Source organism: Brachybacterium sp. UMB0905 (genome assembly GCF_002871795.1).
Lineage (GTDB): Bacteria > Actinomycetota > Actinomycetes > Actinomycetales > Dermabacteraceae > Brachybacterium.
Window position 1 is genome coordinate 1 of record NZ_PNHL01000017.1, and the last position, 41,468, is coordinate 41,468.

40 protein-coding genes and 2 pseudogenes are annotated in these 41,468 nt (G+C 70.0%); 26 read left to right on the forward strand and 16 right to left on the reverse strand.

From position 1 onward, the window contains the following. Nucleotides 1-166: 166 nt before the first annotated feature. The gene (locus CJ197_RS13190; RefSeq protein WP_102237209.1) at nucleotides 167-601 is read right to left on the reverse strand and encodes a hypothetical protein; all 435 of its coding nucleotides are present in this window, start codon (nucleotides 599-601) and stop codon (nucleotides 167-169) included. 157 nt (nucleotides 602-758) lie between these two features. Between CJ197_RS13190 and CJ197_RS13195 the strand changes: the two genes are divergently transcribed. After that, nucleotides 759-2,354: an HNH endonuclease gene (locus CJ197_RS13195; protein ID WP_158239507.1), complete on the forward strand. Its 1,596-nt coding sequence runs from the start codon at nucleotides 759-761 to the stop codon at nucleotides 2,352-2,354. Nucleotides 2,355-2,390: 36 nt separating this feature from the next. Here the strand turns inward: CJ197_RS13195 and CJ197_RS13200 are convergent, their stop codons facing one another. After that, the gene (locus CJ197_RS13200; RefSeq protein ID WP_233190961.1) at nucleotides 2,391-2,621 is read right to left on the reverse strand and encodes an aldo/keto reductase; all 231 of its coding nucleotides are present in this window, start codon (nucleotides 2,619-2,621) and stop codon (nucleotides 2,391-2,393) included. Between the two features lie 200 nt (nucleotides 2,622-2,821). Here CJ197_RS13200 and CJ197_RS13205 point away from each other — a divergent pair, with 200 nt between their 5' ends. From CJ197_RS13205 to CJ197_RS13235, 7 genes are all read left to right on the forward strand, one after another. After that, nucleotides 2,822-3,718 carry an ornithine cyclodeaminase gene (locus CJ197_RS13205; protein ID WP_102237212.1) on the forward strand — a complete coding sequence of 299 codons (897 nt, stop codon included), beginning with the start codon at nucleotides 2,822-2,824 and terminating at the stop codon, nucleotides 3,716-3,718. A 25-nt stretch (nucleotides 3,719-3,743) separates the two neighbouring features. Beyond that, nucleotides 3,744-4,658 (forward strand): LysR family transcriptional regulator, encoded by a 915-nt coding sequence (locus tag CJ197_RS13210; protein WP_102237213.1) that lies wholly within the window; start codon nucleotides 3,744-3,746, stop codon nucleotides 4,656-4,658. After that, nucleotides 4,655-5,110, forward strand: coding sequence for a hypothetical protein (locus CJ197_RS13215; protein ID WP_233190962.1), 456 nt, complete (start codon nucleotides 4,655-4,657; stop codon nucleotides 5,108-5,110). The genes CJ197_RS13210 and CJ197_RS13215 overlap by 4 nt, the downstream gene beginning before the upstream one ends. Nucleotides 5,111-5,158: 48 nt before the next feature. Next, on the forward strand, nucleotides 5,159-5,692 hold the full coding sequence (locus CJ197_RS13220; RefSeq protein ID WP_233190964.1) for a helix-turn-helix transcriptional regulator: 534 nt from the start codon (nucleotides 5,159-5,161) through the stop codon (nucleotides 5,690-5,692). Nucleotides 5,693-5,694: 2 nt separating this feature from the next. Then, nucleotides 5,695-6,813 (forward strand): serine hydrolase, encoded by a 1,119-nt coding sequence (locus tag CJ197_RS13225; protein ID WP_233190965.1) that lies wholly within the window; start codon nucleotides 5,695-5,697, stop codon nucleotides 6,811-6,813. Further along, nucleotides 6,810-7,190 (forward strand): hypothetical protein, encoded by a 381-nt coding sequence (locus CJ197_RS13230; protein ID WP_102237216.1) that lies wholly within the window; start codon nucleotides 6,810-6,812, stop codon nucleotides 7,188-7,190. Before CJ197_RS13225 ends, CJ197_RS13230 begins: the two co-directional genes overlap by 4 nt. A gap of 70 nt (nucleotides 7,191-7,260) precedes the next feature. Next, nucleotides 7,261-8,679, forward strand: coding sequence for an alpha-amylase family glycosyl hydrolase (locus CJ197_RS13235; protein WP_102237217.1), 1,419 nt, complete (start codon nucleotides 7,261-7,263; stop codon nucleotides 8,677-8,679). Nucleotides 8,680-8,690: 11 nt separating this feature from the next. Here CJ197_RS13235 and CJ197_RS13240 read toward each other — a convergent pair whose 3' ends face one another. Next, nucleotides 8,691-9,380: a carbohydrate ABC transporter permease gene (locus CJ197_RS13240; RefSeq protein ID WP_233190967.1), complete on the reverse strand. Its 690-nt coding sequence runs from the start codon at nucleotides 9,378-9,380 to the stop codon at nucleotides 8,691-8,693. On the opposite strand from CJ197_RS13240, the gene CJ197_RS13245 reads away from it, so the two are divergent. The 4 genes from CJ197_RS13245 (at nucleotide 9,379) to CJ197_RS13260 (ending at nucleotide 14,234) form a co-directional block, all read left to right on the forward strand. Continuing rightward, the gene (locus CJ197_RS13245) at nucleotides 9,379-9,732 is read left to right on the forward strand and encodes a hypothetical protein (RefSeq protein ID WP_102237218.1); all 354 of its coding nucleotides are present in this window, start codon (nucleotides 9,379-9,381) and stop codon (nucleotides 9,730-9,732) included. The two genes, CJ197_RS13240 and CJ197_RS13245, sit on opposite strands and share 2 nt — an antisense overlap. A gap of 138 nt (nucleotides 9,733-9,870) precedes the next feature. Beyond that, nucleotides 9,871-11,706, forward strand: coding sequence for an ABC transporter ATP-binding protein (locus CJ197_RS13250; RefSeq protein ID WP_102237219.1), 1,836 nt, complete (start codon nucleotides 9,871-9,873; stop codon nucleotides 11,704-11,706). Then, nucleotides 11,703-13,511, forward strand: coding sequence for an ABC transporter ATP-binding protein (locus tag CJ197_RS13255; RefSeq protein ID WP_102237220.1), 1,809 nt, complete (start codon nucleotides 11,703-11,705; stop codon nucleotides 13,509-13,511). The genes CJ197_RS13250 and CJ197_RS13255 overlap by 4 nt, the downstream gene beginning before the upstream one ends. A gap of 210 nt (nucleotides 13,512-13,721) precedes the next feature. Next, on the forward strand, nucleotides 13,722-14,234 hold the full coding sequence (locus tag CJ197_RS13260; protein ID WP_102237221.1) for a lamin tail domain-containing protein: 513 nt from the start codon (nucleotides 13,722-13,724) through the stop codon (nucleotides 14,232-14,234). A 91-nt stretch (nucleotides 14,235-14,325) separates the two neighbouring features. On the opposite strand, the gene CJ197_RS13265 is transcribed toward CJ197_RS13260, so the two are convergent. Then, nucleotides 14,326-15,021, reverse strand: a complete 696-nt coding sequence (locus CJ197_RS13265; protein WP_102237222.1) for a GNAT family N-acetyltransferase — start codon at nucleotides 15,019-15,021, stop codon at nucleotides 14,326-14,328. Between the two features lie 49 nt (nucleotides 15,022-15,070). On the opposite strand from CJ197_RS13265, the gene CJ197_RS13270 reads away from it, so the two are divergent. Then, complete coding sequence (locus CJ197_RS13270) at nucleotides 15,071-15,700, forward strand: pyroglutamyl-peptidase I (RefSeq protein ID WP_102237223.1); 630 nt, start codon at nucleotides 15,071-15,073, stop codon at nucleotides 15,698-15,700. A gap of 470 nt (nucleotides 15,701-16,170) precedes the next feature. On the opposite strand, the gene CJ197_RS13275 is transcribed toward CJ197_RS13270, so the two are convergent. Beyond that, nucleotides 16,171-17,088, reverse strand: coding sequence for a rhomboid family intramembrane serine protease (locus CJ197_RS13275; protein ID WP_102237224.1), 918 nt, complete (start codon nucleotides 17,086-17,088; stop codon nucleotides 16,171-16,173). Nucleotides 17,089-17,322: 234 nt separating this feature from the next. Continuing rightward, the gene (locus CJ197_RS13280; protein ID WP_158239508.1) at nucleotides 17,323-17,859 is read right to left on the reverse strand and encodes a peptidylprolyl isomerase; all 537 of its coding nucleotides are present in this window, start codon (nucleotides 17,857-17,859) and stop codon (nucleotides 17,323-17,325) included. 246 nt (nucleotides 17,860-18,105) lie between these two features. On the opposite strand from CJ197_RS13280, the gene CJ197_RS13285 reads away from it, so the two are divergent. From CJ197_RS13285 to CJ197_RS13300, 4 genes are all read left to right on the forward strand, one after another. Further along, nucleotides 18,106-18,852 (forward strand): hypothetical protein, encoded by a 747-nt coding sequence (locus CJ197_RS13285; protein ID WP_102237225.1) that lies wholly within the window; start codon nucleotides 18,106-18,108, stop codon nucleotides 18,850-18,852. 28 nt (nucleotides 18,853-18,880) lie between these two features. Continuing rightward, entirely contained in the window at nucleotides 18,881-19,492 is a 612-nt protein-coding gene (locus tag CJ197_RS13290; RefSeq protein ID WP_102237226.1) for a GNAT family N-acetyltransferase, read from the forward strand. A gap of 9 nt (nucleotides 19,493-19,501) precedes the next feature. Next, complete coding sequence (gene gluQRS / locus CJ197_RS13295; protein WP_102237227.1) at nucleotides 19,502-20,440, forward strand: tRNA glutamyl-Q(34) synthetase GluQRS; 939 nt, start codon at nucleotides 19,502-19,504, stop codon at nucleotides 20,438-20,440. A gap of 125 nt (nucleotides 20,441-20,565) precedes the next feature. Continuing rightward, nucleotides 20,566-23,754: a YhgE/Pip domain-containing protein gene (locus CJ197_RS13300; protein ID WP_102237228.1), complete on the forward strand. Its 3,189-nt coding sequence runs from the start codon at nucleotides 20,566-20,568 to the stop codon at nucleotides 23,752-23,754. 85 nt (nucleotides 23,755-23,839) lie between these two features. Here the strand turns inward: CJ197_RS13300 and CJ197_RS13305 are convergent, their stop codons facing one another. From CJ197_RS13305 to CJ197_RS13325, 5 genes and pseudogenes are all read right to left on the reverse strand, one after another. Then, nucleotides 23,840-24,211, reverse strand: a complete 372-nt coding sequence (locus CJ197_RS13305; protein WP_102237229.1) for a VOC family protein — start codon at nucleotides 24,209-24,211, stop codon at nucleotides 23,840-23,842. Nucleotides 24,212-24,522: 311 nt separating this feature from the next. After that, nucleotides 24,523-24,933, reverse strand: coding sequence for a hypothetical protein (locus CJ197_RS13310; protein ID WP_102237230.1), 411 nt, complete (start codon nucleotides 24,931-24,933; stop codon nucleotides 24,523-24,525). After that, the gene (locus CJ197_RS13315; RefSeq protein ID WP_102237231.1) at nucleotides 24,930-26,261 is read right to left on the reverse strand and encodes a M20 family metallopeptidase; all 1,332 of its coding nucleotides are present in this window, start codon (nucleotides 26,259-26,261) and stop codon (nucleotides 24,930-24,932) included. Before CJ197_RS13315 ends, CJ197_RS13310 begins: the two co-directional genes overlap by 4 nt. 78 nt (nucleotides 26,262-26,339) lie before the next feature. Further along, the gene (locus CJ197_RS13320; protein WP_102237232.1) at nucleotides 26,340-27,035 is read right to left on the reverse strand and encodes an NUDIX domain-containing protein; all 696 of its coding nucleotides are present in this window, start codon (nucleotides 27,033-27,035) and stop codon (nucleotides 26,340-26,342) included. 67 nt (nucleotides 27,036-27,102) lie between these two features. After that, nucleotides 27,103-27,891 (reverse strand): annotated as a pseudogene (locus CJ197_RS13325) (transposase). 175 nt (nucleotides 27,892-28,066) lie between these two features. Between CJ197_RS13325 and CJ197_RS14960 the strand changes: the two are divergent. The 3 genes from CJ197_RS14960 to CJ197_RS14970 are packed head-to-tail and all read left to right on the forward strand — an operon-like array spanning nucleotide 28,067 to nucleotide 29,757. Next, nucleotides 28,067-28,804 (forward strand): hypothetical protein, encoded by a 738-nt coding sequence (locus CJ197_RS14960; RefSeq protein ID WP_146007782.1) that lies wholly within the window; start codon nucleotides 28,067-28,069, stop codon nucleotides 28,802-28,804. After that, the gene (locus CJ197_RS14965) at nucleotides 28,804-29,454 is read left to right on the forward strand and encodes a hypothetical protein (RefSeq protein WP_146007783.1); all 651 of its coding nucleotides are present in this window, start codon (nucleotides 28,804-28,806) and stop codon (nucleotides 29,452-29,454) included. The genes CJ197_RS14960 and CJ197_RS14965 overlap by 1 nt, the downstream gene beginning before the upstream one ends. A 39-nt stretch (nucleotides 29,455-29,493) precedes the next feature. Then, entirely contained in the window at nucleotides 29,494-29,757 is a 264-nt protein-coding gene (locus CJ197_RS14970; protein WP_146007784.1) for a hypothetical protein, read from the forward strand. A gap of 270 nt (nucleotides 29,758-30,027) precedes the next feature. Here CJ197_RS14970 and glpX read toward each other — a convergent pair whose 3' ends face one another. Further along, on the reverse strand, nucleotides 30,028-31,014 hold the full coding sequence (glpX, locus tag CJ197_RS13335; protein WP_102237234.1) for a class II fructose-bisphosphatase: 987 nt from the start codon (nucleotides 31,012-31,014) through the stop codon (nucleotides 30,028-30,030). Nucleotides 31,015-31,028: 14 nt separating this feature from the next. On the opposite strand from glpX, the pseudogene CJ197_RS15940 reads away from it, so the two are divergent. Further along, nucleotides 31,029-31,106 (forward strand): annotated as a pseudogene (locus tag CJ197_RS15940) (hypothetical protein); the annotation flags it as partial. 204 nt (nucleotides 31,107-31,310) lie between these two features. Continuing rightward, on the forward strand, nucleotides 31,311-32,519 hold the full coding sequence (locus tag CJ197_RS13340) for an ROK family transcriptional regulator (RefSeq protein WP_158239509.1): 1,209 nt from the start codon (nucleotides 31,311-31,313) through the stop codon (nucleotides 32,517-32,519). A gap of 17 nt (nucleotides 32,520-32,536) precedes the next feature. On the opposite strand, the gene CJ197_RS13345 is transcribed toward CJ197_RS13340, so the two are convergent. Next, complete coding sequence (locus tag CJ197_RS13345) at nucleotides 32,537-32,998, reverse strand: DUF2871 domain-containing protein (protein ID WP_102237236.1); 462 nt, start codon at nucleotides 32,996-32,998, stop codon at nucleotides 32,537-32,539. Between the two features lie 292 nt (nucleotides 32,999-33,290). Between CJ197_RS13345 and CJ197_RS13350 the strand changes: the two genes are divergently transcribed. Together CJ197_RS13350 and CJ197_RS13355 are read left to right on the forward strand one after the other, a co-directional pair. Continuing rightward, a complete protein-coding gene (locus CJ197_RS13350) occupies nucleotides 33,291-34,226 on the forward strand; it encodes an aldo/keto reductase family oxidoreductase (protein WP_102237237.1) in 936 nt (311 codons plus the stop codon). Nucleotides 34,227-34,366: 140 nt separating this feature from the next. Beyond that, nucleotides 34,367-35,416, forward strand: a complete 1,050-nt coding sequence (locus CJ197_RS13355; protein WP_102237238.1) for a Gfo/Idh/MocA family protein — start codon at nucleotides 34,367-34,369, stop codon at nucleotides 35,414-35,416. A gap of 23 nt (nucleotides 35,417-35,439) precedes the next feature. Here CJ197_RS13355 and CJ197_RS15660 read toward each other — a convergent pair whose 3' ends face one another. From CJ197_RS15660 to xylB, 3 genes are all read right to left on the reverse strand, one after another. Further along, nucleotides 35,440-35,568 carry a putative transporter small subunit gene (locus tag CJ197_RS15660; protein ID WP_233190968.1) on the reverse strand — a complete coding sequence of 43 codons (129 nt, stop codon included), beginning with the start codon at nucleotides 35,566-35,568 and terminating at the stop codon, nucleotides 35,440-35,442. A gap of 76 nt (nucleotides 35,569-35,644) precedes the next feature. Next, nucleotides 35,645-37,345: a sodium:solute symporter family protein gene (locus CJ197_RS13360; protein WP_102237239.1), complete on the reverse strand. Its 1,701-nt coding sequence runs from the start codon at nucleotides 37,343-37,345 to the stop codon at nucleotides 35,645-35,647. A 405-nt stretch (nucleotides 37,346-37,750) separates the two neighbouring features. Next, nucleotides 37,751-39,157 carry a xylulokinase gene (xylB, locus tag CJ197_RS13365; RefSeq protein WP_102237240.1) on the reverse strand — a complete coding sequence of 469 codons (1,407 nt, stop codon included), beginning with the start codon at nucleotides 39,155-39,157 and terminating at the stop codon, nucleotides 37,751-37,753. A gap of 474 nt (nucleotides 39,158-39,631) precedes the next feature. Here xylB and CJ197_RS13370 point away from each other — a divergent pair, with 474 nt between their 5' ends. Next, nucleotides 39,632-40,273: a DUF6318 family protein gene (locus tag CJ197_RS13370; RefSeq protein WP_102237241.1), complete on the forward strand. Its 642-nt coding sequence runs from the start codon at nucleotides 39,632-39,634 to the stop codon at nucleotides 40,271-40,273. 502 nt (nucleotides 40,274-40,775) lie between these two features. Continuing rightward, nucleotides 40,776-41,411, forward strand: a complete 636-nt coding sequence (locus CJ197_RS15425) for a hypothetical protein (protein ID WP_199173942.1) — start codon at nucleotides 40,776-40,778, stop codon at nucleotides 41,409-41,411. Nucleotides 41,412-41,468: the final 57 nt, after the last annotated feature.

Genomic DNA, 41,468 nt, shown 5'->3' on the forward strand with positions numbered 1-41,468 from the left:
AGTAAGCCCTATTCTTCCAGGTCAGGAGCACCTTTCCGCGTCTACGACCACCCCTCGGACACCTCAACGATGAAAGCCCGAGGATAGGTCCGACGTGCGGCGGGAAAAGGACCCGGTACCGCGGGCCTCACATCGGTGCGCGGCGGGGCGGGGCGACGGGGTGGGGCTAGCGCTGGAACTCGTCGATCGCCTGTTTGATCTGCTTGCCCGTGCGGACCAGGATCGGCAGCGCGAAGAACATGACGAACCACCAGTTGCCGAAGCCCACGCGGTACATCGTGAACATGATGAAGCCCAGGACGATCAGCTGGCTGAACAGGGAGAACCCGATCTTCGCCAGAGGCGGCTTGCTGCTGTATGCGGTGGACGCGGCGAAGCTGCCCGTCGTATCCGAAGCGGCGGGCTGGTAGTCCCCGTCGGCCTGCGAGCTGAACTGCGGGGTGAAATCCGAGACGAAATCCGGTGACGGTACGGGGGTGTCTGCCGCCTCTGTCGAGGGCGGCTGCGATGCAGCGTCAGGGCTGGGATCACGGTCCTTCCCGCCCAGCCACGACGGATCCCCGCCCGGTCCGTGCTCGCCATTCCCACGCAAGGTTCCCATGGTCACGCATGGTAGGCCACGGGGTGGGGAGGGGCCGACGGGGGGCTCGGACCGGCGACCGGGGCGGGGGCCCGCGACCTCTCCTCCACAATGCCCCTTCATCCACAATCCGGGGCCGGAGGTGGTGGCGGCGCGGCGCCGTCTGGACGATGGGGACATGAGCATCAGCGACCCCGAGGGCCCTAAGCGCCCCTCCGAACGCCACCCGGTGGCGGGGCCCGATGATGCGCTGCGCGCAGCCGCCGGGCAGCTCACGGCACTGAATGCCGGGGCCTCCGCCCGGGAGCTCGTGGCGGAGGTCCTGGCCACCGTGCATGCGGCGTTCACTGCGACGCAGGCGGTGAGAGATCCGCTGCCCGAGACCGCGCCGGACAGCGCCGAGGAGGCTCTCGCCGCGGTGGCGGGTATCGCCCAGCTGCGCTCCATGCTCGGCGGGATCGAAGCATCATGGCAGGTGACCGCGGCAGAGCGGATCCGTCGGGACGACGCGGCACACGGCGTGGCCACCGCCAAGCAGGGGCGCGGAGCCGGGCATGAGCTGGCCCTGGCCCGGCGGGTCTCGCCATCGTCCGCTGACCTGTCCCTGGCCGCCGCTCGCCGGCTCGTCCAGCAGATGCCCGGCACGCACTCCCGTCTGCGCCATGGCACGATCACGCACGCGCAGGCCCGCGCCGTCGCCTCCTCTCTCGACCGCGCACAGCCGCACACCTGCACACAGATCGATCGGATCCTCAGCGAGGGCCCGGAGGCACTGGACGGTATGGGGACCCGGCGCGTCCGCGCCCACATGCAGCAGCTCATCCAGGAGCTGGAACCGGAGAAGTCTCGCGAACGCGCGGAGCGAGCCGCCCGGGAGCGCCACGTGCGGATGCAGCCGATGCGTGATGGGATGGCGCGCTTGACCGCGGTGCTGCGGGCGATTGATGCGACCGCGGTGATGGCCACCCTGGATCGATCCGCCAGCGCCCTGAAGGCCTCGGGCAGGCCCGGGTCGCACGCGGCGCTGCAGGCGGATCTGCTGGTCGAGGCTGTGCTGCGGGCCCCGGAGCGGGCCCCGGAACAGGCACAGAAGACGCCGGGTTCGGCGCTGCGGTTCATCCGCCCGAGCCTTGATGTGGGCGTGATCCTCTCCGATGCCGCGCTGCTGCATCCGGGGCGCTACACCGGCTGCGCGCTACTGGAGGGCTACGGGCCGCTGCCGGCGCACATCGTCACCGACACCATGGCCGGGCAGGAGCCTGGTCGCCTTGAGCACGCCGAACATCACGAACCAGAGGGATCCGATGGCGATGATGAGCTCATCGCGTTCTACCGTCGCCTCTACACCGCGCCGACGAGCGGGCAGCTCGTGGCCCTCGAATCAACCGCCCGGGCCTTCCCCGCGGGCCTCGCGAAGATGATCCGCCTGCGGGACGGCAGCTGTCGCACACCCTGGTGCGATGCACCGATCCGACACATCGACCACGTCCACCCCGTCCGCAACGGTGGCCCCACCAGCTACGCCAACGGGCAGGGGCTGTGCGTGCGCTGCAACCAGCGCAAAGAGCACGGGCCCTGGTCGCTGCGCCCGCAGTCCGCGCAGCCGCCGGAGGCGTGGCACTGGTCCAGCCCGCACGGCGCCATCGGCCGCTCCCCCACTCCTCCCCTGCAGCCGCCCCGGCGCATCCTTCCCCCGCCCCGCCAGGACACGGCGGGCGAGGGGGACCCATCCCGAGATGGCAGCCAGCCCGCCGATGGGACGGATCCCGGCTGAGGCGCGACGCCGCGCCCCTGCTGGAGGCTCAACGCTTCAGCGCTGCTGCGCGTCCTTCGGCACCGTCGTCTCCTGCGGTGCGAGCGCGCCCATCACCCGGTGGGGAACGTAGGGGGCTCCCAGCTCCTCCAGCTCCTCCGCCGTGAGCTTGAGATCCAGCGCCCCGAGCGCTCCGTCGATGTGCGAGGTCTTCGTGGCGCCGATGATCGGGGAGACCACCGGATCCTGCCCGAGCAGCCAGGCGAGCGCCACATGCACCCGCTCCACCCCCCCGCTGCTCCGCGATCCGCGCCACGGCCTCGACGATCGCCGATCGGGCTGCACGGGGGATCTTCATGGTCCCACTCGGTGGGACCGGGCGCGAGCGCTGCGCATGAGACGGAGCGGAAGAGTCGGCGCTGTGGGGGCTGCCCCGCGGGCGTCTCACGCGCCTGCGCTGATCCAGGCTGAGCCGCTACCGTCGGACCATGCTACATCTGAGCGATGACCAGGTCCGTACCCTCCTGCCCGCCCCTGCCCGCGCAGTGGAGCTGATGCACGAGACGCTACTGGCGCTCGCTGACGGCTCGGCCTCGGTGACCCCGAAGTCGCAGGTGGTGCACGAGGAGGGCGGATTCGCCAATGCGATGCCGGCCACGTGGCCGGAGCGCGGACTGCTGGGCATCAAGTGGGTGACGATCACGCCGTCGAACCTCGAGCAGGGCCAGGAGATGATCGACGGTCTGATGGTGCTCTCCGGGCCCGATGGTTCCACGCGCGCCACGATGGATGCCGCGGAGCTGACGGCGCTGCGCACCGCCGCCGTCACCGGGGCGTCGCTTGCCCTGGATGATCGGCCCGTGACGTTCCTGGGCACCGGGGTGCAGGCCCGCTCGCATGCCCGCGTGATCGAAGCACTGGGCCGCGGCCCGCTGACCGTCTGGGGTCGCCGCGCTGAGGCGCTCGAGGAGCTGACCGCCTGGTGCGCCGAGCACACCCCGACCCTTGACCTGCGCACCACGACGGACCGCACCGAAGCGCTCACCGGGGCGGGCGTGGTGATCTCCGGGCTGCCCATCGGCCTGACCGATACTGCACTTTCTCCCGGTGACGTGGCCCCCGACGCGACCCTGCTGCCGCTGGATTACGCCTCCGTCGTCGCAGCGGAGATCGCGCGGACCGGCACGCTCGTCGCCGATGACCCGGAGCAGTTCGAGGCGCTGCGGCCCGTGAAGCTCGGAGAGGATTACCCGCGCGCGACCGGTGCCACCGGCGATCTGCTGCGTCAAGGCCGCCCGGAGGGCCTCGTCATCGCGCAGAACCTGGGGTCGGGCCTGGGGGATGTGGTGCTGGCCGACGCGGTGGTGCGCGCAGCTGAGGCCTGACGCGCCCGCGCCTACGATGGTCGGCATGGATCCGCGCAGGCTGCTCATCTTCCGCACCGTCGTGGCGAACGGCTCGATCGGGGCCGGCGCCCGGGAGCTGGGCTGGACCCAGCCGGCCGTCTCCCAGCATCTCGCGGCGCTCGAGAAGGAGGTCGGCACCCAGCTGCTGCTGCGCTCCTCCACGGGGGTGACGCCGACGGAGGCGGGCGCGCGCCTGGCCGCGCATGCGGAGGCGATCGCCGCGCAGCTGGAGGCGGCGCAGAAGGAGCTGGCGGATATCACCGCGCTGCGCCGCGGCACGGTGCGCTTCGGCACGTTCCCGTCGGCCGCCGCGACGCTGCTGGCACCGACGCTGAAGCACCTCGAACGCTCCGCCCCGGACCTCGATGTCACCTTCTGTGAGCTCGAGCCGCCGGATGCGGTGAGCGCACTGCGTGAGGGCGAGCTGGATCTTGCGCTCGTGTTCCGCTACCCGTGCACGGACATCGGCGATGAGGGCACGTTGGAGTGGACGCCGCTGATGGAGGACCGGGTGCTGGCGGTGCTGCCCTCGTCGGATCCGCGGGCGGAGGATCCGGGTCTGACCTTGGCGGATCTGGCGGAGGATCCGTGGATCGCTGGCTGCGAGCGGTGCCGCGCGAACCTCATCACGAGCGCCCGACAGGCCGGTTTCTCCCCGGCGGTGCGGTATTCGACCGATGACACGATCGTGGTGCAGCAGCTGGTCAGCCATGGCGCGGGCGTCGCGCTGGTGCCGGAGATCGCGCTGGCCGCGGCACCGAGCGCCGATGTCGCGATCCGGGAGCTGCCGGGGCTGGAGAACCGTCTGATCGGGCTGCTGAACCGGCGCGGGGCGCTGTCGATCCCGGCGGTCGCGGCGCTGCGGGATGCGCTCGTGGCGCAGACGCAGGAGCGGCTGAGCACAGCGGTGATGATGTGAGCGCTCCGGCGAGCGCGTGGCTGCGCCCGCTGCTGGTGCTGTTGGGCGGCGCGGTGTTCTGCGGCCTGCTCATGCTGGTGCGGCAGGAGATCGTGGCACTACCGGTCGCGCTGCTGACGCTGCTGATGGTGTATTGGACGAGCCCTCTGCGGCGCGGGGATCACACCTCGCTCGCCGCCGCCCGGGAACGTGCCTCAGCGGTCCGCTCTGATGCTGCTCGCCCGACGGTGGTGCTGTGGGCGCCGGGCAATCCGGCATCGGCCCGCCTGCACACCGCGATCCGGGGGCCGCGCGAGGACGTGATCTGGGTGAACGTGTACCGGGACCGGATGGCGATGGATCTGCTGGTGGAGCAGGGCGGCGCGGAGGCGCTGCCGCTGGCGCTGCACGGTGATGCGGTGCATGCGGCGGTCACGCCTGGGGAGCTATTGGAGCTGCTCGCGCAGGACTGACCACCCCGCATCTTCTGCTTCTCCGGAACTCCGGATATCATGATGGTTGTGTCCGATGCCCGCGACTCTCTGCTCGCCCGCCTCGACCGTCTCGAGGCCCGCATAGACCAGCTGGAGGCCACCGCCACCAGCACGCCCTCCCCCGCCGCCCCCGAGGGCCCCACCGCCCCGGCCGACGGCGACCCCTTCGCTCCCCTCACCGCGCTCAAGGACCTCCTCCCCGAGCCCGGCGGTGTGCAGTTCACCGGCGCCGTCACCGTCGGCGCGGGGCACTTCGAGTTCCAGTGGGCCCGCCCCACCCAGCATCTGCAGCAGACCGACTGGGCCGAGCATGCGGACACCGTCGCCGCGCTCGGCCATCCGCTGCGCCTGACGATCCTGCAGCACCTGCTGGAGGGCGAGCGCACGGTCGCGCAGCTGGTCGATGAGCTGGGGCTCGCCTCCACGGGCGTGGCCTACCACCATCTGACATCGCTGCAGGCCGCGGGCTGGGTGACCTCCCCTCGCCGCGGCGCCTGGGCGCTGCCGGCCCCGCGCATCGTCCCCCTGCTGACCATCCTCATCGCCCTCGAGAAAGGCTGAGTGTGTCCGCCTCTCTGCCCGACCAGCCCGCTGCTGCACCCCCGTCCCGACGCACCCTGCTGACCGCCACGATCCCTGCCGCCGCCGCGCTGATCGGCGTGGGCGCCCTGTCTTTCCCGCGCCCCGCTTCACTGGGAGAGCCGACGGGGGATACCGACCTCGCCGCTGCCGTCGCCCCGCACCTGAAGGGGCACCAGCGGGTCGCCGTGATGCTGCGCGACCCCTCCGGTGCCACGCGTTTCGCCGGTTTCGGGTCGAGTGAGTCCGATGAGTTCGAGATCGGCTCAGTCACCAAGACGTTCACCGGCGCCCTACTGGCCTGCGCGATCGAGGAGGGTGAGGTGAGCGCGGAGACCACCGTGGAGGAGATCCTCGGCGAGCGCGCATCCGGCAGCGAGGTGGCCGATGCGACCCTGGCGGAGCTCGCCACGCACACCTCGGGGCTGCCGCGGCTGGCATCGGCCATGCTCTGGCGCGCCACCACCGCGGGCTTCCTGCGCCACGACCCCTATGCAGGGCGGGATGCACAGACCGTGATCGACGATGCACTCGCCTCCTCCCTGTCCGGTCGTGGCACGTCGTCGTACTCGAACCTGGGCGTCGCGCTGGAGGGGCAGCTGCTCGCCGCCGCAACGGGAACCGACTACGCGAGCCTGCTGCAGGAGCGGATTCTCGAGCCCGCCCAGCTCACGGGCACGTATGCCCCGATCACTCCGGAGAACCTGCGCGAGACCCACCGGCGCGGGCATGGGGTGAACGGCCTGCGGCAGGCGGCCTGGACCATGGAGGGGCAGGCTCCCGCGGGCGGGATCTGCTCCACTGCCGCGGACATGATGACCTACGTGACCGGGATGATCGATGGCTCCGGGCCGGGCGCCGCCGCAGCCACCGAGGTGCTGCATGAAGGGGAGGACAAGATCGTGGCCATGAACTGGTTCCACAGCGTGCTCGACGAGGAGGCTGACACGAGGCTGATCTGGCACAACGGCCAGACCGGCGGCTACTCCTCCTTCGCGGGCTTCCGGTCCGATACAGGGCAGGGTGTGGTGGTGCTGACCGACAGCGCCCGGCCCGTGGATGGCCTGGGCGCGGGCCTGCTGACCGGGGAGGTGGCGGCATGATGCAGATCCTGGCGTGGCTGCCGCTGGTGATCGCGCTCTTCCTGGCCGGCGGGATCGTGTGGAGCATCGTGACGATGCTGCGCCGCCACCTGCACCCGTGGCAGATCGGGCTGCGGGTCGTCTCCGCGGCGACGGGTCTGGCGATCATCTCGATCATGGAGGTGCTTCCCGCCGAAGCCTGGTTCGTGCCCTGGCTGCTGGCTCTTGCCGTGCTGGCCGCCGCCGCCATCGCAATCCGACGCACCCTCACGCAGCAGCCCCCGTCGGACCCCACGAAAACCCAGGCGAAGCTGCTGGCCCGCCCGAACCGCTGGAACATCGGCGGCGAATGGGGGCTGCTGCTGGTGCTCCTGGGGCTCGCGGTGATCGCCGGGTGAGACGGGCAGGGACCCGCCCCGACGGTAGGGGCCTGCCCTGTCGGGCAGGGGCGCCCCTACGATGAACCGCATGAGCATTCCCGCCACGCCGTCCTGGGTCCGCGATGCGATCTGCTGGCAGGTCTACCCGCTGGGGTTCTGCGGGGCACCGCAGCAGCGTGACACCACGGCACCGGGCGCGACAGCACCAGACAGCACAGCGCCGACGGGCCAGGTCTCCCATCGCCTCCCGCGTCTGATCGGCTGGCTGAATCACCTGGTGTCCCTGGGCGCGAATGTGCTGCTGCTGAACCCGGTGTTCGACTCCGTCACCCACGGCTACGACACCCTGGATCACCGCCGCGTGGACCCGCGCCTGGGCGATGCGGAAGACCTGCAGACCCTGATCGACGCCTGCCATGAGCGGGGCATCCGCGTGGTGCTCGACGGGGTGTTCAACCACCTGAGCGTCCAGCACCCGGTGGTGCAGCAGGCTCTCAAGGCCGGGCCGGGGACCGCGGAGGGCGCGTGGATCCGCTGGGCCGATGGGCATCCCTACGGCTTCGAGGGCAATGCGGACCTCGTCGAGCTGGACCTCGCGCATGCCCCCGTGCAGGACGCGGTCGCGCAGGTGATGATCCACTGGCTGGAGCGTGGCATCGACGGCTGGCGGCTGGATGCGATGTATGCCGCCGGGGCCGCAGCCTGGGCGCCGATCCTCGAGCGTGTGCGCCGCGCGCATCCGGAGGCGTGGCTGCTGGGCGAGGTGATCCACGGGGATTACCCGCAGATCGCCGCGGGCTCGGGCGCGCAGTCGATCACCCAGTACGAGCTGTGGAAGGCGATCTGGTCCGCGCTGCATGACCACAACCTGTTCGAGCTTGCGCACGCTCTGGGTCGGCACGCCGAGTTCCTCGAGCAGCCCGGTGGCGGGCACCCGCTGACGTTCCTGGGCAATCACGACACCACCCGCATCGCCTCCCAGCTGCCCGATGGCCGCGACCTCGCCGTCGCCTACGCCCTGCTCGCCCTGCTGCCCGGGGTGCCGGCGGTGTATGCGGGCGATGAGCTCGGCGCGACCGGCATCAAGGAGGAGCGCGCCGGCGGCGACGACGCGGTGCGCCCCGAGTTCCCGGACAGCCCCGCGGAGGCGATCGCGGGAAATGGCCCGCTGCCGCTGTTCTCCCCCGCCGCGGCCCCGCGAATCCTCGAGGTGCATCAGCGGCTGCTGTCCCTGCGGCGCCGCGAACCGTGGCTCGCCACCGCCCGCCTCGCCATGGACGGTGAGAGCCTCAGCAATGAGTACGCGCGGATCGTGCTGCACCCGCGAGATGAGGGGGCCGACGGGGACGCCCCCGCCCCGCTCACCCTCCTGCTGAACCTCTCTGACCAGGACCTTCCGGCTCCCGGCGAGGTGCTCGAGGCAGTCTCCGGAGCCGCCATGCTCGATGCCGTCCCGGCCCCCGGCCCGGGGGTGATCCCCGCGCACGGCGCGGCGGTGGTGCGCTGAGGCGGGGCGGCTCAGCCCTTCACCGAGCCGGACATGAGCCCGGAGATGAAGTACTTCGAGAGGATCACGTACACGAGCAGGGTGGGCAGGGAGGCCAGCAGCGCCACGGACCAGAAGGTGCGCAGCATCCCGGCGCCGTCCACCTTCGCGGCCTCCATGAGCTCATGTGGGACGGTCTCGAAGTAGTTGCGGAAGATCAGCGTGGTGATCGGGATACCGAACACCACGTGCAGCAGGATCAGCGAGGGCACGCCGTTGGGGACCTGCAGGGCCAGCACCAGCTCCAGCAGCGGGATCATCACCGCCTGGTACGGCAGGAACATGCCGAACAGGATCAGAGTGAACACCACGTCCGCCCCGGGGAAGCGCCAGCGGGAGAGCACGAAACCGTTCAGGCAGCCCAGGACCGCGGAGATGATCGTGGAGGGCACCACCATCGAGATGGTGCGGCCGATGGCGGGGGCGAGCTGCTGCCAGGCGCTGGTCCAGTTCTCCATCGTCCACGTGCTGGGCAGCAGCCAGGCGCGGGCCGGGGAAGCGTCCCCCACGCCCTTGAAGCTCGTCACGAGCAGGACGTATACGGGGATCAGCACGAACACCACGCCGAGCAGCAGCGCTGCGTAGCGCAGGGTGCGGCGCAGCGTGGCGGGGCGTGATCTTCCCGGCGCAGCCAGGCTCTCCCGGCGTACCCTCGTATCCATGACCACCGCGCTGAAGCCTGCCGAGTCCGTCCGCACCGCCCCCGTCGTCGCCGTCGGCCTGATCGGCGGTTGGCTCACCGCGCGGGAGACCGGGATCCGGCCGCTCGGCGGCGTGGTGCTCGCTGCCGCCGGGCTGTACGCGGGCCGCACCTGGCTGGCGCGCCGCGGCCCGGCGACGACCGCGGTGCTCGGGGCGACGTACCTGCTGGGCTTCGGGGTCTCGCATCCGCTGGCGAAGAAGATCGGGGCCTGGCCTGCGGTGCTGACTGTCACCGGGGTCTCCGCGGCCGCCTCCGCGATGCTCTCCGACGCGGCCTACGGCGACTGGATCCCCGCCGAGCCGCGCGACTGAAGCCGCTGCGGCGCGCGGACGCCCCCGCCGCATCCCACTGCGCAAGCCGCCGTGACGCGCCCCGAATTCTTTGACTAAGCTAAGACACTGGCTCCGACCGTCGGAGTCTCCCTCCCCCACCTGAGGTTCACTCCCCCCATGCTCGGCTCCATGGCCCGTCTGTGGCAGACGGTGAAACCGATCCGCATCCGTCTCTACCTGGGGCTGCTCAGCGCCCTGACCGCCTCGCTCGTGGCGCTCGGCATCCCGCAGGTCCTCGAGTTCCTCGTCAACCGCCTGGATACCGGCGCGACCGCCGCGACGGTCTGGACCGGCGGCGCGATCGTGCTGGGACTCGGCCTGTTGGAGGCCTCGCTGATCTGGCTGCGGCGCGTCTTCGCCGTCTCCCCCTCCACACTGGTGGAGAAGGACATCCGCGTGCGGTTCTACGCGAAGGTCCAGCACATGCCGATCGCCTTCCATGACGGCTGGGGCTCCGGGCAGCTGCTCAGCCGCATGATGGGCGATATCAACATCATCCGCCGCTGGATCGCCTTCGGCATGATCATGCTGGTCACCAGCTCCGTGACGATCATCGCGGGGCTTGTGCTGCTGATCCGCTCGTCGTGGATCCTGGCGGGCATCTTCTTCCTCGCCGCGGTGCCGGTGTCGATCATCGCCTTCCGCTTCCACCGCGAGTTCTCCGTGCTCTCGCGCCGCTCGCAGGACCAGAACGGGGACCTCGCCACCACGATCGAGCAGTCTGTGCAGGGCATCCGGGTGCTGAAGGCCTTCGGCCGCGGCCCCACGGCGCTCGAGGACTTCACCGCGCAGGCGGAGGAGCTGCGCACCACCGAGATCCGCAAGGCCACGTCGATGGCCCGGTTCGACATGTTCATGTTCATGCTGCCGGAGCTGGCGCTGGGCGTCTCGCTGTTCGTCGGCATCCACCTGGTCGCCGGCGGGCACATCACCGTCGGCCAGCTCGCAAGCTATTTCGCGACCGCCACCCTGGTGGTGGGGCCGGTGCGGATGCTCGGCATGCTGTTCGGGCAGATGGTCAACGCCTCCACCGCCCTGGACCGCCACTACGAGGTGATGGATGAGGACAACACCATCACCGCGCCCGAGACCCCCGCCGCCATCGACCCCGCTGAAGCGCGCGGCGCCGTCGCCTTCGAGGGCGCGCACTTCCGGTACGCCGACGCTCCCGACCACGTGCCCGATGTGCTGGACGGCGTGGACCTTGAGATCCGCCCCGGGGAGACGATGGCGCTGGTGGGCGTCACCGGATCCGGGAAGTCGACGTTGCTGCAGCTGGTGCCGCGGCTGTATGACGTCACCGGCGGCCGCGTGACCATCGACGGGGTGGATGTGCGCGAGATGGACCTGATGGATCTGCGCACCCTGACCGCCGTCGCCTTCGAGGACGCGACCCTGTTCTCCGACTCGGTGCGGGACAACGTCCTGCTCGGCGCGGATCCGACGCTCGATGAGGCCGCGCGGGATGAGCTGCTGCACCTCGCACTGCGCACCGCCGACGCCACCTACGCCTACGACCTGCCCGAGGGGGTGGACACCCGCATCGGCGAGGAGGGCATGAGCCTGTCCGGTGGGCAGCGGCAGCGTCTCGCGCTCGCCCGCGCGATCGCTGCGAAGCCCGCGGTGCTGCTGCTGGATGATCCGCTGTCCGCCCTGGACACGAGAACCGAGGAGACCGTCACGGGCCGGCTGCGCGAGGTCCTGCAGGGCACCACCACGCTGATCGTCGCCCACCGCACCTCCACCGTGGCGCTCGCCGACCGGGTGGCGCTGCTGGATGGCGGGAAGATCGTGGATGTGGGTACGCACCAGGAGCTCATGGCCTCCTCCGCCCGCTACCGCTGGGTGATCGCCAATCAGGAGGAGGAGCGCCGACGCGACCAGGACATCGAGACGCTCACCGGGGAGCTGGACCTCAGCGCCCTGCAGGGCGGGACGGAGCAGGGCCGATGACCGCCGCGACCTCACGTAAGGACGAAGAGCAGAGGGACCTCACGCCCGCGGAGGCGAAGGCTTCCCGCAAGCGCTCCTTCCGGCTGCTGGGGGAGCTGATCTCCCCGGTCAAGGGGCAGTTCGCGCTCATGGCGCTGATGGTGGTCGTGGCGCAGCTCGCCGTGGTGGCGGGGCCCGCGATCATCGCCTGGGGCATCGACAACGGCATCCCCGCCCTGATGGAGGGCAACAGCATCCCCGCGCTGCAGGCCGCAGCGCTGCACATCGCCTGTGCGCTCATCGGCGGCGCCCTCACCTTCGGATACGTGCGCCAGTCCGTCGTCGTCGGCCAGCGGATGCTGCTCGCCCTGCGGCGCAGGGTCTTCCGCTTCACCCAGCGGCAGGACCTCGAGTTCCACGAGCGCTACACCTCCGGCCGCATCGTCTCCCGCCAGACCTCCGATATGGAGGCGCTGCGGGAGCTGCTGGACGCGGGCGTGAACGTCATGGTGGGCGCGTTCTTGTCCATGGTGTTCACCATCGTGCTGATCGTGGCGATGGACCCGATCACGGGCCTGGTCATGCTGCTGATGCTGATCCCGTGCGTGGCGCTGACGGTGTGGTTCCAGAAGCGCTCCTCGGTGGAGTACCGGGCGATCCGCACCCATTCGGCGCGGCTGATCGTCCACTTCGTCGAGGCAATGGCGGGAATCCGCGCCGTGCAGGCCTTCCGCAAGGAGGGTCGCAACCAGAAGCGCTTCGACACCCTCGCCTCGGATTACCGCAACGCCTCCCTGCGCTCGATCCAGGTGTTCGGCACCTACCAGCCGCTGCTGCGTGTGCTCGCGAACGTCACGATCGCTGCGGTGCTGGTCGTCGGCGGGTTCCGGGTGCTATCCGGGGATCTGCAGGTCGGTGTGCTGGTGGCGCTCGTGCTGTATTCGCGGAGGTTCTTCCAGCCCGTCGATGAGATCGCGAACTTCTACAACGCCTTCCAGTCCGCCGTGGCGGCGCTCGAGAAGATCGCGAACCTCCTCGCCGAGCAGCCGCACGTCAAGGAATCCGCGACCCCGACGCCCCTGCCGGCCTCCGATGGGCAGATCGACTTCGAGCGGGTCTCCTTCCGCTACACGGCCGATGGTCCGCTCGTGCTGAAGCCCCTGGATCTGCACATCCCCGCGGGCCAGACGGTGGCTCTTGTCGGCCAGACCGGCGCCGGGAAGTCCACCATCGCCAAGCTCATCTCCCGGTTCTACGATGCGACCGACGGTCGGGTGGCGCTGGATGGCGTGGACCTGAAGGACCTGTCGATGCAGGACCTCACCCGCAATATCGTCATGGTCACGCAGGAGGCATACCTGTTCTCCGGCACCGTCGCGGACAACATCGCACTGGGCAAACCGGGGGCGTCCCGCGAGGAGATCGAGGCGGCGGCCCGCGCGATCGGCGCCGATGAGTTCATCGAGAAGCTGCCCTACGGCTATGACACCGATGTGAGCAAGCGCGGCGGCCGCGTCTCCGCCGGTCAGCGGCAGCTGATCTCCTTCGCCCGCGCATTCCTCGCTGACCCACGGGTGCTGATCCTCGATGAGGCCACCAGCTCCCTGGACATCCCCTCCGAGCGGATGGTGCAGGAGGGGCTCACGAAGCTGCTGGGCCAGCGCACCAGCCTGATCATCGCCCACCGTCTGACCACCGTGATGATCGCGGACCGGGTGCTCGTGGTCCACGGCGGCGAGGTGGTTGAGGACGGCTCCCCCACCGAGCTCGTCGCCGCGGGCGGCCGCTTCGCGGCGCTGTACCGGGCCTGGCAGGACTCGATGTGAGCGGCGGCGCCGGGACCTCGGTCCCGGCGCCGACCAGGAACGGCAGGGCCGGGGCCGGGCTATGACGCACACCGCCGGGCAGATATCGGGAATCTCTTCCCGTCGGGGCGGGGGCGGGCTATGTTCCCCTCATCCCCATCGGACCCGATCCTGAGGAGAGCCCGAACCCCGGCCGTCACCCGCGGATCCCGTTCACCTCAGAGGTCTTCCATGCACATGCCCCTGCTCTCGCGCGCCCGATTCCTGGCCTTTCTGCTCGCCGCGCTCGTGGTCGCCGTCCCCCTCGCGATCGCCCCGCCCGCGGCGGAGGCCGCGGTGAAGAAGCCGCTGGACATCGTGAAGGTGTACTACGACCCGCCCGGCCGGGACTACTCCAAGAACAGCGAGTACGTGAAGGAGTACATCCAGGTCAAGAACACCGGGAAGAAGACCCTCACGCTCAGCGGCTACGTGATCCGCGACAACGGCCCGCAGAAGTTCACCTTCCCCAAGGGCACGAAGCTCGCCCCCGGCAAGACCCTCACGATCCGGTCCGGCAAGGGGAAGAACACCACGAAGACCAAGTACTGGAACAAGTCCAGCTACATCTGGAACAACACCGGCGACACCGCGCGGCTGTACAACAGCAAGGGCAAGCTGCTGGAGTCCTGCAAGTACAAGGGCGGCGTCAAGAAGGCCTCGAAGGGCTACGTCCGCAGCACCACGACGACCGCGTACTGCTGATCCGGCGCGGGGTCGGCGGCCGCCCGTCGGTCCCGCAGGCGTTCCCGCGGGAACGTCGCATCGGTCCGTTCTGCCCTCTCCCGCCGCCGACTCAGGCGCCCAGCATGGCGCGCAGCGGCGGGGTGAGGCCCTCGACCTCGACGGGCATCGCCGGGCGGATGAACGTCTCGGGGGTGACGCGGAAGCGCTGCTCCATCGCGTCCACGCCCGACATGGTGGAGCGCCCGATGCCGTTGTCCACGTAGCCGCAGGCGTGCGAGGTCGCGAACGAGCGGGCGTTGCCCTCGATGGCGGCGGATTCCGCGGCCTCGGCGCCGAGGTGGTCGAAGGCGAGCACGAGCATGGCCTGGCGCATGAGTTTCCCGTAGCCCTGCCCCTGCTCCTCGAGGGTGAGCCAGGAGCCGGAACCGACGGTGCGCCGCTCAGCGAAACGCAGCGCGCGCACGTCCTGGCAGCCGATGAGGCGGCCGCGAGCCCAGATGCCGAAGGCGAGGGTCCACTCCTCCGGGCTGATCCGGGAACGCAGGCTCCACTGGAACTGCAGAGCCTTGCGGACTCGCTCCTCGGGCTCCACCTGGTACCAGGGGAAGACGTGCGGGGAGTCGGGTTCGGCGAAGATCGGCCGACGCAGCAGCGCGCCGTACTCGGGGAGGTCCGCGTCCTGCAGCAGGCGCATCGTGAGGTCCCCGGCGCGGACCACGAGGCCGAAGGGCGGGAAGACGTCGGCGAGCCCGGTCGGGGGCGCGGGGGTGGGCTCGGGCGCGGTGGCAGGGGCGGGCGTGGTCATCGCGCCAGCCTAAGCGCTCGCTCTCCGCCCCGCGCTCTACCCTCGTCCCATGAGCATCGATGTCCTCCTCACCGGCTTCGCACCCTTCGACGGCGCCGCGGTGAACGAGTCGTGGCTGGCGGTGCGGGAGGCCGCCCCGGCACTGCGGGCCGCTGAGATCACGACGCGGGAGCTCGAGCTGCCGGTCGAGTTCGGGCGCGCCGGCGCCGAGCTGCTGCACGCGGCGCGGGAGTGTGCGCCGCGGCTCATCGTCGCAGTGGGCCTTGCAGCCGGGCGGCAGGCGGTCACGCCCGAGCGGGTGACGATCAACATCCGCGACGCCCGCATCCCCGATGCCGCCGGCGCCTCCCCCGTGGATGAACCGGTGGTGCCCGGCGGGCCCGTCGGCTATTTCTCCACCCTGCCGATCAAGGCGATGACCAAGGCGCTCTCCACCCAGGGCCTACCGGCCGCGGTGTCGCAGAGCGCGGGCACCTACGTGTGCAATGACGTGTTCTATCTGCTCGCCCATGCTCTGGCGACGGATCCACAGCTCGCGCAGGCGCGGGGCGGGTTCGTGCATGTTCCCGCGGCCGACGTGGCGCCGCCCGCGGCCGTAGCTCGGGGTCTGGTCGCGGCGATCCGGACGGCGCTCGAGAGCCCGGAGGACCTCGTGGTCACCGGTGGGGCGGAGCACTGAGGGCACCCCTCCCCCGAGTTATCCACAAGATCATCCACAGCGGTGGATGAATGACACGGCTGTAGTTCCGCAGGCGAGAGCGGGGGCGGCGGCGTGTCGCGGCCGCGCCCCGGCGTCGGCGCGGCCGCACCGGCACTGCCGTTCTGACAGCAGGGGCGAGCCCGCGTCAGAATCGCGTTTCCGCAGATCACGGCGCCATGAGAGCCGCAGCCGCGGGCGCCTCCGTCCGCGCCACCCCGCCGTCGGCAGCGCTCTCCCCCGCTCCGACCAGTTCACGATCGCCCGCACGGCCGGTGCCCGGCAGGCCTCCCCCGTCGGCCGGTCATCCACACCACGCCCCGGGTTATCCACAGAAAGTCTCTGAAATCCCCAAGCCGACCAAAGTTATCCACAATCTCATCCACGACTGTGGAGAACTACAGCGGTGTAACTCCCCGCGGGCCGGCGCCAACGGGCGCCTCTCCGGCGGCTCAGAGCATCCCGACCATGACCGCCTTGCCCGCCACGAGCAGCAGGCACAGCACTACCGCGGCGGCGATCACGCCGCCGTGCAGGAGCGCGGCGCGGCGGCCCAGAGCCTGCCGGTCGGAGGTGGCGGTGGCCCGCGGTCGCAGCGCGAACATCGCCGCGGTCACCGCCGCACCCATCGCGAGCCCACCCAGGTGGCCCTGCCAGGAGATGTTCGAGACCGTGAAGGTGATGACGAGGTTCAGGCCGATCAGGACGAGGATCTGCGTGGTCTGCGCACCCCGGTTCCGGTTGACGATGAACAGCGCCGCGAACAGGCCGAACACGCCACCGCTCGCCCCCAGCGTGCCCCCGAACCAGTCCAGCGATGCCGCGGAGGTCAGCAGGAACACGGCGGTGTGGCCGCCCAGCACGGAGATCAGATACACGGCGGCGAAGCGCCAGCGGCCCATCACCTGCTCGAGGTACTGCCCGCAGATGTACAGCGCATACATGTTCAGGACCAGGTGCAGGATCCCGGCGTGCAGGAACCCGGCGCTGAGGAACGTCCACGGCATGACGAGCGCGCGGAAGGGCGCGAACATCCCCAGCTGATTCACGATGTGCGGGGCGAGCATCTGCCCGAGGTACGCGAGGACGCACAGGGCGATCAGGGTGTAGGTGACGACGGGGGCGCCACGGGTCATCGCCCCGCCCATGCTGTTGCGCGGCCGGGTGGAGGCCTGCTGGCGGTTGAGCTGCCGCTCGCAGTCCACGCACAGCATCCCCACCGCGGCGCCGCGCTGGCAGTCCGGGCAGGCGGGACGCTCGCACCGCTTGCAGCGCACATAGCTCACCCGGTCCGGATGGCGTGGGCAGGTGGGCTGCTGGTCCGGTTGCGGGGAGTCCTCGGCGCTGTAGCCGTAGCTGGGGCGATTCATGCGCTCCATTCCACCACGCGGACCTGCACGTCCGCCGGGCCCGCAGGGCGGGGCGGACGGGCAGACAGGCCCGCAGGGTGCGGCGGGCGGGCAGACGGGCCCGCAGGGTGGGGCGAGCGGGGAGAGACGCCGGGGCCGATGGCTGGACGGGTGCGATGCGCACCCGGCCCGGCCATCGGCCCCGTCACGGCTCAGGGGCGGTGACAGCGCACGCTGTCACGACCCCCGTCGGCCTCACTTCTCGATGGTGACCTTCTCGATCACGACGTCCTCGAGCGGACGGTCGCGCATATCGGTCTTGACCGCGGCGATCTCGTCGACGACCTTCTTGGAGTCCTCATCGGCGACCTCGCCGAACACGGTGTGCTTGCCCTGCAGGTGCGGGGTGGGGCCCACGGTGATGAAGAACTGCGAGCCGTTGGTGCCGGCCGGCCGACCGGTCAGGGCATTGCGGCGGGTGCCGGCGTTGGCCATCGCCAGGACGTAGGGCTCGTTGAAGTTCTTCTCGGAGATCTCGTCGTCGAAGGTGTAGCCGGGGCCGCCGGTGCCGGTGCCCAGCGGGTCGCCGCCCTGGATCATGAAGCCGGCGATGATGCGGTGGAAGATCACTCCGTCGTAGAAGGGGCGAGTGGTCTTCTCGCCGGTCTCGGCGTCCTTGAACTCGCGGGTACCCTCGGCGAGGCCCACGAAGTTCTCGACTGTCTTGGGGGCATGGTGGGGGAACAGCTCCAGGCGGATGTCCCCGTGGTTGGTGTGCAGAGTTGCGAACATGCGCTCATCCTCCCACAGGGACATCGGGACGTCTGATCGAGGCAGCGGGACATCTCATATGGGGCAGCGGGGCGGTGCGAAAGGTTCCGTTCTCCACATCGGCTGTGAGCGGGACGACTCGCGCGCGGTAGGGTTGGACCACACGGGTGTGCGTCGGCCGCGATCCACCACGGAGTCCGCCGGTCGGCCGCGCCCAGGGACCACCGTCGGACCAGCCCGACGGAGACGACCGAAAGGGGAATCCCCATGGCGCTGAGCACCAAGCGCAAGGCCAAGAAGTCCAAGAAGCAGGCCGCGACCACCGCGGATGCCTTCGGCACCGCGAGCCAGAAGGCGGAGCAGGCGGTCGAGGAGCTGCAGAAGCTCGCCGCGACCCTGGGGCCCGTGGTCACCGAGGGTGCCCGCGAGGCCAAGGTCAAGGCCGCGGAGGCGCAGCAGCGTCTGATGGACCAGGGCGAGAAGCTCTCGCAGGACCTGGGCCCGCGTGCCGAGAAGCTGCGTCACGATGTGCAGGACGACTACCTGCCGCGCGCCCGCAAGACCGCCACCACCACCGGCAATGTCCTCAAGGCTGCCGCGGAGGCCGCCCGCAAGGAGATCGAGAAGGGCCAGGGCGACATCAAGACCGCCGTCCTGCAGCCCACCCCGCAGAAGAAGAAGGGCCGCGCCGGCAAGGTGCTGCTCATCCTGGGCCTGGCCGCCGCCGGTGCCGCCGCGGGCTACGTGGTGTGGCAGAAGACCCGCCCCGTCGAGGACCCGTGGGCGCCGCCCGCGGACTTCGCCCGCGCGCACTACCCGGCCGCTTCCGCCACCGAGACCGACTCCTCCACCGTGCAGGACACGGTGGGCTCGGCCGACGCCGGCGATGTGGCCTCCTCCCTGAACACCGCTGATCGTTCCTCCGACACGACCCCCAAGGACGTGAAGGTGGAGTCCGACCAGGACATCTCGATCGACGACGACAAGAAGGGCACCCACCGCGGCGACGCCTGATCGCCCGCGAGCGCCCCACGGAGCATCCGTGAACGACGGCGCGGCATCCCCGTCCCTGGACGGCGGGTGCCGCGCCGTCCGCATGTCCGGGGACTTTCCCCTGGTCACGGCGCGGCTGCGGCTGGATCCCGTGGGCTGGGACGACCTCGCGGAGCTGCTGGCGCTGCACCGTGATCCGCGCGTGTTCACGGCGGATTCGACCGCGCCGGTGGAGACCGCCGCGCAGATGCGCTGGGTGCTCGGACAGTGGATCACCTGCTGGGAGCGCCACGGCACCGGGTACCTCACGGTGCGGGCGCGCGGCGGCGGTGAGGGGACCGACGGACCACTCGGTCACCTGCCTGAGGGGTTGCTGGGCGTCGTGGGGATCAGCCTCCTGAGGACCGATGCGGGCGCGCAGCGCAGCGCCTACTGGCGACTCGCCCCCTCGGCCCAGGGCCGGGGGGTCGCGGCAGAGGCGATGCGGGCAGTGCTCGCCCATCCGACGCTCGGCGGCGCGCGACGTGTCATCGCCGTGACCGCCGGAGGCAACGCCCCCTCGCGGGCGCTCGCACTTCGCCTGGGCTTTCGGCCTGCGCCCGCGGACGCTCCGGTACCGGGAGGGCGCAGCGGGGACGTGCTGCTGATCCGCGATCCGTAGACTCCCGCCATGACCTCGCTGGATACCTCCCTGCTGGCCCCAGCGCCGCACGGCGCGGGCCGCTACGCCCCCTCCCCCAGCGGTGACCTGCACCTGGGGAATCTGCGCACCGCCGTTCTGGCCTGGGTGCTGGCCCGGCGCACCGAGCGGGCCTTCCGTCTGCGCATGGAGGATCTGGATCGGGTGCGCGAGGGCGCTGAGGCCCGGCAGCTCAAGGACCTCGAGGAGCTGGGGCTCGACTGGGACGGTGCGGTCGTGCACCAAAGCGAGCGACGCGAGGCCTATGCCGCCGCGATCGCCCAGCTGCAGGCCGCGGGCGCGGTCTACGAGTGCTACTGCACGCGGCGGGAAATCCAGGAGGCGCCGCGGGCCCCGCATGCCCCGCCCGGCGCCTACCCCGGCACCTGCCGCAACCTCACTGAGGCGGAGCGCGCCGCGGGCCGCGAGCGAATGGGGCAGCTGCAGCGCGAGCCGGCGCTGCGCCTGCGCGCCGAGGTGACCCAGTGGAGCGTGCGGGATCTGTGGGCCAGTGAGGTGACCGGCAGCGTGGATGACCTGGTGCTGCGCCGCGGCGACGGCGTGGTCGCCTACAACCTCGCCGTCGTGGTCGACGACGCCGCGGCCGGGGTCGATCAGGTGGTTCGCGGCGACGACCTGCTCAGCTCCGCCCCGCGCCAGGCCCATCTCGCGCACCTGCTGGGCCTTCCCGAGCCGACCTACGCTCACGTCCCGCTCGCGCTGAACACCGCGGGCGCGCGACTGGCCAAGCGCGACGGCGCGGTGACGCTGCGGGACCGTCTCGCCGCCGGGGAGAGCGCGGCCGACGTCGTCGAGCGGATCGGAGACTCGCTGGGAGCGCCGGGCTGCCGCTCCGCGGCCGATCTGCTGGAGTCCTGGGACCCGGCAGGGATGTCCCGTCGGCCATGGGTGGTGGATCTGCCGGCCTGAGCCGCCCGGGCCGGGTCTGCCCCCGTCGGCCGACCGGAGCTGGAGAGAGCGGCCGAGTTCCTCCCACCACACTTCATCACAGAGGGGGCAACAAACTCGATACACGGATGTATCGTCGCCCCGTGATGCGATACCTCCGTGCTCTCCTCACCGCGCTCTCCTCCGCGCTGCACGCCGTCCTGTCCGCTCTCGGCACCGCCGGTGCCGCCCTCGGTCGGGGCGCGTCCGCCGCGGGACGGGGCGCGGTCGCCCTGCTGCCCCGGGAGTGGAAGAAGCCGATCGCGGCGCTGTTCGTGACCGGACTGGCCCTCGTGCCGCTGGTCTACTCCGGAAACATGACCTGGTCGTTCATCGACCCGAGCAACAACCTGAACCACATCACCGCAGCCGTGGTGAACGAGGACACCGGGGCGGACGCGGAGAGTCCGGACGGGGAGGTCTCCCACATCGACGTCGGCGAGGAGTTCACGGAAACCCTGCTGGAGAAGGACCAGGAGAACCTCTACCACTTCGTGGAGGCCTCCCCCGCCGAGGCGCAGCGCGGCCTGGCCGACGGCACCTTCGGCGCCACCATCACGATCCCCTCCGACTTCTCCGAGAACATCGCCTCGCTCGGCGGCGACGCAATGGATGCGGCCCCCGCGATGATCACCGTGAGCACGAACGACTCGGTGAACTACGTCGGCGGCAACTTCTCCAAGTCCGTCGGCACCGCGCTGACCGACGCGCTGCGTGCCTCGGTGCTCGAGGAGTACCTCGACAAGATCTACGTCGGCTTCACCACGATCCATGACGGGATCGTCGACGCGGCCGACGGCGCCGCCAAGCTCTCGGACGGAGCGAGCGATCTCCACGACGGCACCGGCGACCTGGTCGACGGCACGGCTGAGCTCACCGACGGCACCGGCCAGCTCGCGGACGGGTCCGCCGAGCTCGCCGCGGGCGCGGTCGACCTGCACTCCGGCAGCCTCGACCTCGTGGTCGGGCTGAATCAGCTCACCTCCGGCGCGGTCACGCTGCGCAACGGCGTCGCGACCCTCGACGCCGGTGCACAGCAGCTCTCCGGCGGGCTGGCGACCCTCGACGAGAAGGGACGGCCGCTGCGCAGCGGCGCGGACGAGCTCGCCAGCGGCGCCGAGCAGCTCGCGACCGGGGCGAGCGATCTCGCCGGCGGGGCGGGACAGGTCGCCGACGGCACCCAGAAGCTGGACGAGACCGTCACCGACGCCGCCGAGCGCGCCCGCGAGCTGGGCGTGACCGAAGAGAGCGTCCAGGCCACGAGCGAAGCCCTGGTCACCGCGATCGACGACCTCGAGCGCGCGATCGACGGGATGCCGAAGCTGCTGGACGCCCCGGTCGAGGCCGCCGACACCATCGCAGCCACCACCGAGAGCCTCGACGAGAAGGCGGGCGAGCTCGCCGAGACCGCCCGGAACCTCGACGAGTCCACGGGCGATCGCGCCCAGGACGCCCGCACCCTGCGCGAGGGCGCCGAGTCGATCGCCGGTGACGTCGAGACGCTCGACCAGGCCGTGCAGGACGCGGCCGAGGCCACCTCCACCTCGGCGCAGTCCGCCGAGACCTCCGAGGGCTCCGCCGGGGAGCTCGCCGACGGCGTCGACGAGCTCGCAGGACTCTGCGCCGAGGCCGGTGGAGGCCCCGGCGAGGGGTCCGAGCAGCCTTCCGCGGCCGAGTCAGCCGTCTGCCAGAAGGCGGAGGAGCTCGCCGGCACCACGCAGAAGGTCCGCGAGGACGCCGAGACCGCCACCGCCGACGCGGCCGAGGCCGACCGCCTGGCCCGGACCGCCGCGGAGACCTCCACCGACGTCGCCGACACCGCCGAGGGCATGAGCGACGCCGCCTCCGATATCGAGGATTACATCGAGACTCTCTCCACCACCACCTCGGCACTCGCCGAGGGCGCCGCTGCTCTCGAGGGCACCACCTCGACCCTCGCCGAGGACACCTCGACCCTCAGCAGCGACCTCAGCACGGCGCGGGACGACCTCGCCTCCGCCGTCCCGTCGGCCGAGCCCGGCCAGAGCGCCTCCGACCTCGCCGCGGAGCTCGCCGACCAGGCCCGCACCGCCGCCCGCGCGCTGCCCGAGGCGTACCGCACCCTGGACCAGGGCGTGCAGGACATCCATCGTCTGAACTCCGGCGCTCGCGAGGTCGCTTCCGGCGCGGACCAGCTCGCCGCCGCGACGGGCACCGCCCGCGACGGCGCCCAGGACCTCGCCTCCGGCGTCACCCAGTACACCGACGGTGTCGGCTCGGCCCGCGACGGCGCTGATCGGCTCGCCGACGGCACCGGCACCCTCAGGGACGGCGCCGGCACGCTCGCCGACAAGACGGGCGAGGCCCGCGACGGGGCGCAGCAGCTCGCCGACGGCACCGGCACCCTCGCGGACGGCTCGGCCGAGCTCGCCGACGGCGCCCGCCAGGTGGACGACGGCGCGACGCAGCTCGCCGACGGCGCGACCGACCTCGACGACGGCGCCGAGAAGCTCGACGACGGCTCGACCGAGCTCGCCGACAGCCTCTCCGACGCGAAGGACGACGTCCCCTCCTACTCCGACGAGGAGAGCAGCGCGCTCGCTGGCACCGCCTCGGACGCGGTGCAGATGGACTTCGACCGCCAGCACGATCTGGGCCGCTTCGGCGAGGGCCTCGCTCCGCTGTTCCTCGCGATCAGCCTGTGGGTCGGCGGCATGGCGATCTTCCTGATGATGCCGCCGTTCTCCTCCGACGCGATGGCGCGCGGGACGGGGCCGGTGCGACTGCTGGCAGGCGGACTCATCCCCGCCTTCCTGCTGGGTCTCGTCCAGACGCTGATCGCCGTCGGAGCTCTGCACTGGCTGATCGGCCTCACCATCGACGACCTGCCGCTGATGTTCGGGCTCGCGGGGCTGACCTCGCTGGTGTTCGTCGCCCTGAACCACGGCTTCGGCGCCCTGTTCGGGCCGGTCGGGAAGTTCGTCGCCCTGGTGCTGATCGCGATGCAGATCTCCGGGGCGGGCGGCACCTACCCGGTCCCGACCCTGCCGGGCTTCTTCCAGATGCTCCACCCGTACCTGCCGATGACCCATGCGGTCGACGCCTTCCGCGGAGCGATCGGCGGCGGCTGGATCGACCCGGCCGGGGACCTCGCCTGGCTGTCGGGCTGGCTGGTGTTCGGCGTGCTTCTAGGCCTGCTCGGCGCGGTGGTCCAGCGGCGCCGCACGCTGCGCACGCTCGGCGCGGACGAGGGCGGGCCGGACGGCGCGGACGAGGAGGAGCCGGAGCCCGCCACGGGCTCCGCCGCCCGCGCCTGAGGCGCTGGCCGACCTCGTCGCACTTCTGGAGCAGGGAGTGCGGCCAACCTGCGTCAGCGCTGCCCGGCTCCGCGTCCGCGGATACTCAGCGGGCGAGCAGCTCCTCGGTGCCGGTGCCCGGCAGGCTCAGGGTGACCGGGGTGCCCCACGGGTCCTCGACTCGGACCGAACGGCCGGTGTCGGCGAAGGAGAGGCCCGCGCGGCTGAGGCCGGCGGTCAGCGCGCCGAGGTCCTCGAAGAGGAAGGCGGTGTGGAACAGGCCGGCCTGGCGCGGGTCCACGCCCGGCAGGCCGGGGGTCGCGATGAGCCGCACGAAGGGGACCTGCCCCCGACCCAGCACGCGGTGGACCTCGCCGCCGGGACGGCCCTGCTCCTCGAGCGGGGCCAGAGCCAGGGCGTTCTCGTAGTAGGAGCTCATGAGCTCGAGGTCGCCCACCCGCAGGGTGACGGCGTCCATGGTGAGATCGCGGGAGACGTGGCGCTACTCCCGAACTCTGGTCCAATATTCAACTATTGGTGGCGGGGTTCTCCCGGGCTGGTGTCGGGGCTGGGCGGCCCGGCGCAGCCCCCTTGGCAGGACGCAGGGCGGTGAGCCGATGGCCCACCGCCCTGTCACCGGGTCCGCTCTCCCCTGCCGACCCGGGGTCCTCATCGTCTCGACAGGACCCGAAGGGGTGGTCCCGGAGTCGATGGTGCCTTAACAGTAGGCCGCCACAGCCCCGTCGGACCGGGACCTGGGTCCCGCCACAGAACCCGCACACCCGCAGGTCAGAGCCACTTTGAGACCTCAGGCGGAGGCTGCTCTCCGGCCTGCTGGCGCCATGCCCCCTGCGCGTCCTGCGCGATGCGCACCGGCTCGCCCTCGGCGGGCAGCACCCAGAGCCGATCCGCCTGCGTCTCCCACAGCAGAGCAGGCGGCGCGGCGGGGTCGTAGCTGAAGTCATCGGCCCAGAAATCCTCGCCGTCGGCGTCGCGCAGCACCACCCCGAGCTCATCCCCCGCGGCGTCCAGCACCGCCGAGACCTCTCCGGACGGCGCGGGCACCTCTACGCCGATCTCCGCGACCGGGCTCGGCTCGGGCTCCTCGGGCTGCGGATCGCGGTCCGTGCAGGCGGGCAGCACCACGGCGGGTGAGAGCAGCAGCGAAGCGCGCAGAAGGTGCCGACGGGTGAGTGTCATTCGCGCTCCCGGCTCTCCTCAGTCATCGCCCGCGCCCCAGCCATCGCCCGCGCCCGGTCGATGACCCGCCGGCGCACCTCCCCGTCGGCCGCGATCTCCGCGATGATCTGCGCCATCGCGACCGCGCAGTCGTCCATGAGCCGGTAGCCCTCGCCGCTCGCGGCGTGCTCGGCGAATTCGCGAGTGTGCAGGGCGCCGCCCGCCCCGGTGATGCCGACAAAGGGGTGCAGGCCCGGCAGGCGCTGGGAGACATTGCCCATGTCGGTGGAAGCGGCTGAGACGCCGAGCGAACCGTCGAGTGGGCGGCCCCGGCGCTGCATCGCCCGGTTCCACGCGGCCCCGAGGTCGGGGTCCTGGCGCAGCGGCTCATAGACCGGCTCGGTCTCCACGATCTCCACCGTGGTACCGGTCGCGAGCGCCGCTCCCTCGAAGCAGGCCAGGAGGCGATCGCGCAGCACCGCGAACTGCTCGCGGGTCAGCGCCCGGCATTCGAAGTCCACGACCGCCTGCTCCGGGACGATGTTGGTGACGCCGTCGGCCTGCGGCACGAGCGCTACGCGCTGCCCGTCGAGCATCCGCTGGCGCAGCAGACCGGCGGCGACCTGCGCGAGGACTGCGGCATCGTTGGCGTTGATTCCGTCGGCCGGGTTTGCGGCGGCATGGGCGCCGCGGCCGGTGAAGGTGGCGCGCCAGCGGCCCACCGCCTGGCTGGTGGAGCCCAGCACGTCATAGGTGTCGGTGGCCGGAGTGGGGTGGCTCATGAGCGCCAGGTGCGCTCCGTCGAACACGCCGCGCTCGATGAGCAGTTGCTTGCCGCCGCCGTGCTCCTCCGCGGGGCTGCCGATGACCCGCAGCGTGAGATCCAGGTCCTCCAGCAGAGCCGGGTCGGCGAGCGCAAGGGCTGCGCCGACGGAGGCTCCGGCGATGAGATTGTGCCCGCAGCCATGGCCGATGCCGGGCAGCGCGTCGTACTCCACGCACAGCACCGCCACCAGCGAGCCGGTGCCGAGCGTCGCGGTGAAGGCGGTGGGCAACTCCCCGACGCCACGCTCGAGCGTGAACCCGGCCTGCTCGAGGAGCGCGGCGCAGCGTTCGGCGCTGCGATGTTCCGCGAAAGCGATCTCCGGATCCGCGTGCAAGGCGCGGGAAAGGGCGTGGACCTCGGCGCGACGTGCTGCATAGGCGGCCGCGAGGGCCTCGGGGGCTCCCGGCGCAGCGTGCTCGGTCGATGCGGCCTGCGCGGTCGGCGCCGTGTGCTTGGTCGGCGCCGCCGGCGCGTCATCGCGCGGTGGCTCGGGGCGGGCAGCATCGGGCTGGTCGGTGCTCATGCCCGGATGATCCCACGGGCCCGGCATCGCGCGCGGCCGATGGCGCCCGCGCCGCACGCTGCCCTGCGCGCCAGGACCTCAGTCCACTCCGCGCAGCAGCGGCGGCATGAGCGAGGTTCCGCCGCCGGCGCGGTACAGCCGGGCGGGGCGCCCACCCGTCGGCTCCGCATGGTGCCCCGCATCCTCCACGAACCCGGGGGTGCGCGTGGCCTTGCGGTGGAAGTTCCCGGCATCCAGGCGGCGGCCCCACACGCTTTCGTACACGCCGCGCAGCTGGGAGATCGTGAACTCCTCGGGCAGGAACGTCACCGCGAGAGTGGTGTATTCGAGCTTGGAGCAGGCACGGTCCACGGACACCTCGAGCACGTGCGCGTGGTCGAAGGCCAGCGGCACCTCGGCGAGGTCCTCGAGCGGCCACCAGCGGGCATCGGCCACATCGGCGCCGCGCTCCGGATCGGGCAGATCCGCGCCGAGCGCCATGAACGCCACCGCGACCACGTGCCCGCGGGGATCGCGGCCCGGGGTGCCGAAGGTGCGCACCTGCTCAAGGTGCACCGCCCCGGTGCCCAGCGACGCCTCATCGGACAGCACCCGATGGGCGGCGTGGTCGAGGCCCTCGTTCTCGGTGACGAAGCCGCCCGGCAGCGCCCAGGCGCCCTTGAACGGCTCATCATCCCGCTGGATGAGCAGCACGGACAGGCGGCCCTTGCGCAGGGTGAGCACGACGAGGTCCACAGCGACCCAGATCGCGGGCACCGGCGCCGGAGTGTTCATGGCGTCACCTTAGTCTCGATGTTTCATCGGGTTCGTGAGCTGGGTTGGGTGGCGTCGGTGCCGGTGTTCACGCCGTGATTCTGGCATCTGGGCGTGATGTTGTGTCGCAGTGTCCGTTGCGGGCGGCCGGGTTCCAGCCCCGGGGGTGAGGGTGCTGCTGCTCGTAGGGACGGTTCGGTCCCGCGTTGCCCGCACGCAGCTGGATCGCCAGCGGCTCACCGGTCCCGTCGCTGCCGTCGTCGAGGAACGCGCACAGCGGGTGGTAGCCGAAACCAGGTGTGAACGTCGGGGCGGCCAGTTCCTTCTGGCTGTGGACGTTGATCAACGTGGCATCCAGATCCATGACCAGCGGAGTCTTCGCACTGGCCCCCGCGGCTGGGGAATGCTCCCCAGCCAGAGCCCAGGCCCTCTACCGCGCGACCTGGCGAGCCTTCGAAACCGCAGCCATCACCGCCGGGGCGTCATCGGCCAAGGTCCTGAGCATGCGGGAGATCGTCGGGGTTGAGGCCACCGGACCGAACAGCCCCGGTTCACTGCGCAGCAGATCAGTATCCCGGGCAGAGTCCCCACCGATCGCGCACGTCAGCGCCAGGTCCAGCATCACCTTCGCCGCGTGATGCTCCGCCAGCGGCTTCGTCCACGGCATCAACGCCTCTCGCAGCGACGCGGCCAGGCCCGTAGCGCGGAGGGTGTCGGTCAGCAGCACCGCACCGGCATGCGAGACCGCTCGAACCTCAGCGATGTCCACACGCGGCCGGGGGTAGAAGAACAAGGCAGGGTGGGACACCTGAAAGGTGCTCCTTCCAACGGATCGAAACGGCTTGTGACACCCCGCATCATCCCAGGCCAGGAGCACCTTTCGTTACACCACCCACCAGACCCAACCACACCCACATGAAATCTCGAGGTTAAACTGCGGCCCGAGGTAGAGATTCCTCTTTTCTGGCCCAGAAGACTCTACGAGGTTGACAGGAATATGGGGCGAGTATACGATGTGGGCTGCGTCGCAGAAACGTCTCGAGGATCCAATGATGGATCTTCACGGTATGGAAGGATGCATCACGATGAACAATGGGGTTACATACAGCAGACGTCTCGCAGCTTTCCGGTCGAGCGAGGGTGTATTGATTCGCTTGCTGGCCGTCACCCTCGCGGCCGTAATGGCTGCAACAGTGCTCGGCGTAGCTCCGGGAGCATATGCGCGCACCCCTGCCGATAGGTCAGTCAACCCGGCAGTAGGCGCCGAACAGGTAGGGATTAGCGAATCCCGCGAACTCGCCCAAATCGCAGACCTGCCCTCCTCGACGAAAGATGGACACCAAGTCGCTCTCGACGAGGCGCAGGCGTGGAGGCTTGCCGATGGCAGTTGGTTCGTGAGCGCCCCCGCGAGCGGGGACGATGTCTACATGGGTACGGTCAGCGCCACCCTTACTCCTGAGAAGAAGGTGGTTCAGTCTGGTGAAGCTATCTTTACGGGAAACATAGAGAGCGGATATGCCACGATTTGGGTGGACGGCAATAAAGTTGTCGATGGCGAGTTCTCTAGCCCGGCCGAGGATGACCCGATCATGACCCCGATGTTCAGTTGGGGAAAACTTAATGACTGTCTCGCCAGCGCCGGGATTCCGGCGTGGGTAATTGCGGCTCTGTCAACTGCATGTGGCGTCGCTTGTGGCGCGACCGCGGGAGGAGGATGTGTCGCATGCATGGTTGGCCTCGGACTCGTTGGCGGCGCAACTATCGGCTACTGCATGGAGGAGGCGCAGTGATGTTAACGCAAGGGAAGAATCTGTTTGTCGCATTGCTTGCTTTGATCATGATCTCGGTGAGTAGCACTCCAGCGTCCGCGCAAGAGTCGCAGAATCACCCGAGTGTCCTGAAGCCGGTCACAAGTTCCGAAGAGACGCGAGCCCTCGATGTAGCAGCAGTCGAGCTTGCCAGCCTCTCAGGAGAAACCCATCTGGGAGACCAGCCACCCGTCGTCACTCAAACCGAGGATGGGATGTATTATGTGGTGAGTGCTGGAATTGTAGGGGAAGAGGCCGACAAGGGCTCCTACATTGCCGTCATGCTCGATAAAGATGACCTAGATATCGCCCAAGTGATTCAGGTTAATATCGACATCCTCGATGGACAATCGGCCGACGTTAGGATGTGGATCGATGGCACCCTATCTGAGGAGCAGCACTTCACCCTCGATAGCGAAGCATCGGACAATTCCGTGACCACACAAGCGTCCAGGCAGGATATTATCGATTGCCTCGCCGCTGCGGGAGTGGGTATTGTTGCTGCTGCCGCAATCGTAGGTACCTGCGGAGCGATCTGTGCAGTCACGGTGGGTGCAGGTTGTATAGCGTGCGCGGCTGGCATCAGCGCTCTTGGCGGCGCGTACGTCGGCAAGTGTTTCAATATGGATTGATGGGCGGTTGGAAAATGTTGGACGAGCGAGAGGCTATCAATGTCTGAACTGAACCGCAAGATTCTCGTTCGGGTGCCGTTCTTCATCCTCGCACTCATATTCATCCCCACGCTGCCGTACTTAAATCACTTCGATGCACTCCAAGCAGTCGGGTGGATTCTTGCCGGCGCTCTAGCCCTACTTGCCATCGGCATGGGAGCCGGGGCCACGATCGAACGGCGAGCTCTGAGCACGCCTGACCTCATGGCTACGAACGGCAAAGATTCCCGTCGAACAAGGGGTACGCCACCCAATCTGGCGTGACTCTCTAACCCGTGACGCCGTTGCTCCCCGGGGCGCTAGATTAGTTGCCCCCGGGGGCCCTATGCTCTGAGTCAAGCCGCGAGGGCGGTTGGCTCGGGGGTCGGGGCTGGTGTGGATGGTTGGTAGTAGGTGCCGTCGCGGAGCATGGCGTAGAGGATGAGGACCTGCTGCGGCAGGTGGGGGCGGTAGCGCGGCCCGACCGGCTGGCCGGGCCGCGGGCGCGCCCCACCGCGGCGCCGAGCTGCGTACGGGGCGAGGGCCGCGGGCCGCTCAGCTATCGAGCCAGCGGGACCACTTCTCCGGCTGGTGCTCCGCCTCGACGGTGCGGACGGTGCCGGAGGTGGAGCGCATGACGATCGATTCGGTGATGATGCGGCGGCCCTCGTAGCGCACGCCGCGCAGCAGCTCGCCGTCGGTGATGCCGGTGGCGGCGAAGTAACAGTTGTCCGAGCGCACCAGATCGCCCGTGGTCAGCACCGCCTCGAGGTCCAGGCCCGCATCCAGGGCCTTCTGCTTCTCGGCCTCATCGGTGGGGGCCAGCCGCCCCTGGATCATGCCGCCGGTGGCCTTGATGGCGCAGGCTGCGACGATGCCCTCGGGGGTGCCGCCGGTGCCCAGCAGCATGTCCACACCGGTGCCGCGGGCAGCGGCGATCGCACCGGCCACATCGCCGTCCATGATGAATTTGACGCGCGCCCCGGCCTCGCGGATCTCGCGCACCAGCTGCTCATGGCGGGGGCGCTCAAGCACGCACACATTGACCTGGTGCACGGGCTTGTCCAGGGCCTTGGCGACCAGGTGGATGTTCTGCTTGACCGGCAGGCGCAGATCCACGAAGTCCGCCGCCTCCGGGCCCACCACCATCTTCTCCATGTAGAACACGGCCGAGGGGTCGAACATCGAGCCCTTCTCAGCGACCGCGAACACGGACAGCGCGTTGTTGTAGCCGAGGGCCGTCAGGCGGGTGCCGTCGATCGGGTCCACCGCGACATCCACGTCGGGCCCGGTGCCATCGCCCACCTTCTCGCCGTTGAACAGCATGGGCGCCTCATCCTTCTCGCCCTCGCCGATGACGACGGTGCCGTTCATCCGCACAGAATCCATGAAGGAGCGCATCGCGTCGACGGCGGCCCCGTCGGCCCGATTCTTGTCTCCGGCGCCCACCCAGCGGCCGCCGGCGATGGCTGCGGCCTCGGTGACGCGCACCAGTTCCAGGGCGAGGTTGCGATCGGGCGCAATGGCGGTGGACTCGGACATGGGGCCTCCCTCGGCTCATGGATTCGGCGTCGCAGCGGCGATCGCACCCGGCCCGACGGACCGGCGGATCGTCGGCTGACGTGCACTGGTGACTGTATCCGACCTGTGCGCCGGGCAGAGAGACAACAGTCCGGCTGAGCGGACGCCGGCGGGCGCGGGGGCGTAGGTGGCAGGGCGGGCGCGGGCGGGCACGCCGATGCACAACCCCGGCTACGTGACGTACATTACTCACACCATCGGACAAAAGCCGGGGCGTCGGAGATCGCAAGGGAGTGAGGACCGTGCAAGGACGCACGATGTTGGATCTCGGGCTGCGCAACGAGCTGCTCGTGCTCGACCTCATCCGCCACGCCCCCGACGGGACCTCGCAGTCGGAGGTGGTGCGCCGCACCGGGCTGTCGCGGCAGACGGTCTCGCTGATCGTGCGGCGTCTGCTGGACCGCGGGATCATCTCCACCGCCGGCACCGTCACCGTCGGCCGCGGCAAGCCCGCCACCGTGCTGCGACTCGTGCCTACCGCCCAGCTCGTAGCGGGGGTGCACCTGGACCCGTCGGCAATCTCCCTGGTCATCGTGGATCTGCTGACTTCCGTGGTGACCGAGCGGAGACTGCCCGCCCCCAGCCGCGACCCGGAGGGCGATGTGGACCGCATCGCCGCGGAGCTCACCGCGGTGACCCAGACCCTGCACGAGGAAGGCTGGCGCACCCCCGATGGCCGCGACGTCGACGAGGCGCTGCTGGGCATCGGGGTGGCGAGCCCCGGCCCGATCGATGTCACGCGCGGCGTGATCGTCGATCCGCCCTGGCTGCCGGGCTGGCGGGATATGCCGGTGGTGAAGCGTCTGCGCGCCCGCACCGGACTACCGGTGGTGCTGGACAAGGACACGAACGCGGCGCTCACCGCGGAGATGTGGTCCACCCCGCAGCCGACGGGCGAGACGGTGCTCTACCTGTATATCGGCGCCGGCATCGGGTCGGCGGTGAGCGTCGGCGGGACCGTCCATCACGGCGCGGGGGCGCTCGCCGGGGAGATCGGGCACCTGCCCACGGGCCTGGAGGGCGCCGAATGCTCATGCGGCCGACGCGCCTGCCTGAGTCTGTACACCGACGGGGCCGCGCTGCTCGAGCGGGCCGAGCAGCTGGGGGTGCCGCTCCCGGACCCGGACCTGCCCACCGTGGAGCGCCTCGCGGGCCTCACCTCTCTCGCGGCCGATGGGGATGCCGGGGCGCGGCAGCTCGTGGAAGACTTCGGGCTCGCGCTCGGCGAGGCGCTGCGCACCCTGATCGACGTGCACGATCCGCATCGCGTGATCATCGGCGGGCCGAACTGGGCGGCGCTCGAGCCGGTGGCCCTGGGCCGCGTGCTGGAACGCTCGCGGCACGCCCGGCTGCGTCGGCCTCGGGAGGTGGAGATCCTCACCTCGCAGCGCGGGGACGACGTCGGCGCGCTCGGCGCGGCCACGCTGTTCCTGCAGCGCGAACTCTCCCCCGCCGCCCGCGGGTGACGGGCGCGCGGGCAGAGTCAGGCGCGGGTGCTGGCGGGCTCCACGCGGGCGGTGGGCTCGGCGGTGCGCTCGCCGACGGCCTTGAACAGCGCCACGAACAGCGAGACCAGGCCGATGGTCAGGATGATGTGGCCCAGGCCCGCGATGCCGGGGATCGCGGCGGTGGTCTCGGCGGGATCCTGCCCGTCCAGGGTCAGGAAGCCCCGCACGGCCTGCATGATCACGGTCATCACGAGGCCGATGTTGTAGGTCCAGTAGAAGACGGTGAAGGAGCGGCGGCCGCTCAGGTGCAGCACCGCATCCAGGGCGAGCACCACGAGGAACATGACCATGCCCAGCACCAACAGGTGGGTGTGCAGGGTCGCGAGCTGCGTGGGTTCGCCGAGGTTGCCGGTGAACTTGGTGTACTCGCGGTAGAACACCCCGCTGAGCAGGCCGAGGATCATGTAGACGAGCGAGGTGGTGAGCAGACGTTTCATGCCCGCTACGCTACGAAGCCCGCCGCGTCCACGGATCCACCAAAAGATGGAGTCACGTCCATCCGCGCCGGTCAGAGCGGAGACCCGGGCCACAGTGAGCCACCCCGGTCGGGCCCCAGCACCCCGCTCCAGTCACGCCCCAGCGCCCCGCCACCGTCGGCCACAGTGAGCCACCCCGAACAGGCCGATGGGCCCCGCCGCGGCGGCCCCGCGCGGCATAGGCTGAGCTCAGGCGCCGATGCCACCACCCCCGTCGGCCCCTCCCCCACGTTCACCGACCCCGGAGTCCGCGATGAAGACCTTCCCCATGCCAAACACGGACATCACTGCCCCGCAGGTGGTGCTGGGTCTGATGCGGATCGCCGAGAAGTCCGATGAGGAGATCCGCACCCTGGTGCGTTCAGCGCGCGACGCCGGGATCGACTTCTTCGACCATGCGGACATCTACGGCGGCGCCCTGCATCGCTGCGAGGAGCGGTTCGCGAAGGCGCTGCAGCTCACGCCGGTCGAGCGCGAGGAGGTGGTGATCCAGTCCAAGGCCGGGATCGTGCCCGACGGCCCGTACTTCGACTTCTCCACCGAGCACATCCTGCGCTCTGTCGAGGGGTCGCTGCGGGCGCTGGACACCGACTACCTGGACATTCTGCTGCTGCATCGGCCCGATGCGCTGGTGGAGCCGGAGGAGGTCGCCGCCGCCTTCGACCAGCTGCACGCCAGCGGGAAGGTGCTGCATTTCGGGGTCTCCAACCACACGCCGCGGCAGATCGAGCTGCTACAGCGCCACCTGGATCAGCCGCTGGTGGCCAACCAGCTGCAGCTGTCCATCACGCATTCGACGATCATCTCCCAGGGCGTGGCCGCGAACATGCAGGGGCTTGAGCAGTCGGTGGTGCGCGATGGCGGCGGGATCGTGGACTACTGCCGCCTGCATGGGATCACCGTGCAGGCGTGGTCCCCGTTCCAGGCCGGTTTCTTCGACGGGGTGTTCTTCGACAAGCCCGAGCATGCGGAGCTGAACGCCGTCCTGGAGCGGCTGGCCGAGGAGAAGGGCTCCACGCCGCTGGGCATCGCAACCGCGTGGATCACGCGACATCCGGCGCAGATGCAGGTGGTGCTGGGCACCACCACGCCGCAGCGCGTCACCGATGCCGCCGCGGGCGCCGATGTGGAGCTGACCCGGCCCGAGTGGTACGAGCTGTATCGGGCGGCCGGGTGGCTGGTGCCCTGACCCGTGCAGATCACCCCTCCCCCGGGGGCACGCTGCGGCAACCCTTGGCGTCGCGGCGGCGGGCCCGACAGGATGGGGTGATCCCGGGTGCCCACAGGCGCAGGGTGTCCACAGGCGCAGCGACGCGACAAGGAGGAGCGATGGCGCACCACGACGGCACGGCAGCACCCCGACGTATCGGCCTGATCGGCTGCGGGGATGTCTCCGCGGTGCATTTCGAGGCGATCCGGGACGTGGAGGGCCTGCAGCTCGTGGGCGTCGCGGATGTGGATCCATCGGCGCGGGAGCGTGCCGCGCAGGCTACCGGCGTGCCGGCCTTCGCCACGACCGCGGAGCTGTTGGAGGCGGCGTCCCCGGATGCGGTGCATGTGACCACGCCGCATGCCGAGCATGTGGAGCCCGTGGTCACTGCCCTGGACGCCGGGGTGCATGTGCTCATGGAGAAGCCGCTCGCCTCGACGCTCGCGGGTGGTGAGCGTCTGGTCGAAGCGGCGCAGGCCGCGGCCCCGCGCGGCGTGAAGCTGGGGGTGTGCTTCCAGAACCGCTACAACCGGCCCAGTCAGCAGCTGCACGCTCTGCTCGCAAGCGGTGAGCTGGGCGCGGTGCGCGGAGCATGGGCGTCGGTGGTGTGGACCCGCACCGCCGACTACTACCGGGCGAAGCCCTGGCGCGGCACCTGGGCTGGTTCCGGTGGCGGACTGCTCATCAACCAGGCGATCCACACCCTCGATCTCGTCCAGTGGATGCTGGGCGGAGTGGAGAGCGTGGATGGGCACGTGGCCACCCGCCGCTTCGGCGACCTGATCGAGGTGGAGGACACCGCGGAGCTGCTGCTGACCCACCCCGGCGGGATCACCACCTCGTTCTATGCGACGCTCACGGCGCCGCAGCATCGGCCGGTGGAGATCGAGCTGGACTGCGAGAAGGCGTACGTGCTGCTGCGCGGCGGCCTGGAGGGCACCCTCACGGTGCGGTGGGCCGATGGGCGCGTGGACTCCTGGGGCGAGCGGCAGCTGACCAGCGGGGGCCGCTCCTACTGGGGCGTGTCCCATGAGCTGCTGATCCGCGACTTCTACGAGCGGCTGGAGGAGCCCGAGCCGTTTTGGATCTCCCCCGCGGAGGCGATGGTGAGCCTGCGGGTGCTCAAGGAGGCGTATGCGGCCAGCGGACTGAGCGCCCAGGCGGGATGAGGCCCCAGCTTCAGCCCCGGGGATCAGATGATCGTACGCCCCTCCTTGCGGGCGGTGCGCATGTCCTTGAGGAATCCGCGCACGATCGTGATGAGGATGCCGAGGACGATCACGGGCCAGCTCAGCACGTAGACGGTCAGCAGGGTGGTCATGGGAGTCTCCTTCCCGCGCAGGGCTTGCCGTGATGCGGCCCGGGCGCGTCGAGGTCGTTGCGGTAGGGGGGAAAGATCAGCGGGGCGTGCCGGTCACAGCGTGCTCGCCGTGCGGAGCCTCCGTCGGGACTGGCTCGGTCTCCTCGTCGAAGTCGCCGGTGACCTTGCGGATCACGGAGAAGTCGAAGGTCTGGCCGGAGCGAACGCTGAGGGCGTAGCAGACCAGGAAGGAGACCGCGTAGGCCACGAGCGACGCGGACAGCGTCGTGTAGTCGCGCAGGGCGCCCATCGCAAACGGCAGGGCGACCAGGGAGGACACCGCACCGACCAGCATCGCCGGGCGCAGTCCGAAGAAGCCGAAGGCCATGATGCCGAGCACCACGCCGATGCCCACCACCGCCAGCAGCTCCACCAGCAGCGCCCACGCGCCGGTCACCGGCAACAGCTCGAAACGCACCGGCAGGAAGAAGGCGAGCGCCGCGAGCACCGAGACGGTGAAGGCGAGATTCGTGATCCGCTCCCAGTAGAAGGAGGCGATCACCGGGAACACCAGGCAGCCCCACAGGGCGCCCACGAACACCAGCAGGTCCAGGATGTTGAAGCGAGCGGTGGCGAAGAACAGCGCGAGCCCGGTCGCGGTCACCATCGTCAGGCGGCCGATCAGCAGCATGAGCTTGGGGTTCACCCGCTTGCGGCCCACGGACTGGCCGTAAACGTCGGTCATGACGATGGAGCTCAGCGCCGCGAGATCCGAGTCCGCGGTGGAGGACAGCGACCCGATGATCATCACGAATGCGATCGCCACCAGGCCCACAGGCAGGTAGGTGCCGACCATCTGCGGCATGAGGTTGTTGACATCCCCGCCCATCGGCTCGATGCCCAGGTACAGGGCCATCACGCCCAGCATGCCCACTCCGATCACGGTGGCGCCGTAGCCCACGGTCGCGGTGAGGAAGGTGGGCTTGATGAGGTCCTCGCGCACGGCGAAGAGGCGCTGGGCGATGGTCTGGTTGCCGATCGCGTAGGCGAGCACCGCGGCGATGTAGGGGGCGCCCTGGTTCATGAAGGCGTCGGAGGAGAAGAAGCTCTCCTGCTGCGGGGTGACGTTCCCGGCCGCGACCCCCTCGGCGAACATCGAGGGTCCGCCGGCGAGGAAGAACACCGCCGGGATGATCACGACGGCCGCGCCGAGCATCGCCATGACCTGCGCGAAGTCGGTCAGGACGGAGGCGCGGAAGCCGGACCACAGGGTGTACAGCAGCACACCGCCGGCGATGATGAGGATGCCCGCGCCGAAGCTGAGCGGGGAGAGCATCGAGATGATCGCGCCGCCGGCGATGAAATTGGAGGTCAGGGAGATGACGGAGCCCAGCACGTTGGAGGCCGCGAGCATCAGCTGGCTCGAGCGGCCATGCCGCGCATACATCACCTCCGCCAAGGTGTGAGCACGTGGCGCCACCTCGCGGATGCGCCGCCCGAAGGGGTAGATGAACAGGATCATCAGCGCACCCCAGAGCCCATAGTGGATCGGGCCCGAGACGCCATAGGTGTAGCCGGCCGTGACCGATGCGTACATCGAGGACGCCCAGATCCAGGTGGCGGTCATCGACGCGGCGGAGACGCCGAAGCCGATGCGGTTGCCCGCGGTCATGTAGTCGTCGGCGTTCTCCTGCTTCCGGGAGATCGCTACGGACATGAGCATCGTGCCCCCGTAAAACAGGAGCAGCAGCAGAATGATGCCGAGGATTCCGAGCTGGACGATCTCGCCGTCGGGCATGGGCGGCACAGGGTCTTCCTTCCGTCGCGGGTCAACCGATCGATGACCGGGATCCGCGAAAGCGCGCAGGGCACGACGTGGTCGGAGCAGATCACCTCTGCGGCCCGGTCGGCGCCCTGGAGCCATGGCCGCCCGGAATCAGATCAGACCGCGCGATGGCACTTCACCTGCAGCGGAACGGGGCGGCGAGGGGTGAGGGGTCCGCACCGGATTCGGGCGGTCCGACGGTCACGCACTGCGCCAGGGCCGCGCCCATCTTGGCACACTTCTCACAAGAATGCCGACAAAGGCGGGACCAAGGCCCCGATGACCCACTGTCGATGCAGGTCATCAACCCCAATTCGATCTTCGACAGCTCTTGACGAGCGCCCGCCGCCGTGTGCGGGCACCGCCCCGCTGACTGGTTCAGGCCCAGCCTTCGGTGTGGTCCTTGAGCTCCCGGTATGCCTCGAGCACCTGCGGGGCGGGGTCCGCCTGGACCGTGCGGGCGCCGCGGATCTGCCAGGCCGGGGGCTCATCGGCCCCGCTGAGCGCCCACGCGGCCTGCCGCGCGGCGCCGAGGGCCACGTACTCCCCGTCCGGCGCGATCGTCACCTCGCGCCCGAACACCGCCGGGGCGAGCTCCTGGACGGCGCGGGAGCGAGCGCCCCCGCCGATCAGGATGATGCGCCGAGCAGGCGTGCCAGTGCGGTCCTCGAGGGCGGCGATCCCATCGGCCAGAGAGCACAGCAGGCCCTCCACGTAGGCGCGGGCCACATCCTCCCTGGTCGTGGAGGCGCTCATGCCGGTGAGGGTGGCGCGGGCGGTGGGGCGGTTGGGGGTGCGCTCGCCGTCGAAGTACGGCAGCAGCGTCACGCCGCGGGCGCCGGGCTCGGAAGCGAGCGCCAGCTGCGAGAGCTCCTCGTGGGAGACACCCAGCAGGGAGCGGGCCGCCTCGAGGATGCGCGATGCGTTGATGGTGGTGGTCATGGGCAGGAAACGACCGGTCGCGTCGGCGAATCCGGTGACGGTGCCGGTGACGTCCCCGGGACGGGAGTCCGAGACCATGGCGCACACGCCGGAGGTGCCGATGGAGACGGACACATCCCCGGGGCCGAGCGAGAGACCGAGCGCGGCGCCCATGTTGTCACCGGTGCCGGCGGCGATCGCGGCACCGTCGGGGCTGGTGGCGGTGGGTGCGGTGCGGGCCATGATCTCCTGCGGCCGGGTGGGCAGGCGCGGCAGGTCGATGGGGTGGCCGATGGCCGCGGCGGCGAGCTCGGGCACCCAGGCTTCCTCGCGCGTGGAGTAGTAGCCGGTGCCGGAGGCGTCACCGCGGTCGGTGAACGGTTCGGTGCCGGAGGCGGCGAGGTGGAGGGAGACGTAGTCGTGCGGCAGGAGGACCCGGGTGGCCCGACGGGCGTTCTCCGGCTCGTGCTCGAGCACCCAGCGCAGCTTCGCGGAGGTGAAGGAGGCGACCAGCAGGCTGCCCAGCTGGTCCACGCACGCCTCGGTGCCTCCGAGCTCGTCGATCAGGGCCTCGGCCTGCGGGGCTGAGCGGGTGTCGTTCCACAGCAGCGCCGGTCGCACCGGCTCGCCGGACTCGTCCAGCAGAACCATGCCGTGCTGCTGACCGCCGACGGCCACGGCCTCGGCACGGTCGAGCAGCGGGCCGGCAGCCTCGTCGACGGCGTCGAGCCAGGCGCGCGGATCCACCTCCGTGCCGTCGGGGTGTGCGGCGCGGCGCTGCTCGATGACCTCCCCGGTGGCGGCGTCCACCAGCAGCGCCTTGGTGGCCTGGGTCGAGGAGTCGATGCCGAGGACGAGGGTCATGGGGTGGGCCTTTCGGGGTGGTGGTGCGGGGCGAGGTTGGAGCTGAAGGGCTAGGGCTAGTAGGGCGGGCTGGGGCCGGTGGGGCGGGGCGGAGCCTCGCGAGGCTCAGAGCGGCGAGGGCACCCGGGCGGAACCGAAGAGCACGTGCTGCACTCCAGACAGCGCCGACTCCCCGCACCCACCGCCCGCCGGTGCGGATCCGCCGTTCTGTTCCAACGGTCCGGCCATTGTGTACCGCCCAGTGGAACATTTCGGCCGATTCGCGGGAGGAGGCACCTGAGGCTGGGGCGGCGGCGTGGCACGGGCGGTGGTGTCTCAGACGGGAGCCTTGCCCGCGAAGGACGCCCACCTGCCGCGCGAACGCGTGAGACCGTTCCTGGGAGAGTTATCCACAATTTTGGGGAGTTGGCTGACGCGGTGGAGCAGGGTCGCTACCGTGGCCGTGTTCCAGGACACACACAGGGAGCTCTCCTCATGACCCGACGCCTCATCGCCGCCACTGCATCCGCTGTGCTTATCCTCGGCCTCGCCGCCTGCGACGACGGCAAAGGCCCGGTCACCACGCCGCCCCCGGATCTCGGCTTCGAGCCCCAGACCAGCGATGGTGGGGGCGACGAGAGCGGCGCAAGCGATGGCGGGGGTGACGGCGAGACCCAGGCCGCGCCCGATATCCCCGCGCCGGACCGCGCGGACTTCCCCGGGATGAATGAGCACACCGAGGAAGGTGCTCTCCAAGCATTTCGGTACTACATCGCTGTGTCGATGTGGGCGCACCAAACGGGTGAAACCGAAGAGCTCCACAGGCTTGAGGAGGCGGCCTGCAAGGGGTGTCAAGAACTCAACGAGGCGATTGAGCCGATGAAAGAACACGGCGAGTACTGGTCAAAGTTTGATGTAACCGAAGTGGGAACGCGTATTTACGATTCCGAGCACTATGATGTCGAGGTTGCATATTTCTTTACAATATCACCGCACACGCGCCCTAACGACTCTTTCGACGGACGCTTCGAAGCCCCAGAGGTTGAGTACATTTCAACCGCGGGCATGAAGTGGTCGGGCGATGGCTGGACCGTGAAGGCGCTTGATGCCGAATGGGGGGAAGATGTCCACAACTAGGAGTCCATTATTTCGCAGATGCTTACACTGCATAGCTCTCCTAGCCTTGACTCAAGTCGCCATCTTCATCCCCGCAACCAGCTCTTTCGCTGACGGGCAGGATCGCGCTGGAGATCGGACGCAGCAGTCTCCCAGTGAGCCGCGGGAACCCGTACAACCAGAGGGTTCCGAAAGCTCAGACGAGGAGGATAAGCCCGACGTTGAAGGCAGCACCTCCGGGGATAACAAGTTGGGTGTAGGTGCCCGAGAAGCCTGGGAAGAACCCGTCAAAACCCCTCTCCCGGGTCCCGCAGAGAATTCTCCGACCGCTAAAGGGGGCTCCGAACTCCCCAACATCGTGACGCAGTGGACGGCGGTCGAGAACCCCGGCAACATTGAGTGCGATATGGGTGTTGGCGGGGCGTTGGCATGCGTGCCACCGACGGGCAGCTGCCAGGAGGGTAACGGCGACTCTACGAGTTACAGGGTCAGTGGGGATGACGTGCTGACGTTGTCTGCTGGCGTGAAGCGTTCCGGCGGGTCCTCGCGGGAGGGGTCTACGGTTCATGGCACGCAGACGAACCTGGAGAAGAACACCGTGAAGGACCTGGGGTGGGACTGCGTCCGCCCCGGCGCTCCTGAGGTTGGCACTCCCGCAGCACAGATCGTTGTCACCGTAGAGGACTTCGCCGAGCTTCCCGTCAAGGCCCCGATCGCTCACGCCGGCCCGGAGCGTGGCTGGCTGCCGGTGAACATGGTCAACGTCCTGCACACCGACGCCGACACCCAAGAATTGGAAACAGACATCCTGGGCACGCCGGTGCGGATCCGCGCCACGCCGGTGGAGTTCCACTGGGACCTCGGGGACGGCAACACGATCACCACCACCGACCCTGGTAAGCCCTTCCCTTCCGAGCGCGTCTCTTCCGAGTACCGGTTCGAGGGCTGGTACGACATCACCCTCACCACCACCTTCACCGGCCAGTTCTCCGTGGACGGCGGGGAGTGGCAGGACATCGAGGGCAGCATCGAGATCGAGTCCGATTCCGTCGAGCTGTACGCGAAGTCCCTCGAATCTCGCCTCGTCAATGGCAGCACCGACGAAGACGACAACAAGGACGAGGACGAGGAAGAACTGGGCTTGCCCGCAAGTTGTTGACGGTTGATCAAGCTGCTTGGGCTTGATCTGCGTGTTCTTCGGTTTTGGCCTGGTCGC

Bases quoted from the DNA above. Each gene is read 5' to 3' on its own strand.
- CJ197_RS13190 (WP_102237209.1), bottom strand. From the start codon at position 601: ATGGGAACCTTGCGTGGGAATGGCGAGCACGGACCGGGCGGGGATCCG.
- CJ197_RS13195 (WP_158239507.1), top strand. From the start codon at position 759: ATGAGCATCAGCGACCCCGAGGGCCCTAAGCGCCCCTCCGAACGCCAC.
- CJ197_RS13205 (WP_102237212.1), top strand. From the start codon at position 2,822: ATGCTACATCTGAGCGATGACCAGGTCCGTACCCTCCTGCCCGCCCCT.
- CJ197_RS13210 (WP_102237213.1), top strand. From the start codon at position 3,744: ATGGATCCGCGCAGGCTGCTCATCTTCCGCACCGTCGTGGCGAACGGC.
- CJ197_RS13230 (WP_102237216.1), top strand. From the start codon at position 6,810: ATGATGCAGATCCTGGCGTGGCTGCCGCTGGTGATCGCGCTCTTCCTG.
- CJ197_RS13235 (WP_102237217.1), top strand. From the start codon at position 7,261: ATGAGCATTCCCGCCACGCCGTCCTGGGTCCGCGATGCGATCTGCTGG.
- CJ197_RS13245 (WP_102237218.1), top strand. From the start codon at position 9,379: ATGACCACCGCGCTGAAGCCTGCCGAGTCCGTCCGCACCGCCCCCGTC.
- CJ197_RS13240 (WP_233190967.1), bottom strand. From the start codon at position 9,380: ATGGATACGAGGGTACGCCGGGAGAGCCTGGCTGCGCCGGGAAGATCA.
- CJ197_RS13250 (WP_102237219.1), top strand. From the start codon at position 9,871: ATGCTCGGCTCCATGGCCCGTCTGTGGCAGACGGTGAAACCGATCCGC.
- CJ197_RS13255 (WP_102237220.1), top strand. From the start codon at position 11,703: ATGACCGCCGCGACCTCACGTAAGGACGAAGAGCAGAGGGACCTCACG.
- CJ197_RS13260 (WP_102237221.1), top strand. From the start codon at position 13,722: ATGCACATGCCCCTGCTCTCGCGCGCCCGATTCCTGGCCTTTCTGCTC.
- CJ197_RS13265 (WP_102237222.1), bottom strand. From the start codon at position 15,021: ATGACCACGCCCGCCCCTGCCACCGCGCCCGAGCCCACCCCCGCGCCC.
- CJ197_RS13270 (WP_102237223.1), top strand. From the start codon at position 15,071: ATGAGCATCGATGTCCTCCTCACCGGCTTCGCACCCTTCGACGGCGCC.
- CJ197_RS13275 (WP_102237224.1), bottom strand. From the start codon at position 17,088: ATGAATCGCCCCAGCTACGGCTACAGCGCCGAGGACTCCCCGCAACCG.
- CJ197_RS13280 (WP_158239508.1), bottom strand. From the start codon at position 17,859: ATGTTCGCAACTCTGCACACCAACCACGGGGACATCCGCCTGGAGCTG.
- CJ197_RS13285 (WP_102237225.1), top strand. From the start codon at position 18,106: ATGGCGCTGAGCACCAAGCGCAAGGCCAAGAAGTCCAAGAAGCAGGCC.
- gluQRS (WP_102237227.1), top strand. From the start codon at position 19,502: ATGACCTCGCTGGATACCTCCCTGCTGGCCCCAGCGCCGCACGGCGCG.
- CJ197_RS13300 (WP_102237228.1), top strand. From the start codon at position 20,566: ATGCGATACCTCCGTGCTCTCCTCACCGCGCTCTCCTCCGCGCTGCAC.
- CJ197_RS13305 (WP_102237229.1), bottom strand. From the start codon at position 24,211: ATGGACGCCGTCACCCTGCGGGTGGGCGACCTCGAGCTCATGAGCTCC.
- CJ197_RS13310 (WP_102237230.1), bottom strand. From the start codon at position 24,933: ATGACACTCACCCGTCGGCACCTTCTGCGCGCTTCGCTGCTGCTCTCA.
- CJ197_RS13315 (WP_102237231.1), bottom strand. From the start codon at position 26,261: ATGAGCACCGACCAGCCCGATGCTGCCCGCCCCGAGCCACCGCGCGAT.
- CJ197_RS13320 (WP_102237232.1), bottom strand. From the start codon at position 27,035: ATGAACACTCCGGCGCCGGTGCCCGCGATCTGGGTCGCTGTGGACCTC.
- CJ197_RS14960 (WP_146007782.1), top strand. From the start codon at position 28,067: ATGGATCTTCACGGTATGGAAGGATGCATCACGATGAACAATGGGGTT.
- CJ197_RS14965 (WP_146007783.1), top strand. From the start codon at position 28,804: ATGTTAACGCAAGGGAAGAATCTGTTTGTCGCATTGCTTGCTTTGATC.
- CJ197_RS14970 (WP_146007784.1), top strand. From the start codon at position 29,494: ATGTCTGAACTGAACCGCAAGATTCTCGTTCGGGTGCCGTTCTTCATC.
- glpX (WP_102237234.1), bottom strand. From the start codon at position 31,014: ATGTCCGAGTCCACCGCCATTGCGCCCGATCGCAACCTCGCCCTGGAA.
- CJ197_RS13340 (WP_158239509.1), top strand. From the start codon at position 31,311: ATGTTGGATCTCGGGCTGCGCAACGAGCTGCTCGTGCTCGACCTCATC.
- CJ197_RS13345 (WP_102237236.1), bottom strand. From the start codon at position 32,998: ATGAAACGTCTGCTCACCACCTCGCTCGTCTACATGATCCTCGGCCTG.
- CJ197_RS13350 (WP_102237237.1), top strand. From the start codon at position 33,291: ATGAAGACCTTCCCCATGCCAAACACGGACATCACTGCCCCGCAGGTG.
- CJ197_RS13355 (WP_102237238.1), top strand. From the start codon at position 34,367: ATGGCGCACCACGACGGCACGGCAGCACCCCGACGTATCGGCCTGATC.
- CJ197_RS15660 (WP_233190968.1), bottom strand. From the start codon at position 35,568: ATGACCACCCTGCTGACCGTCTACGTGCTGAGCTGGCCCGTGATCGTC.
- CJ197_RS13360 (WP_102237239.1), bottom strand. From the start codon at position 37,345: ATGCCCGACGGCGAGATCGTCCAGCTCGGAATCCTCGGCATCATTCTG.
- xylB (WP_102237240.1), bottom strand. From the start codon at position 39,157: ATGACCCTCGTCCTCGGCATCGACTCCTCGACCCAGGCCACCAAGGCG.
- CJ197_RS13370 (WP_102237241.1), top strand. From the start codon at position 39,632: ATGACCCGACGCCTCATCGCCGCCACTGCATCCGCTGTGCTTATCCTC.